45 protein-coding genes are annotated in these 48,976 nt (G+C 47.6%); 29 read left to right on the top strand and 16 right to left on the bottom strand.

Annotation, left to right across the window (positions count from 1 at the left end; genetic code table 11):
• Window positions 1–320 precede the first annotated feature (320 nt).
• Together HMPREF3201_RS07300 and HMPREF3201_RS07295 are read left to right on the top strand one after the other, a co-directional pair.
• On the top strand, window positions 321–1,127 hold the full coding sequence (locus HMPREF3201_RS07300; protein ID WP_062412429.1) for a hypothetical protein: 807 nt from the start codon (window positions 321–323) through the stop codon (window positions 1,125–1,127).
• Between the two features lie 15 nt (window positions 1,128–1,142).
• A complete protein-coding gene (locus tag HMPREF3201_RS07295) occupies window positions 1,143–1,925 on the top strand; it encodes a hypothetical protein (protein ID WP_062412428.1) in 783 nt (260 codons plus the stop codon).
• A 119-nt stretch (window positions 1,926–2,044) separates the two neighbouring features.
• Here HMPREF3201_RS07295 and HMPREF3201_RS07290 read toward each other — a convergent pair whose 3' ends face one another.
• Window positions 2,045–2,326, bottom strand: coding sequence for a helix-turn-helix domain-containing protein (locus HMPREF3201_RS07290; RefSeq protein ID WP_062412427.1), 282 nt, complete (start codon window positions 2,324–2,326; stop codon window positions 2,045–2,047).
• Window positions 2,327–2,799: 473 nt separating this feature from the next.
• On the opposite strand from HMPREF3201_RS07290, the gene HMPREF3201_RS07285 reads away from it, so the two are divergent.
• The 6 genes from HMPREF3201_RS07285 (at window position 2,800) to HMPREF3201_RS07260 (ending at window position 9,470) form a co-directional block, all read left to right on the top strand.
• Window positions 2,800–3,231, top strand: a complete 432-nt coding sequence (locus tag HMPREF3201_RS07285) for a hypothetical protein (protein WP_062412426.1) — start codon at window positions 2,800–2,802, stop codon at window positions 3,229–3,231.
• Complete coding sequence (locus HMPREF3201_RS07280) at window positions 3,228–4,904, top strand: N-6 DNA methylase (RefSeq protein WP_062412425.1); 1,677 nt, start codon at window positions 3,228–3,230, stop codon at window positions 4,902–4,904. The genes HMPREF3201_RS07285 and HMPREF3201_RS07280 overlap by 4 nt, the downstream gene beginning before the upstream one ends.
• Before the next feature lie 265 nt (window positions 4,905–5,169).
• The gene (locus tag HMPREF3201_RS07275; protein WP_062412424.1) at window positions 5,170–7,266 is read left to right on the top strand and encodes a phospholipase D-like domain-containing protein; all 2,097 of its coding nucleotides are present in this window, start codon (window positions 5,170–5,172) and stop codon (window positions 7,264–7,266) included.
• 20 nt (window positions 7,267–7,286) lie between these two features.
• On the top strand, window positions 7,287–7,880 hold the full coding sequence (locus tag HMPREF3201_RS07270) for a recombinase family protein (RefSeq protein ID WP_154254224.1): 594 nt from the start codon (window positions 7,287–7,289) through the stop codon (window positions 7,878–7,880).
• Between the two features lie 144 nt (window positions 7,881–8,024).
• Window positions 8,025–8,381, top strand: coding sequence for an arsenate reductase family protein (locus HMPREF3201_RS07265; protein ID WP_062412422.1), 357 nt, complete (start codon window positions 8,025–8,027; stop codon window positions 8,379–8,381).
• A 288-nt stretch (window positions 8,382–8,669) separates the two neighbouring features.
• Window positions 8,670–9,470, top strand: a complete 801-nt coding sequence (locus tag HMPREF3201_RS07260) for an ADP-ribosylglycohydrolase family protein (RefSeq protein ID WP_062412421.1) — start codon at window positions 8,670–8,672, stop codon at window positions 9,468–9,470.
• Between the two features lie 219 nt (window positions 9,471–9,689).
• On the opposite strand, the gene HMPREF3201_RS07255 is transcribed toward HMPREF3201_RS07260, so the two are convergent.
• Window positions 9,690–9,917, bottom strand: coding sequence for a hypothetical protein (locus tag HMPREF3201_RS07255; RefSeq protein WP_062412420.1), 228 nt, complete (start codon window positions 9,915–9,917; stop codon window positions 9,690–9,692).
• A gap of 872 nt (window positions 9,918–10,789) precedes the next feature.
• Between HMPREF3201_RS07255 and HMPREF3201_RS07250 the strand changes: the two genes are divergently transcribed.
• The 11 genes from HMPREF3201_RS07250 to HMPREF3201_RS07205 all read left to right on the top strand — a co-directional run bounded on the left by HMPREF3201_RS07250 (window position 10,790) and on the right by HMPREF3201_RS07205 (window position 25,704).
• Entirely contained in the window at window positions 10,790–12,772 is a 1,983-nt protein-coding gene (locus tag HMPREF3201_RS07250) for a hypothetical protein (protein ID WP_062412419.1), read from the top strand.
• Window positions 12,759–13,631, top strand: coding sequence for a hypothetical protein (locus HMPREF3201_RS07245; RefSeq protein WP_062412418.1), 873 nt, complete (start codon window positions 12,759–12,761; stop codon window positions 13,629–13,631). Before HMPREF3201_RS07250 ends, HMPREF3201_RS07245 begins: the two co-directional genes overlap by 14 nt.
• Before the next feature lie 11 nt (window positions 13,632–13,642).
• Window positions 13,643–14,719 carry a DUF6339 family protein gene (locus HMPREF3201_RS07240; RefSeq protein WP_154254221.1) on the top strand — a complete coding sequence of 359 codons (1,077 nt, stop codon included), beginning with the start codon at window positions 13,643–13,645 and terminating at the stop codon, window positions 14,717–14,719.
• A gap of 107 nt (window positions 14,720–14,826) precedes the next feature.
• Window positions 14,827–15,084 carry a type II toxin-antitoxin system Phd/YefM family antitoxin gene (locus tag HMPREF3201_RS07235; RefSeq protein WP_072272047.1) on the top strand — a complete coding sequence of 86 codons (258 nt, stop codon included), beginning with the start codon at window positions 14,827–14,829 and terminating at the stop codon, window positions 15,082–15,084.
• Window positions 15,085–15,290: 206 nt separating this feature from the next.
• A complete protein-coding gene (mgtA, locus tag HMPREF3201_RS07230) occupies window positions 15,291–17,954 on the top strand; it encodes a magnesium-translocating P-type ATPase (RefSeq protein WP_062412416.1) in 2,664 nt (887 codons plus the stop codon).
• A 14-nt stretch (window positions 17,955–17,968) separates the two neighbouring features.
• Window positions 17,969–18,472: a winged helix-turn-helix domain-containing protein gene (locus tag HMPREF3201_RS07225; RefSeq protein WP_062412415.1), complete on the top strand. Its 504-nt coding sequence runs from the start codon at window positions 17,969–17,971 to the stop codon at window positions 18,470–18,472.
• A 315-nt stretch (window positions 18,473–18,787) separates the two neighbouring features.
• Window positions 18,788–19,096 (top strand): DUF3784 domain-containing protein, encoded by a 309-nt coding sequence (locus HMPREF3201_RS07220; protein WP_062412414.1) that lies wholly within the window; start codon window positions 18,788–18,790, stop codon window positions 19,094–19,096.
• A 22-nt stretch (window positions 19,097–19,118) separates the two neighbouring features.
• The gene (mgtA, locus tag HMPREF3201_RS07215) at window positions 19,119–21,884 is read left to right on the top strand and encodes a magnesium-translocating P-type ATPase (RefSeq protein WP_062412413.1); all 2,766 of its coding nucleotides are present in this window, start codon (window positions 19,119–19,121) and stop codon (window positions 21,882–21,884) included.
• A gap of 12 nt (window positions 21,885–21,896) precedes the next feature.
• Entirely contained in the window at window positions 21,897–22,061 is a 165-nt protein-coding gene (locus tag HMPREF3201_RS11785; protein ID WP_154254218.1) for a hypothetical protein, read from the top strand.
• A gap of 387 nt (window positions 22,062–22,448) precedes the next feature.
• On the top strand, window positions 22,449–24,812 hold the full coding sequence (locus tag HMPREF3201_RS07210; protein WP_062412412.1) for a glycyl radical protein: 2,364 nt from the start codon (window positions 22,449–22,451) through the stop codon (window positions 24,810–24,812).
• Entirely contained in the window at window positions 24,799–25,704 is a 906-nt protein-coding gene (locus tag HMPREF3201_RS07205; RefSeq protein WP_072272045.1) for a glycyl-radical enzyme activating protein, read from the top strand. The genes HMPREF3201_RS07210 and HMPREF3201_RS07205 overlap by 14 nt, the downstream gene beginning before the upstream one ends.
• A gap of 93 nt (window positions 25,705–25,797) precedes the next feature.
• On the opposite strand, the gene HMPREF3201_RS07200 is transcribed toward HMPREF3201_RS07205, so the two are convergent.
• Window positions 25,798–26,370 (bottom strand): helix-turn-helix domain-containing protein, encoded by a 573-nt coding sequence (locus HMPREF3201_RS07200; RefSeq protein ID WP_062412410.1) that lies wholly within the window; start codon window positions 26,368–26,370, stop codon window positions 25,798–25,800.
• A 1,254-nt stretch (window positions 26,371–27,624) separates the two neighbouring features.
• Here HMPREF3201_RS07200 and HMPREF3201_RS07195 point away from each other — a divergent pair.
• Complete coding sequence (locus tag HMPREF3201_RS07195; RefSeq protein WP_172980547.1) at window positions 27,625–28,404, top strand: zinc ribbon domain-containing protein; 780 nt, start codon at window positions 27,625–27,627, stop codon at window positions 28,402–28,404.
• Between the two features lie 100 nt (window positions 28,405–28,504).
• Here HMPREF3201_RS07195 and HMPREF3201_RS07190 read toward each other — a convergent pair whose 3' ends face one another.
• Both HMPREF3201_RS07190 and HMPREF3201_RS07185 read right to left on the bottom strand, forming a co-directional pair.
• Window positions 28,505–28,846 carry an arsenate reductase family protein gene (locus HMPREF3201_RS07190; protein WP_062412408.1) on the bottom strand — a complete coding sequence of 114 codons (342 nt, stop codon included), beginning with the start codon at window positions 28,844–28,846 and terminating at the stop codon, window positions 28,505–28,507.
• A gap of 4 nt (window positions 28,847–28,850) precedes the next feature.
• Complete coding sequence (locus tag HMPREF3201_RS07185) at window positions 28,851–29,405, bottom strand: HD domain-containing protein (protein ID WP_062412407.1); 555 nt, start codon at window positions 29,403–29,405, stop codon at window positions 28,851–28,853.
• Between the two features lie 305 nt (window positions 29,406–29,710).
• Between HMPREF3201_RS07185 and HMPREF3201_RS07180 the strand changes: the two genes are divergently transcribed.
• Window positions 29,711–30,823: a tyrosine-type recombinase/integrase gene (locus HMPREF3201_RS07180; protein WP_062412406.1), complete on the top strand. Its 1,113-nt coding sequence runs from the start codon at window positions 29,711–29,713 to the stop codon at window positions 30,821–30,823.
• A 398-nt stretch (window positions 30,824–31,221) separates the two neighbouring features.
• On the top strand, window positions 31,222–32,181 hold the full coding sequence (locus HMPREF3201_RS07175) for an Abi family protein (RefSeq protein WP_062412405.1): 960 nt from the start codon (window positions 31,222–31,224) through the stop codon (window positions 32,179–32,181).
• A 222-nt stretch (window positions 32,182–32,403) separates the two neighbouring features.
• Here HMPREF3201_RS07175 and HMPREF3201_RS07170 read toward each other — a convergent pair whose 3' ends face one another.
• On the bottom strand, window positions 32,404–32,934 hold the full coding sequence (locus HMPREF3201_RS07170; RefSeq protein ID WP_062412404.1) for a nitroreductase family protein: 531 nt from the start codon (window positions 32,932–32,934) through the stop codon (window positions 32,404–32,406).
• A gap of 180 nt (window positions 32,935–33,114) precedes the next feature.
• On the opposite strand from HMPREF3201_RS07170, the gene HMPREF3201_RS07165 reads away from it, so the two are divergent.
• The gene (locus HMPREF3201_RS07165; RefSeq protein WP_062412403.1) at window positions 33,115–33,780 is read left to right on the top strand and encodes an HD domain-containing protein; all 666 of its coding nucleotides are present in this window, start codon (window positions 33,115–33,117) and stop codon (window positions 33,778–33,780) included.
• Between the two features lie 143 nt (window positions 33,781–33,923).
• Here the strand turns inward: HMPREF3201_RS07165 and HMPREF3201_RS07160 are convergent, their stop codons facing one another.
• Complete coding sequence (locus tag HMPREF3201_RS07160) at window positions 33,924–34,847, bottom strand: carbon-nitrogen hydrolase family protein (RefSeq protein WP_062412402.1); 924 nt, start codon at window positions 34,845–34,847, stop codon at window positions 33,924–33,926.
• Window positions 34,848–35,077: 230 nt separating this feature from the next.
• Here HMPREF3201_RS07160 and tnpA point away from each other — a divergent pair, with 230 nt between their 5' ends.
• The 5 genes from tnpA (at window position 35,078) to HMPREF3201_RS07135 (ending at window position 39,581) form a co-directional block, all read left to right on the top strand.
• On the top strand, window positions 35,078–35,473 hold the full coding sequence (tnpA, locus tag HMPREF3201_RS07155) for an IS200/IS605 family transposase (protein ID WP_062412401.1): 396 nt from the start codon (window positions 35,078–35,080) through the stop codon (window positions 35,471–35,473).
• A gap of 5 nt (window positions 35,474–35,478) precedes the next feature.
• Window positions 35,479–36,591 (top strand): RNA-guided endonuclease TnpB family protein, encoded by a 1,113-nt coding sequence (locus HMPREF3201_RS07150; protein WP_072272044.1) that lies wholly within the window; start codon window positions 35,479–35,481, stop codon window positions 36,589–36,591.
• A 285-nt stretch (window positions 36,592–36,876) separates the two neighbouring features.
• Window positions 36,877–37,467, top strand: coding sequence for an anthranilate synthase component II (locus HMPREF3201_RS07145; protein ID WP_062412399.1), 591 nt, complete (start codon window positions 36,877–36,879; stop codon window positions 37,465–37,467).
• Window positions 37,460–38,848, top strand: coding sequence for an aminodeoxychorismate synthase component I (gene pabB, locus HMPREF3201_RS07140; protein WP_062412398.1), 1,389 nt, complete (start codon window positions 37,460–37,462; stop codon window positions 38,846–38,848). The genes HMPREF3201_RS07145 and pabB overlap by 8 nt, the downstream gene beginning before the upstream one ends.
• Window positions 38,832–39,581 (top strand): aminotransferase class IV, encoded by a 750-nt coding sequence (locus HMPREF3201_RS07135; protein ID WP_072272042.1) that lies wholly within the window; start codon window positions 38,832–38,834, stop codon window positions 39,579–39,581. The genes pabB and HMPREF3201_RS07135 overlap by 17 nt, the downstream gene beginning before the upstream one ends.
• Here HMPREF3201_RS07135 and yfcE read toward each other — a convergent pair.
• From yfcE to HMPREF3201_RS07095, 9 genes are all read right to left on the bottom strand, one after another.
• Window positions 39,576–40,121: a phosphodiesterase gene (yfcE, locus tag HMPREF3201_RS07130; RefSeq protein ID WP_062412397.1), complete on the bottom strand. Its 546-nt coding sequence runs from the start codon at window positions 40,119–40,121 to the stop codon at window positions 39,576–39,578. The genes HMPREF3201_RS07135 and yfcE overlap by 6 nt on opposite strands.
• A 267-nt stretch (window positions 40,122–40,388) precedes the next feature.
• On the bottom strand, window positions 40,389–41,318 hold the full coding sequence (gene pfkB / locus HMPREF3201_RS07125; RefSeq protein WP_062412396.1) for a 1-phosphofructokinase: 930 nt from the start codon (window positions 41,316–41,318) through the stop codon (window positions 40,389–40,391).
• A 15-nt stretch (window positions 41,319–41,333) separates the two neighbouring features.
• Window positions 41,334–42,191 (bottom strand): tagatose bisphosphate family class II aldolase, encoded by an 858-nt coding sequence (locus tag HMPREF3201_RS07120; RefSeq protein WP_062412395.1) that lies wholly within the window; start codon window positions 42,189–42,191, stop codon window positions 41,334–41,336.
• A gap of 38 nt (window positions 42,192–42,229) precedes the next feature.
• On the bottom strand, window positions 42,230–43,582 hold the full coding sequence (locus HMPREF3201_RS07115) for a PTS galactitol transporter subunit IIC (protein WP_062412394.1): 1,353 nt from the start codon (window positions 43,580–43,582) through the stop codon (window positions 42,230–42,232).
• 21 nt (window positions 43,583–43,603) lie between these two features.
• Entirely contained in the window at window positions 43,604–43,882 is a 279-nt protein-coding gene (gene gatB, locus HMPREF3201_RS07110; RefSeq protein ID WP_154254211.1) for a PTS galactitol transporter subunit IIB, read from the bottom strand.
• A 56-nt stretch (window positions 43,883–43,938) separates the two neighbouring features.
• The gene (locus HMPREF3201_RS07105; RefSeq protein ID WP_062412393.1) at window positions 43,939–44,406 is read right to left on the bottom strand and encodes a PTS sugar transporter subunit IIA; all 468 of its coding nucleotides are present in this window, start codon (window positions 44,404–44,406) and stop codon (window positions 43,939–43,941) included.
• Between the two features lie 52 nt (window positions 44,407–44,458).
• Window positions 44,459–44,581, bottom strand: coding sequence for a hypothetical protein (locus HMPREF3201_RS12045; RefSeq protein ID WP_255353905.1), 123 nt, complete (start codon window positions 44,579–44,581; stop codon window positions 44,459–44,461).
• A gap of 320 nt (window positions 44,582–44,901) precedes the next feature.
• Window positions 44,902–46,827 (bottom strand): BglG family transcription antiterminator, encoded by a 1,926-nt coding sequence (locus HMPREF3201_RS07100; protein ID WP_062412392.1) that lies wholly within the window; start codon window positions 46,825–46,827, stop codon window positions 44,902–44,904.
• A 46-nt stretch (window positions 46,828–46,873) separates the two neighbouring features.
• Entirely contained in the window at window positions 46,874–47,920 is a 1,047-nt protein-coding gene (locus HMPREF3201_RS07095; RefSeq protein ID WP_082709412.1) for a galactitol-1-phosphate 5-dehydrogenase, read from the bottom strand.
• 216 nt (window positions 47,921–48,136) lie between these two features.
• Here HMPREF3201_RS07095 and HMPREF3201_RS07090 point away from each other — a divergent pair, with 216 nt between their 5' ends.
• A complete protein-coding gene (locus HMPREF3201_RS07090) occupies window positions 48,137–48,937 on the top strand; it encodes an MBL fold metallo-hydrolase (RefSeq protein WP_062412391.1) in 801 nt (266 codons plus the stop codon).
• Window positions 48,938–48,976: the final 39 nt, after the last annotated feature.

Below are 48,976 nucleotides of genomic sequence, written 5' to 3'. Positions count from 1 at the left end.
ACCCAATTCCCCGTAAGGGGACTGAAACAAGAAAAAATATGATTAGGTGGTTATGGCGCGAACACGTCGTATTACCCAATTCCCCGTAAGGGGACTGAAACCCGACTTCGTAAAGATCCTGCATGCATTTTGGATCCTCGTCGTATTACCCGATTTCGTCATTTCTTGACTTTTCATCGCAAACAAGATATACTTATCCGTAGCCGAATGATTGACTGTTTAGGCGCATGATTTAGAACTATTACAAAGAATGGTTCTATTCGTGCGCCTTTTTTGCGTACTTTTTGCCATTCAGTTTCTTTCCGACAGGAGGTATGCCTATGTTTACCCTTTATTATTTCGAAGGTCCCGGGTATGAAATTTTCCCCTTGCGGACCCGACTCAACGACATTTTCACATATCAGGCTCAGCACGCCGTCAATAAGTATCCTGACCTCGCTGACCTTGGCATTGAGCTCGACGATCTTAGCTTTGAGTTCGATGACGGCAGCCATGACCTGGTCCACATCCTCGACGCCTTGGAGGGGCCGAAGGACATTTGGCACGGCGGTGCTGTCTGTGAAGACATCAGCCCCGACGCCTGCCGGCAGCTGCGGAACGGTAAGTGGTCCATGGCCGTGAACGTAGAGGGTGGCAACTGCCACGACCTTTGGGACCTCATGCTCCGCAAGTGGGCTCCTAACTGCCGCTACTATTATCTGGCCTATGGCGATCTCCGCGATGGAGAGGCCGAATCCAATGATCTGAAACACCGCTACTTTTCAGGCGACTACGCCGTTCGGGCCAACCTTTCAAAAAATACGCCGGAAGCGCTGTACCAGCTCTTCAGTCGTCATACGATGTATCAACGCCCCTATTTCAGTCTTATTTATCGGGCCGGCGACACCCATTTCTCCACTTGGCCGCGGCAAGAACTGTATCGGGAGCTGCTGACTCTGGTACCGATGCCCGAGCTGTCACCAGATGACTTGGCCGACGTCGTGGCTTCGACGATTGGTTCGCCGCTCAGTGATGGGAGATGGGGAACGCGGGTCATCATCCGCCGGATTCATTATCGGCTGCGCGAACCTCACCACTATTTCATGCCCGTTTTGGAAGAACTTCGCCAAAAGGGCCAACTTCGCTAAAAGGAGGAAATTACCATGGCCAATATTTGTTACACCCAATACCGTTTCGAAGGGCCGGAAGGGGAAATCCGGAATATCGGAAAACATTTCCTGCAGGCCTTTTCCCGCCATTCCTATGACGAAGCCGATGAAGAAACGAAGCGCTTCGTCGATCGGGAATTCTACGAACAGCACCTTAACAACATCATAGAAGTCTTGTATCCGGATTGCGATTGTGGTTGCCGCGGCGCCATCCGGGGAAAGATCACAGAAGAATCGTACCGAAGTCTGGGCGATGGGCAGCTGGTCTTGTCCTTCGAAGCCGAATCGTCCTATGTGCCGATCCATGCCCTCTGGGATGCCGTCCTTGCAGAATGGGCCCCGAACAGCCGCTATTACTACTACGCCGAGGAAATGCGTCTGGAAGGCCTCTGGACCAATGACGTCTATCGGAAATATTTCCCCTGGGACTACGTCATCTTCGCCTCCATCAAAAAAAATATCCCCGAATCCATCTACGACTTCCTGACGAAAACCGCCGTCTATCGGGAAAGGGAAGACCAGTACGGCTACCACGTCTCCTACTGGACCCGGGAGGAGATGAGAGAAGCCCTCTTGAAACTCCTGCCGTATCCCGAATGGTCTACAGAGGACCTCATCTACGTCGCCCGGGACGAACTGGAGCGCTTCGCCGAGGGAGATAAAGACCTGTGGATTTTCATTCTCCCCATCCGTCACTGTGCAGAAGACGCGCCGGGATTCTTTAGCCAAGAAGAATCCGAATGCACCTCGTCCGAACCGGAAACGGAAGGGGAATGAAAGCGAATATAGAAAAACACCGTCACAGCCGAAACTGTGACGGTGTTTTTTCGTCCCATATTGCAAAGAAAGAAGCCCCCAAGTCGGAATACCGGCTCAGGGGCTTTGTTGGCTTTGTTTTATGACGCAGGAACTGTTAATTGCAATTTTAAATTGAGGGCCTGGGTAATCTTGATCAACGTATCCAACTTCGGCCGCGTTTTCATCGTTTCCATACGAACGACAGACGATTGCGGAATCCCGCAGCGTTCAGCTAAGGCGCGTTGGCTGAGCCCTAACTCCTGCCGCCGCCGGATAAGGGAAGCCACAATAGCTGCCGCTTCCTCGATTTCTTCCATATTTCGTCTATCTTGGTCGCTGATATCTTTCACATGACGTTTATAATCATCCCAAGTTTTCATAGCTGTTCCTCCTTCCGGCGTAGATAATCGTCGCGCTCAAAATATTTTTATGATATGATAGCATAGTTGCTATCATACTTCAATAGGGATTGAGCAAGTGATACATCCCATCCGATTTATGAGTAGGGAGGAATCGATTTGAAATCCTTGAAAAAATCATGGGGGAAAATCCATTGTCTGGCAGGATTTCGTAACCATCATATAGAAGCTATCCTTTAAGAAAATGATTCTTTTGGAATCACTCAAAATGAATTCCAGCATGGAGTTTTATAACGGCAGAAAAACAATACGCCAAGAGTGACCGTTAAAGAACATCGACAAATAGATAATCAGTCTTTTGACTGCTTGTTTTTTACTACTTTTATAAAAGGTTATTAAAAACCATTTGACAATATAGGTAAATATGTTATACTATGATTAAAGAAAGATAGAAAATACTACAAACGGATATTCATTGAAGGGAGAAGATAATTATGGCAGGTTTCGACAAATCTGTATTCTTTGGTCACGCGACGTATGATGGTATCAATGGCATCACGATGGAATTGTGGCGCGGCGTTTCTAGCCGCATGTGGTTTGAAGCAGCTCGGGGATTTAAGCGCCGGGCGCAGCGGGTTGAGGTCATCGTCCCCAAGGGCCCGAATGATCCGGATATGCTCCTCGATGCGGCTATGGCTTTTTGCCCGAAGGTTTTTCAGGACGTACCGGGCTACACCCGCATGTATGAGTCGTTAGAACCTCGTTCCTATTTGGACTTTGATATGGATGAAGGCGTTCCGGCAGATTGGGCAGCTATCAGAGAGTTGGCCCGGCCGGTATTCCGCCAGTTGACGATTTATGAGGCCGACATCCGTCCCTTGCAGGGAGTCCATCCAGAATATTTGAGCAAGGAGGATGTGCGATGAGGCGAGTCAGGGAATATCGGTATATTGTCAGAGAGATGATGCAGGCTGACCTTGAGCGGCATGACGGCATTGACGAGTTGGCCTTTTTCGCCCTCGTCTTATGGCTCCATCAAAGAAAGTCTGCCGATCAGTTGTTGGCCTATTTGGACGAAGGTCCGTGGGATGGCACGGTACGGACCTACTTGAAGGGGATTTTTTCCCGCTACAGTTCCGTTTTATTCGAGGCCGCCGAAAGCCTCAGCGAAGAAGACGTCATGGACATCCTGGCATCACTGCCACTCTATCGGGACCTTTCGTTTACGGAAACACCGGAAGGGGTAACGGCCTTAGCTGGACACCTCTTGCAGTTGCAGGACGGGGACAAGGTGGCCGACCTTTGTTCCGGCTTGGGCGATTTCGCCTTGGCATCGTGTAAAGCCTTTCCCGAGATTACCTGTATGGCGGTAGAGAAAGATAAAAAATCCTATGTCGGCGCCGTCCTGCGCACGGTCTTAGCAGACCTTCCGATTACCCATGTTTGCGGCGACGTATTGGAGCCGACGACGATTGCCAGAGGAAAAGAGCCGAATAAAATCTTTTGCCGCGTACCCTCGTGGCCCCGGTATCGGGATTTGGCCGATCAAGTCCGCAATTATCCGGCCCTGAGCTCTTTCTTTTTCGGGGAAAAACGCAGTATTTCCGCTGAATGGGTCTTTGCTGTTGTTGCCGCTATGAGACATGCCCCGTCGGGACGTGCCGTCGTCATGATGCCGGGCAAAGGGCTGTACAATAACATCGACCGGGAAGTCCGCCAGGAATTTCTTCGCCGCGGCTGGATCGAAGGCGTTATTGCGCTTCCGGAACGACTGCTCGGGAATAGCGGCATCGGTTTTTACCTGCTCGTTCTCAGCGAAAACAACGAGAGCGTCCGCATGGTAGACGGGACGAGCTTCTTTAAGGCCGAACGGCGGCAGAACGTCTTGACCGATCAGCATATCGAAAGCATTCTTACTTGTTACGATCAGGATACGGAACAGAGCTGCCGTATTTCGATGACTCAGTTGGCTGCCAATGGCTATGTGCTCGATCCCCAGCGCTATCTGACCAAGACCGATGCCCGTTTGGAAAAGGCCTGGACCGTCGATGACGTCTGCACCGTATCGCGAGGCTTCGTGACCGGAGCCGGTCTCTTGGATGAACTGGTCAGCTCCGAACCGACGGCCTACCGCTATTTGATGGTACAAGACCTTGAAAACGGCCGCATCCGCGCCGATTTGCCGTACTTAAAAGAATTACCTGAGCGGGGAGAGGCCGCCTGCCTGCAAAAAGGGGATATCCTCTTATCGAAAATGGCGCCTTTTAAAACGGCCTTAGCTGATGAATTGCAAGATGAACAGGTGCTGGTAACGGGCAACGTCTACATCCTGCGCGGCTCCGATGCCATTGAACCGGCATACCTCATGCTCTATCTGCAAAGTGCCTTAGGCCAGAGTGAATTGGATTACTGGGCTAAAGGAAGCCATATCAAAAATATCTCCATCGGCGACTTGCGGAAAGTTCGCATTCCTATCCTGTCGAAGGAAAAACAGCAGGACATTGCCCGACAGTATCGAAAATTGGCCCAGGCCATGAAAGAAGCCGAAGCAAAGCTGTTGGCTATCAAACAGGACATGAACAATTTAGTAGATGCATAACGAAATTCCATATCGATAACATGCCAACAGGCTGTAGTGAATCAAAAACGTTTCACTAACGTTTCAGTGCCTCTGTCGAACGGCCCCCTTAGTGCTAGATCTTTTGGTCCAGCTTTAAGGGGGCCGTTCACGTGTAGGGGGCTTTTTTTATGGGTGTAAATTCGTTTTATTTTTGTCTAAAAATGATTGATTAATTTTTAGACAAATGCTATACTACGCATAACGTATCGAGAGCGTGTGTCCCTATTAGAAAGGAGTTCCTGTTATGGCCGAAGATAAGGAAATAGAATTCGAACGACGTCAGTTATCCTTGTTCGAAACGGAAGACGGGCAGGTGAAAAGTCCCAATCTGCTGCGCTGTTATAAGAACCGTCTGGTCAGCATTGAAAATATGTCGGTCCATGATTTATTCAACGGGTTCGATGAAATCCGGGTCATCACCTTTTCCTATGATGTCGCCATGATTCACTGGCTTATGAAGAAGTTTAGATATGGAGAAATTCTTCTCGGCGCCGATTTCATGGTCCGGAAAGACACTAGAACGACAGAGAAGGTAGCTGCTATGTTGGCCGGGGCAGACATCGCAGCCGAAAAAATCCGGAAATACAGCGATTTAGTTCAAAAAATGCTGGATGGTAACTTGGTTATTCACAGTTCGATAAACATATTGGACCACCGAAAATTGTATCTCCTTCACAGCGATGATGGACGGACCCGGGTCATCACGACATCGGCTAATATGACCCGAAGGGCCTGGTCTGCCGATCAAATGGAAAACGTTGCCTTTTATGATGAATCCGATGCCTATGCAGCTTACATTCAAGAGTTTCACACGGCCTGGAAGATGTCGGCTGACATTCCCTATAAGGTGGTTGCCGCCGAAGAGACCGACAGCCCTAAAGACGCCAATGCGATATTAAAGAAGGTCGTGGAAACGAATAAGGCCATCATCCTGCAAACGCCGGCAGAAGATGAGCAGACGGTCATCACCAACTATCAATACGTCATGGATGCCGATAAGGCCAGAGAAAAATACCTCGAACTGTTGAAGGATACAGGTATCCGAACAACAAAAGACGGCGTGATTAAGCTCAATCCCAAAATCGTCGAAAAAATAGAGGTCAATGCGAAAAAAGCAGGGATACGACAAATCAGACTCAAGCAGGTTGTCGAGCCATATCCTGAAATCACCTTTGATTATCAAAATTTGTCCATGAATCTTTCCGGGGAACCGATGAATCTGAATCCGCCGGAAGAAGACGTCAAAGCCGACATCAAGCATCTGTTATCGATTTTTGAGAAATATAATTCCTTCGTCGGGACGGATCCGGAAAAGCAACAAGACATCTACTATAAGCTGTTAAATGCCATGTTTGCCTCGCCTTTTTTTGCTCGCCTTCGCTGCGAAGCTGAGTTACTCGAAAACGCAGCGAGCAGCTTCCCCTTGTATCTTCTGATTTCATCGCGTCATGCCAGTACGGGGAAAACCTTTTTTATAAAAGCCATCTTGAAATTGATGACGGGAAAGAAACATTTAAGAACACTAGCTGCCAGATCCTGCTCGAGTAAAACTGCCGTCGCCTTGCAGGTAGAAGGGAAGGGCGTCCCCTTTTTTATCGATGAAGTCAATAATGCCTACTTGTCACACATGAAATCAGCTATCAAGGATACTGAGGATATCTGTGAAAGGCTACAACTGGATACGACACCGATGCTGATTTTTGCGTCCAATGATGTGACCAATCCGGATATGCCGCTTCGTAAACGGATGATTTTTCTCGCTCCGAAAGGAACGATTCCATCTGATGTCGATCAAACGGCCTGGCTTTCTGCCGGCAACCGGTTGATTTCAAGATTAGGAACGGGGTTGTATTGTGAATATATCCGACGCATGCTTCCCAAAGTACGGAATCTGATCGATCAAATACAAGAAGAGCTAAAAGCCGATGTTTCCCATGACTGGTATCCGGACATCATGCCTCTTTCTTCAGAAACCTTGATGGAAATCGTGAAGGATTTCGGTTTTGATCAACCATCTTACTTCAGAATGCTCAATTGGAGCGATGATTTTTCTGAAAACGCTCGCCATATCGCAGCCGACACTTTCCGGGAAATCAGAGAACTGTACGCTTCTAACAAAAGAGTATTCACAATTGACAAAAACACAGTTACAATAGAAACAGGTACAGACACAGCGAGTAAGCGCCGGATTGATTCCTGGGCAGCGGTACTGCCTCGAGAGGTCATAAAAGAAGAGCCCATGTGGATAAAAACGGGCTGGATCATCGTATTTAATAGAGCTGAACTGGAAAAACGAAGCGGTATCCGATTTAAGGACCCGTGGTACCGGAAATTTTTTTAAAATGAATCGAGGTGATGGTCATGCGGCGGCTGTATTTATACAAAAAATTCACCGAAGACGGCAAGGCTGTCCGGGATGCGGCAGCCGATATCATTCGGCCGGATGATGATGTCTTCGTCGTAACGGAACATGACCGGAAACACGAAGAACTAGATAAAACCATCGAAATGGGCCGTGCTCATGATATCCTCTTTGTCGAAGGAATCGACGACCTGGGACAGACGGCTGAAGGCACCCTCAAACGGCTTCGGACCATCATGGAAAAGGGAATCCGCCTCGTTGCTTGTGATCTGAAAATGACCTATGAACATGGGCTGGAATTGAACCAAGCCATTGTCGGAACAATCATTGAAATGCTTGAAAAAACGGTAAAAACGGACAATCAAGTCTTATTTCGTCCGCGAAATGCCGGACGGCCCAGTATCGATTTTCCCGACGGCTGGGATGAAAAATACAAGGCCTGGAAAGACGGCAGCCTTTCCTCTAAAGCCTTCATGGAATGGTCGGGAATGAAAAAGGCGACCTTCTATAACAAGGTGACGGAATACAGCGAACTCTTAGACGAAGAAGAACGGTACCGGAACAGTATCAAACAAGCCGTCGGACATCAATAAAGGGGCTCGAAAGCCGCAGGCGTCGAAGAAAGAACCTCTCCCGTTTATATTAATTTCACATCGTATCGAAGAAGTCTTTTTCAGTAAGGAGCAGGAATTTACGAAAGATTTGTCGAAATGATTAGGTATGTGAGGTGATACTCTATGAGTGAATTGACATTTGTATGCTATTCTCGTTGCTCTACCTGCAAAAAAGCGGAAAAATGGCTCGAAGCCAACGACATCGCCGTAACCGTACGCGATATCAAGGGTGACAACCCGACAGCCGAAGAACTTCGCGCATGGCACGAAAAGAGCGGATTGCCCCTCAAACGATTCTTCAATACCAGCGGGCTAAAGTATAAGGAATTAGGGCTCAAGGATAAACTGGCCTCCATGAGTGAAGACGAACAGTATGACCTTCTGGCCACAGACGGCATGCTGGTCAAACGCCCCTTGCTGGTCGGTGACGATACGGTATTGGTAGGATTCAAGGAAAAAGAATGGCAAGATAAGTTGTAATAAAAAGTGAGCCTCCTTGATGCGAGGCTCATTTTCGCATGTCCGTATCGATGGTGGAGCTTTGTGCAAATGCCTCGATGATGAAAAATTGATAAAGGAAGGCACTTATCCGGACGGCATGGAAACGGCCATGAGCTGAAAGTTTAGCGCTCTTCCCAAAGTGTTGATGTCTTAAGAATTTGAGAAAAGCAGCCTACGACAACGCGGTATCGTTGAAAGGAGAACGCGAAGCAGCTCGTTTGTGGCCTGTGATGTTAGAATGTTATAGAAAGTTCATGAGGTGATCGAATGTTAGGCGCAATCATTGGAGATATTATCGGTTCACGGTTTGAATGGCATAACATTAAGACCAAGGAATTTGAATTATTCAGCTATAAGTCCCGGCCGACCGACGACAGTATCATGACCTTGGCCTTGGCCAAAGCCATCTTAGACAGTAAGGACGATTATAGTGATTTGGGCGACCTTGCCGTAGATTCCATGCAAAGCCTGGGACGGAAATATCCGAACTGCGGCTATGGCGGCCGCTTTAAACACTGGGTATTCGCCGTCGATCCCAAACCCTACCAAAGCTTGGGAAACGGCTCTGCCATGCGTGTCAGCCCGGCAGGATATGCGGCCAAAGATTTGGCAGAAGCCAAATTACTGTCCCAGAAAATCACTGAAGTCACCCATGACCATCCCGAAGGACTAAAAGGGGCCGAAGCCGTCGTCGTTGCCATCTATATGGCCAAAAATGGATGCAGCCGACAAGAAATCAAAGACCTCATCGATCAAAACTACTATCCCATGGATTTCACCTTAGAGGCTATTCGCCCGACCTACAAATTCGATGCCACCTGCCAGGGAACCGTACCTCAAGCCCTAATGGCCTTCTTCGAATCGACAAGCTTTGAAGACGCCATCCGTAACGCCATCTCCATCGGCGGCGACAGCGACACCTTAGCTGCCATCTGCGGAAGCGTAGCCGAGGCCTATTATGGCATTCCTGAAAAACTGAGAAAACAGACCCTGATGTTTTTAGATGAAAGACTTTTGAAAATCCTGCTCGATTTTGAAAAGAAATATCCGCCGATTAGGGAGAAATAGCCCAATGATGTAAGACCCGGCAGCGCGTAATGCTTAAAGAACGTCAGATGTTATTTTGAGAGAAATTGTCGCACTATTGTCGAATTTACTGTATAAAAATTATAGATGCAACTAAGCTCCTAAAGGTGATGCCATAAGATAATCAGTACTAGCACTTTATTATGTATTAGCCCTAAAAGAAAGAGACGAACAAGAGTCCGTCTCTTTCTTTTAGGGCCTTTATTTTTCTTTTCTTCGTTTTAATTCTGCCGCAGCCGCAACCCTATCGTAAGATTTAAGGTTTTTATCCTTAACTCTACCCCAAAGTTCTGAATCATCATATCCGCGAGCTTTTTCCAGTGATTTCCCACTCTCATCTAATGCATGGTCAACAACATGGCCAACAACAGATGCTGCAAGTCCGACGACTCCAAGAGCAACTATCCCAATACCTTTTAATAATCCCATTGTAATCCTCCTTTATCATTTAAATTAATAAAACAATCGTAATTAGTAAAGTAGATACGAATTTGATTATATTAAGATTTTATTATAATTGCTATGGTTATAAAGTTATTAAATATGCTATTATATTAACTTTATTTATATTATGACATAAATTGTATGATTTGAAAAGATAAACTATTAGATTGAGTACTAGGAAGGAGGAAAGTTGTTTGTGTAATTAAGTATATTAAGCAAAAAAGCTTTTAACAAATACTTGCAAATGTAGAAGGAACAGGATCGAGCGGCGATGAAAAGGCACGAATGCACGGACCTTCTAAAAAAAGCTATAGCAACGGAATGAACTCGAGATGCAGTGCAGGAAAATGATTCAGGAAAAATTGAACCAGACACTTCTCATTAGAAATGCTGTGATTTCTCCCCTTTTGGAAATGGAAAAATATCGTGTGGCATCATAATGATAAGAGATATTTCCCCTGTATATTATCCGACAATATTACCAATATAGAAGCGCAAAAATCGATAAATGCGATGAGCAGGACTTCAATTTATTGAGGTCCTGCTTTTTGTTAGCAGGAATTTTCTCTTTTGTGTCGAAATCGTAATATATAATATGCTTTTTTATGTGTTAAAAACGGCGGCGATAATCTTTGGGTAAAAAGCGGTCAACCGGGTTCAAACAAGAAACTCGGTGAGGCTCAAAGAAGTACATGGATATGAAACATCTCTACGGATTTGCTGTGGATAATCTTTCTTGACTGATTTTACTTACGGCGAGATTCAGGTATTTGCGAAAAATATTTGACAGTAACAATTATTTCAAGTACATTATGTTATTTGTGAGAGAAGAATTGTATTAAATAGGGGGAATATAAATGGTGTCATGGAACTTCCCTAGTAATGCTGGAGGACAGGTTAGAGGTGTCGAAGATTCAGGAATTGCAACTTTTAACGGCAATGAGCTAAAGGCGTTGGCGCGGGAAACGTGTCAGAATTCGTTAGATGCTAAGGCAGTAGGACAGGCATGTGTACGAGTAGAGTTTTGTCGATACATTATTGATTACACTGATGTCCCAGGGCATGAACAATACAAGCAGATTTTAAATCGAGCCAATGATTTTTGGAAAGATAATGCGAATGTCCAGCCTTTTTTTGATAAGGCAATAAGATCTTTTAAGCATAAGTTTTATGTACTGAGAGTTAGTGATTATTATACAACAGGCCTCAGTCAGCCGTATAACGCAAAATCTTTTGGCGGTTGGAATGCATTGACCAAAATTGATGGTGGCGCAACTAAAAGTGGAGATGCAGGCGGAAGTTATGGTATTGGCAAAAATGCACCATTTTCAAATTCCACTTTGCGGCTTGTTTTTTATCGGACTTTGAATGAAGATAACGAAATAGCAGCACAGGGAATGTCCCGGTTGGTGTCATTTTTAGATTTAAATGACTCGACTGTTACGACAACCGGTGTAGGTTACTATGGTAATCCGGAAAATAATATGCCTGTACCCCAAATTCCAGAATTAGATAAGTTGAATGAACGCAGTCAAATGGGGACCGATGTTTTCATCTATGGATTTAATGATGCTCAAGAAACTTGGGAAAGGCAGATGTTTGTCGAAATTTTAGATAATTTTCTGATTGCTATTTATAAGGGAAAGTTAGAAGTTTCGATTCAAAATGAAACATTAAATAAGGATACTTTAAAAAAATATATTGAAAAGTACAAGCAAGATGTATTACATGCATATGATGATTATTGTGCCCTTATCGATAAAAAGGCGAAAGAGTTTAATTTACCATTTCGAGCACTGGGAATATTCCACTTAAAGCTGCTTGTCGATTCGGAACGTAAACTGAATCGGAAAATATTGGTGGTCCGTAATTCTGGTATGACTTTGTTCCAAATGGATCATTTGCCTAATGGCATCTTTTTTACAGGAGTTTTAGAACTAGAAGGGCAGAAATTGAATGAATATTTTCGGCAAATGGAGTCACCTACACATGATGGTTGGGACCCAGGCCGTCATTCTAATGCACAGGAAGCAGCCGATTCGATAAAAGAAATAAAGAGATGGGTACGTAACAGAATCCTTGAAAATAATAAAGTTGAAGAGACGGAACAGACTGATGTCAAGGGATTAGGAGACAATTTAAGTGCTGAGAATGACGGTAATGAACATGGAGATAGGGAAAGCCTTACCGATAATATCGATAAATTCACTATTTCTGAAAAAAAACCGAAATCATTCCATGGAACCCTGATCATTTCTCAAGACGTTAAGGATCAAACAAGTTCAAAAAGGCGACGTGCAAAACAGAAGGACAATAGTGGAAAACCCGATACGCCGGGAGTTATTACAGATAATTCAAATGATAATCCGGCTACTAGAACTCGTAAGGGAAGGAATTCTTCAGGAAATGGTAAAAGCCATACCGGTACAGTGAATCCTGAAGGACATGATTTAGTCAATACACCAAATAGTGGGACAGGGATTGGCTTAGATACGAAAGACTCGTTTGAAGGGACACCTAAGCCTAAAAAAGAAGAGGTAGTCCCCTTATCTTCAGTACGTCTAATTCGTAGAGATGATGACCAGTACAAGCTTATTTTTCGTTCACCGAAAAATGTAAAAAATGGGATGATAACTATTCAAGCTGTCGGTGAAAATGGCAAAAAAGCATCGCTTATCATTGATGCTGCCAGAGAAATCACCAATTGCAGCGGGACAAGAGCAGATAGTGGCCGAATTTCTTTTGCCAAAATAAAGAAAGATGCAAAAGCACAGGTAGCGATTACATTGAGAGATGCCAGAGAATATACTATGGAGGTGATCGTTTATGAATATAAATAATCGATTATTTTCCTATCCTGTTCTCACAAGTGACGGTATTGGCGGTGATTATAAATCTGCTGTATTTGATGTAACGTCTTCCTACAAAAGGAATATGGAAGGGCTGTCTCTTAGTTATCATATCAATTTGGATTGTCCGGAATTGGCAAAATTAGTGTACGATGGGATGGCTGAGTTTGTGATTCATGTAGAGTGTACAGAAACTTCTTATCGTCGGATTTATACTGTCCGAGTTCAGGATGTGAACATTTCACTTCCTTATACAGTTATTAGGGGAAACATCGATCAATTGGCTATGATTGTAGTAAAGCAGCCGCTTACAGATTTTATTTGTTCGGACTGGAGCGAAGATTTTGATGGTATTTCCTTTAATTTCGAACGGGGAACGATTCTGGCCTACCAAAATTTAGCGACTATCTGTATTGAAAAAAAATTAGAAGAATTTAAAGACGCATCATCCATTTTTATTGTATGTAAAGCGGGAAAAGATGACCTGATGGATGTTGTACTGGACGAAGATAAAATTGTGGTAAAGTTGAGCGAAAAAGACTATCAAACCTTTGTTACCTATGGTACTAGGATAGATTTACAGTCTATTTTCCATACCATGATAATTTTCCCAGCTTTAGTGTATGCGCTGGAAGAGTTAAGTATAGACGGAGCAAGTGAAAGATATCAAGATAGATTATGGTACCGAGTCATTTCAAACGCTTATCAGCAAGTCGGCAAATCATTAGAAAGAGAGCTGGCTGATAGAAGTAAAAGCCCGGTACAGTTGGCCCAGGAACTCATGGAATTGCCGGTCACCAAGGCATTTACCCAATTTCATGAACTTTGCAATGGAGGTGATGCAGATTGAAATTGTACATTATGAAGAAAGATATGTTAATGGAACTGAAGCAACGGCTCCCGAATGTCTATATGTTGTATTATACGGAAAAAGATGGTTCCTGGGTAGAAAAGCAATTTCAAGAAAACCCTTATAATTTTTTTATGGAGATTCCCGAGTTTCAATTAGCCAATTTGTATGCAGGGATGGAAAAAGGGAAAATCGATTTAAAAAATTGTAAAGTCATTTATAAAAACCTTAGTTTTCTTTCCCCATCCCAGGCAAGTGATGAACGCTTTTGGGCAGCCCTGACGCATAAAACCTTTTATAACTATATGCGTGAGCGGTGGGGATATGCCACTGGAATAACGATACCTAGTCAAAGGGATGGAGTCAGTGAAATCAAAAGCCGCTTTTTCTTTACAGGTAATGGTAAAAACGGCTATTTCCGTAATACTTTTGCTAAATGCTGGTGGATTGGCAAATTACTATATGACTCCAATAAAAACAACTTTGAAATGCTAGATACTATTGGGAGTAATGATTTTAACTCTAAAGTAAATGAAATTTTTCATAATTACACTTTTTCTTCTAATCCAACCATATTAAATGGGATTGTTGAATGTTTTGAGTATTTCAATAGTCGAAATAAAAAGATCAATGTAAAAAATCAATTACGCCCAACCATGCAAAAACTTAATGCTATAGGCGGCGGACTGATACTGGATTGCTTATCATCTGAAGAAATCAGAGATATCATGATAGATAATATTACATCCATTATGGAGGGCAGACACGATACGCTTATTTCCGGTGACGATGTATCTGAAGATGAAAACGAATATGAAGAAACTTCGGAAGAAGACACTAAATTAGAAAATACTGAATTAGAAAATAATACAGACAGAATAAACATCGGTGATGTAGTCACTATTATATCTAAAGATAGAGAAGATTCTCAAATCGTCTATATGAGATACCATAAAGGAAAACTATCGATTTTAGGTGAATTGATATTGAATAAGACGAAAAATGATACTGTTGATTTTAAAGGCAGGACATACGATATTGCAACTATAGAAAAATCTAAGTGCACGGCAACTACAGCTAGAATATAAATAGTACGCAGATATTGATAGGGCTAATGAAGGTCACGTTATCCTATAAATAGAGCCTCCTTTATTAGGCTTGTATATAGATGATATGTAATCATTGAGGTGATCGGATGAAAATTATTAGCCACAAGGACGCAAGAAAGGACTTCTTTAAGATTGCCAAGGAAGTCAATGAAAGGAGCATTCCGGTTATGGCTGTTGGTCAGGATTCCACTGATGACGTCGTTATTTTAGGCTTGGCCGATTATAATTCTTTACTGGAAACTTTGCATGTATACGGCGTTCCGGGAATGGCAGAAAAGTTACACCGTGCTGAAAAAGAGAGAGGGATACCGTTCTCTTCCTTAGCGGATATTTCGGATGTATAAAAAAGAGAATATATCTGCCCCTGCTGGGGTATGTATTTTGGAGCTTGAATCGACCTCTTGACGTTGGACTTACTAATCTGACGTTGGGAGGTCTTTTTAGGCTCTTTCCAGTTTCTTTTCCATGCGGTAGAATGGTACTTAGACACCGAGACGGATGATGCGGATTTCGTCTGGGATACTTTAGGGTGAAAGGATGGCGATAGGCTATGGCCGAGGGGCATTTGACGGATGGCGGTATCAAAAAATACGCCTATCAGGAGATAGAAGAGATATATAAGGAGTTAGGGACGTCGCCGGAAGGGCTCGATGTTCATCGTGTCGATGCGATGCGGGAAACGTACGGCGCCAATTTTTTTGAACAGCGAAAGAGGGATACGCTGATACGCTGTCTGCGTCGGGCTTTTATCAATCCCTTCACGGTGATACTCTTTGTTCTGGGCGTCATTTCGCTGGTGACGGATGTTGTCCTGGCCTCGAATTTTACGCGCAATGAGACGACGGCCGTTATTATTTTTTCTATGATTCTGATCAGCGGCATCATCCGGTTGATTCAGGAGGTACGCGCTAAAAATGCCGCCCAACAGTTGAACCGGTTGATTCATGAGAGTATCACGGTAAGGCGGGATGGGAAGTTAAAAGAGATTCCGGCAGAAGAACTGGTCGTCGGAGACATTGTGCTGCTCTCGGCCGGGGATCGTGTTCCGGCCGATATCCGGCTGACGGCGGCTCATGACCTCTTTGTGTCTCAGGCGTCGATTACGGGAGAAAGCGCCATTCGGGAGAAAACCTGCGGCGTCCTGTCCTCGGACCGTCCAGAATCAACGGTTCAGCTGGAAAATCTGGCCTTTATGGCAACGACCGTCATCAGCGGTAAGGGGGAAGGCCTTGTACTGGCCGTCGGTAAGGATACTGTTTATGGCAGTTTTGCCAAAGAAGATGCGGATGATAAGCAGTCCTTTCACCAAGGGGCCAATTCCATTGCCTGGGTGCTGCTGCGCTTTACGGCGGTACTGGTGCCGATTGTCTTTATCCTGCTGTGGGTGACCGGCGGCCGATGGTTGGAATCCCTGGCTTTTGCCTTGTCGGTCGCAGTCGGTTTGATGCCGGAAATGCTGCCCATGGTGATGGCCGCCTGCCTGGCTAAGGGCAGCATCAGCATGAGCCGCAAGCAGACGATCATCAAAGACATCAATGCCATGCAGGGCTTTGGCAGCATGGACGTCCTCTGTATGGATAAGACGGGGACCCTTACCAATGAGAGTATCCTCTTGGAATATTATATGGATGTCCTGGGCAATGAAAGCGAGACGGTCCTGGACCTGGCTTTTTTGAACAGCGTCCATCATGCCGGCGTCGGCAATCCCATTGATAACGCCATCTTGGCGTGCCAGTCCATGCCGGGGCGGGAACGGCATTTTGCCGAACTGCGTACCCGGTATCAGAAACAAGATGAAATTCCCTTTGACTACGCCCGTAAGTTCATTAGCACGTTGGTCACCGATCAAAACGGGGAGAGTCAGCTCATTGTAAAGGGCGATATCACCCAGGTCGTGTCCCGGTGCCGTCAGGTAGCGTTCAAGCAGGATATCCTGCCCATCGAAACAGACAGCTTGAAAAGCGTCTCCTCCGTCGTAGACGAGATGCTCGAAGATGGGATGAAGGTCATTGCCGTGGCCCGAAAACCGATGGCGGGAAAATCGCAGATTCTTCGTTCCGATGAGGACGACATGATTCTGATGGGCTATCTGGCCTTTTTTGATGCCCCGAAGAAAACGGCAAAGACGTCGGTAGCGGCCCTGCGGAAACTGAAGGTAGCTCCCAAGGTCTTGACGGGAGATCAGGCTAAAGTGGCCGTTTCTATCTGCCGCAGAGTCGGCATCGTCCCTGAAAAGATGCTGACCGGCACCGACATAGATGCCATGAGTGACAGCACTCTTCGCGAGGCCGTTGAAACGACGAATGTCTTTGCCGCTCTGACTCCGGGGCAAAAAGCCCGCCTCGTTTCCGCCATGAGGCAAAATGGCCATACGGTCGGATTTTTAGGCGATGGCATCAATGACATCCCGGCCCTGTGCGAGGCCAATGTCGGCATATCGGTCGATACGGCCGTCGACGCCGCCAAAGATGCGGCCGATGTGGTCTTGCTGCAAAAGGATCTCGGCGTCTTGGAACAGGGCATCCTGGAAGGCCGGAAGACCTTTACCAACATGCTCAAATACATTAAGATTACGGCCAGCTCGAATTTTGGCAATATCTTTTCCATCGTCTGTGCCAGCGCCTTTCTCCCGTTTTTACCGATGACGGCCCTGCAGATTTTATTGCTGAATCTGCTCTATGACAGCTTATGTATCGTGTTGCCCTGGGATAAGCTGGATGAGGAAGAAACCCTGGCTCCCCGGGATTGGTCCGGGAAGACACTGGGGCGGTTCATGCTTTCTTTTGGACCCATCAGCTCCCTGTTTGACATCGCGACCTTCCTGTTCTTATACTATGTGTTGTGCCCGGCTTTCTTCGGGGGAGCGACGTATCTGAACCTTACCGACCCGGTCATGAAGGGGAAATATGTGGCCCTGTTTCAGACCGGATGGTTCCTGGAATCCATGTGGACCCAGGTATTGATCCTCCATTTTCTGCGGACCCGAAAGATACCCTTTATCCAGAGCAGTCCCTCAGTTCCGGTCATGACCGTCACCCTGTTAGGCATCGTTCTTTTTACGGTCATCACCTTCACGCCGGCCGCCGGCATTTTCGGGCTTACCCGTTTGCCGCTGTGGTACTTCCTATTCCTATTCGTCGTCGTCCTCTTGTATATGCTCCTGACTACGGTCGTCAAAACCTTTTATCAGAAGAAATATCATGAGCTCATTTGAAAGGAGGCTGCATCGTGAAAAAAGACATTGACTTTATTTACATGGATGCCGTCCTTCAGGAGTGGCTCATGGAAAAATTGATAAAAGATTCGCCCAAGAGTGACGGCGCCAAAGAATTGCTGTCCGGCATCTATGACCTGCGAAACGGCACGATCACCTCCTTGATGCTCAGTACCGAAAAAAACGCAGACCGGGTTATGGCCGCCGTGACGGATGAAATCCGCATTGGGGAGCTGACCATCAATGCGAAAAGCCGAAAGGTGGCAAGGCTTGGCGAAGAAATTTCCCTGACGCCCAAGGAGTTCGACATCTTATATTTCCTGGCAGAAAACAGGGGACAGGTATTTACGAAAGAACAGATTTATAAGGCCGTGTGGTCGGAAAATTATTTGCTGGACAACAGCAATATCATGGCCTTTATCCGAAAGCTGCGAAAGAAAATCGAGCCCGATCCGGACGAACCGAAATACATCCTGACTATCTGGGGGATTGGCTATAAATTTAATGATGAACTATAACCGAGGCGGGCCCATGACGGCTCGCCTTAATTCTTGCCAAATCGCAAGGAAATCGCAAGGGTTTGTCCATGTGATTCTCCCTGCTTTTTTTGTATCCTAAATAAGGCCGAAGGCAGGAAGATTCATCGTGTAAAGGGCTTTTAAAGCCCTTTGGGATATGATAGAATGGACCTGCGGAGAGCTCTTGTTGGTATTTTTGTAGTGAATGTATCAAACGTGAGGTCTCCGTTTTGTCTCTTCTTCTGTATCTGAATTCATGATCGATTGGCCGCTGCCATTAACTTGAGTGATTTTATCGACGAAAGGAGAAAAGCCATGCAGTTCACAAGTATCGTTTTGGGTATCGTCTTCACGGTCGCCGGCTTTCTATTTGCCTGTGGCAAGCTACATATTCACCTGTCAAACTGGAAAAACATGCCGGAAGAGGAAAAAGAAAGCATCGATATCGTGCCCCTTTGCCATAATGTCGGGGCCATCATTACCTTAAGTGGACTTATTTTCCTTGCCAAAGGGGTGTGGATTGGTTTTACCAGCACCTTGTTTACCCTTACGATGATTGCATGGTTTGTGGTGGCGGCCTTGGATCTGTTATATATTGAAAAAAGCCGTCGGTACCAAAAATAAGTGAGAAGAGGAGGCGAGAGCCATGAACAAAAAAGGAACGAACAAGAGCGTTCGTCTGACTGCTCAGCAGACGGCGCTCCGTGAAAAATTGAATCAGCGCATCGAACATGCCGCTACCAATCCCATCGAGGATCTTTTGAAGAGCCTGCATGCGAGCCTTCACGGGCTGGACGAAGAAACGGTATCGGTAAACCGGGATAAGTACGGCTCCAATAAAGTCACCCGTGAAAAACAGAAATCCCTGGCCAAACGGCTGGCCGAAGCCTTTATTAATCCCTTTACGGCCATTCTCTTTTTCCTGGCCATCGTGTCTACGATGACCGATATCGTTTTCCCTATTTTTTCGATGTGGGGAAGCACGCCCGATGATTTTAACCCGGTCACGGTCATCGTCATCGTCGTCATGGTTCTCATTTCCGGGACCCTTCGTTTTATCCAGGAATCGAGAAGTGGGAATGCAGCGGAAAAACTATTGGCCATGATTACGACGACCTGCACCGTTACCCGTGACGGACAGGAAAGAGTCGAAATTCCCTTGGACGAACTGGTTGTCGGCGATATCGTTCACTTATCGGCAGGCGATATGATTCCGGCCGACGTCCGCATGATGGCGGCCAAGGACTTGTTTGTCAGCCAGTCCAGTCTGACCGGCGAAAGTGAACCCATCGAAAAGACGGGCAATGTCAGTGCCCAGAAAGAGTCGGTCACAGAATATACGAATATTGCCTTTATGGGCAGTAACGTCGTTTCCGGGAGTGCCACGGCGGTGGTCATCAGCACCGGCGACCAGACGCTGTTCGGTTCCATGGCCTCGGCCCTTGCCGGCGAAGCCGTAGAAACCAGTTTTACCCGCGGTGTCAATGCCGTTTCCTGGGTCCTGATCCGCTTTATGGTCGTCATGGTGCCCTTGGTATTCTTCATCAACGGTTTTACCAAAAATGACTGGCTCGACGCCTTCTTATTCGGGATTTCCATTGCCGTCGGCCTGACGCCGGAAATGCTGCCCATGATTGTAACGACCTGCCTGGCTAAAGGAGCCGTTTCCATGAGCCAGAAGCAGACCATCGTCAAAAATCTGAACTCCATCCAGAACTTCGGCGCTATCGATATTCTTTGCACGGACAAGACGGGGACCCTGACCCAGGACAAGGTCGTTCTGGAATATCATCTCAACGTTAATGGCGAAGAAGATACGCGGGTACTGCGCCACGCCTATTTGAACAGTTATTTCCAGACCGGGTACAAAAACCTCATGGACCTGGCCGTCATTCACCGCACGGAAGAAGAAGAAGCCCAGGATCCGAAGCTGGTCGACCTCTCGGAAAACTACGTCAAGGTCGATGAAATTCCCTTTGACTTTGCCCGCCGCCGGCTGACAACGGTCGTCAAGAACAAGAGTGGGAAGACCCAGATGGTCACCAAAGGTGCCGTCGAAGAAATGCTCTCCATCTGCTCCTTTGCCGATTGTGACGGCAGCGTACAGCCCCTTACAGACGCCCTGCGCCAGCGGATTTTGGATACCGTAAGTAACCTGAATGACAAGGGCTTCCGCGTCCTTGCCGTAGCCCAGAAAAGCAATCCGTCACCGGTTGGCGCCTTTGGCGTAAAGGATGAATGCGACATGGTGCTCATCGGCTACTTGGCCTTCCTGGATCCGCCGAAAGAATCGACGGCCGACGCTATCAGTGCCTTGAAAAAACATGGTGTCATTACCAAAATCCTGACCGGCGATAATGATAAAGTCACGCGCACCATCTGCAAACAAGTAGGGATGGAAGTACGCAACATGCTCCTTGGCGCCGATCTCGATCGCATGAGCGATGCTGAACTTGCCAAAGCCGCCGAAACGACGGATGTCTTTGCCAAACTGACGCCGGATCAGAAATCCCGTGTCGTCTCCGTCCTGCGGGAAAACGGCCACACCGTCGGTTACATGGGGGACGGCATCAATGACGCTGCCGCGATGAAAGTCGCCGATATCGGCATTTCCGTAGACACGGCCGTCGACGTTGCTAAAGAATCGGCCGACATTATTCTGCTGGAAAAAGATCTCATGGTACTCGATGACGGCATCATTGAAGGCCGCAAGACCTATGCCAACATGATTAAGTATATCAAGATGACGGCGTCGTCTAACTTTGGCAACATGTTTTCCGTCCTGGCAGCGTCGGCACTGCTGCCGTTCCTGCCGATGATGAGCCTGCAGCTGATTTTGCTGAACCTGATCTATGACTTGTCCTGCACGGCCATTCCCTGGGATAACGTCGATGAAGAATTCGTCTCCGTCCCGAGAAAATGGGATGCCTCCAGCGTTGGCAGCTTCATGATGTGGCTTGGGCCGACAAGTTCTATCTTTGACTTTACAACCTATGCCTTCATGTATTTTGTATTTTGCCCGATATTTGTTTCCCATGGCGTATTGTTCAACGATTTGGCCACGTATTACAGCGGAGCCGAACTTGACGCCATGCAGTTCAAGTATGTCGCCATGTTCCAGGCTGGTTGGTTCGTCGAATCCATGTGGAGCCAGACCTTGGTCATTCACATGATCCGTACGCCGAAACTGCCCTTTATTCAAAGCCATGCATCGGCTCCGGTCATGTTCCTGACCCTGACCGGGATTGCCGTCTTGACGGTCATTCCTTTCACGCCGATTGGACCGGCCCTCGGCTTCGTCGCTTTGCCGGCCATCTACTTTGCCTACCTGATTCCATGCATTCTGCTGTATATGGTCTTGGCAACGAGTGTTAAAAAAGCATACGTCCGCCACTATGGCGAATTACTGTAGGAGGTGTGAATCATGATATTGGATTGGGAAGGACTCTGGATCGATCTCTTTGGAAGAGGCGACTTATTCGGCATCAATATGGGATTTTGGGTCGCCATGGCGGTCGTACTGCTGATTGTCATCATCATGAACGCCGTCGTTTGGGGTATGAAACCCAAGGTCAGAAAAGAAGAATAAATTATTAGAACATCAATTCAGAGTTTGTAATTACTGAAATAAAAAGCCATGAACTTATGCAGAAAGAAATCTTTGTAAGTTCATGGCTTTTTTGTCGACATTTTGCCGACTTTGATATAAAAAAGGAAGTTATACAGGTCGTGAAAGCGTACAAGAACTATGGCTGATTCCAAGACATCGGGCTTAGGTATTCGGAGTATAAGCGTTTACTGAAAGGGGTTAAGGATCACACTTATAAAATATTAAAGATAAGTAAGGCCATCTAAAATATATAAAGTATTAACGTCTTATATCTTTTTCTTCTTTTGAAATAGTGTTATAATATAGAAAATAGTTCGTACGTTATAACGCATAAAAGTTGTTTTTTAGTGCTAAGGTGGGATTGATATGTTGACGGAACGGATTCAGAAAGCGAAAGATGCCTATGTGAATGATATGCCTTCTATTTCGTATGAAAGAGCACGGATTTGGACAGAATCCTATAAAAAGACAGAGGGCCAGGCAGCGATTATTCGCAGAGCAAAGGCCTTTAAAGCGGTTTGTGAACAATTAGGCGTATATATCTTTGAAGGCGAATTAATTGTAGGCGCGATTGGAGAATTTCGGAAATGTGGTATTTTAACTCCGGAATTTTCTTGGACCTGGGTCGATAAAGAAATGGATACTTTTTCAACCCGTGAACAGGATCCGTATAAAATGACGCCAGAGCAGCGAGAATATGTGCGTAACCATATATTCCCATATTGGAAGGGGAAATCTGTCGAAGAAGCGTTCTTGGCTCAGATTCCGGATGAAACGGCAAAAGTGGGCGTTGATACTGGGATTGTAGATACCGATTCGAAGTGGAGGCAGTCTGTTGGTGAAATTACGCCGGATTATGAGGATGGCTTGTTCCTTAAAGGCTGGCAGGGAATCATTGATGAATGTAAAAATAAGTTGCAGGATGTTGAGTTAACGTCTCCTACCGGCATGGAAAGAAGAAACTTTTATCGAGCGGTTATCCTTTGTGGCGAAGGGATGATTACGCTTGGCCAACGCTATGCGGAAGAAGCGAGAAAATTAGCGGAACACGAAACGGATTCTGTACGTAAACAGGAATTGTTGCAGATGGCGGAAATTTGCGATAAAATTCCAGCCCAGCCTCCTACCACATTTCAAGAAGCCTTGCAAATGATTTGGTTTTATCAGTGGGGCGGAATCATTATGGAAAATCCCCTTTCTCTGAATCCGGGACGATTCGATCAATACATGTATCCGTATTACAAGTATGATATAGAACACCGGCTTCATGATGATGACAGCATTTTGGAATTAATGGAATGCTATTGGCTTAAGCTGTCTGAATGGGTTTGGACGATTTCCGCGAATACCGCTGATTTCTTTGCAGGCTATAACCAGTTTCAGAATTTGACCGTAGGCGGCAGTGATCGAGACGGAAAAGATGCGACAAATGAGTTAAGTTATTTAGCACTCAAAGCGACGAGCGAAGTAAAAACCCATCAACCTGGTTTGTCTGTCCGTATTTCCCACGACAGCCCGCGCCGCTTTGTGGATGCCGTCATGGAGTTGGTCGCACAGGGAACGGGGTTTCCCGCGATTCATAGCGATAAGACCGGCTATATGATGTTAAAAAATTTAGGGTATGAAACGGAAGATGCGCGTGATTGGAATAACTGTGGTTGTGTCGTTCCTCATTTTAGAAAGACCTTCGAATGGACGAGTACAGCCAACGTTAATTTTAGCGCGGCCCTTGAATACGCCACCAATTGCGGGAAAAGCCGGTTAACGGGGAAACAAATGGGATTAGCCATGGGTCGTGATTTTAAGACTTATGATGAATTGGCAGATGCTTATTATAAACAGTTTGATAATCTGATTGCGGTGGCCGTAGAATCGTCTATTTTGGCTCAGAAAATTCAAAAGGAATATATTCCCCGGCCTTATTTTTCAGCCCTTTCTGAAGAATGCCTGCAATCAGGTAAGGATTTAGTTGATGGCGGCGCGAAATACAATATTGGACCTGTACTGACTGGGATTGGGTTAGCTGAATCTGCGAATAGCTTAGCGGCTATAAAGAAACTGGTGTTTGATGACCATGTCTGCACATTACAGGACCTGTTAGAGGCTTGCGACAACAACTGGGACGGCTATGAAGAACTCCGTAAAAGAGCACAAGCTTGCCCGAAGTACGGTAATGATGATGATTATGTCGATGATATAGCCAAAAGGATTGAAAATCATTATTACGAAGAAACGGTGAAGTATAAAGATTTTTATGGTCATCCATTTACGACGGCTTTTATGGGCATTTCGAACTTTATTCCTACCGGTAGGGTATTAGGTGCATCGGCTTGTGGGCGTAAAGCAACGGAACCTATTTCTGAAGGAATTTCGCCTGTTGGTGGAACCGATACAGCTACACCGCTGGCAGCTATGAAATCTTGTGCCAAGATGAATCAGGATATTCATTCTGGTGGTACCTTACTGAACATGCGGCTCAGCCATGATTTAGTCGCAACCAAGCGGGGACGCAGTAATTTGGCTGCCGTTGTCCAGTCTTTCTTTGATCTGGGAGCCTTCCATATTCAGTTTAATACGCTATCTACGGAAACTTTATTGGATGCTCAGAAACATCCTGAAAATTATAAGGATTTATTGGTACGTGTCGCTGGATATAGTACACAGTTTGTACATCTGTCTAAACGCCTGCAGGATTCCATTATTCGCCGCTCCGTCCATGATTCATTCTAAGGGACGCATACTGCAGCTGCAAAATTACTCTGTCAATGACGGTGAAGGAATACGGACGATTGTCTTCTTTGCCGGTTGCCCCTTACGGTGTTTATGGTGTGCAAATCCAGAAGGGTATACAGGACAAAACCAAATCATGTATCTTCAATCACGGTGCATCCATTGCGGCCGATGCACCCGTGTCTGTCCTGTACGTGTTGGCATGAATCTCAATGATCCTTCAGAACGTGTTAAGTGTAATGGCTGTGGTCAATGTGTCGATGTTTGTTTAGAAAAGGCCCGCAAAAATACAGTTACAGAAATGACAGTTGATGAAATTCTGAATAAATTAGAAACGCAAATGCTGTTTTTCCATAATTCAGGCGGCGGCGTGACGTATTCAGGCGGCGAATGCACAGCCCAGCCGGAATTTTTAGCTGATTTAGTGAATCAGGTATATGATATGGGATTAAATCAGGCCATGGAAACAAGCGGGCATTTTGACTTGAAACGGTTAAAACCTACACTGGATAAAATCGATTTATTATTTATGGATATAAAACTGATAGATAGTGAAAAACACGCTGCCTTTACCGGCATAGACAATCGGCGTATTCTGAATAATATTGCTGCTTTGGGTAAGGAAAGAAAGGGAATCGTTGTAAGAGTTCCTACCATTATGGGGATTAATGGCGATGATGATAATATTCGGGAAACGGCACGGTTTGTAAAAAAATATCTAAAGGATCCCTGCATGGAATTACTGCCATATCATCGCTATGGTGAAGACAAACATTATCAATTAGGCATGCCTTATTCTAGTGATTTATTTCGAACGCCGAGTGAAGAAGAATTACAACACTTACATGAAATTATTGAAGAAGAAGGCGTCCATATCGTTTCTTTCAAATAAAAGATTTGGCGTTGGAATTATCAAAACCCGAAAGTTAAGTAACTTAGCTTTCGGGTTTTTGTGGCAGTTCATATGTTTTCACTTCAAAAACTTTTAATATTTCATAATATTTTGGAATATTACATCCTGATCCGTGTTATTAATATAAGCATGATGTACACTGGCATGAAAGTTTATTTTAGCAGGTGCTTCTAACGTAAAGGTGTGCTGTTCTACCTGTAATGTTAAGGTGCCTTCCGTAACCACGATGTATTCTTCGGTAACACTGCGATGTGGGGCAGATTCATGATTCGCTCCCGGTTTTAATATGATATAAAAATATTCAAACCCGTTCAAAGGATTAAAAGGAAACACATTATATAAAACCATCTTGTTATCTTCATCATATACAGGCTGTAAATCATTTAGAATGTTTACCGCTTTGTATTGAACCGGTTGTTCATTTAATAATGTAGATAACGATACTTGGAGTCCCTTTGCGATTTTCCATAAGACCGATACGGTAGGAACAGAAGTCCCACGTTCTATTTGTCCTAACATCGTTTTACTGACACCGGTCATCATAGAGACGTTATCTAAGGTCAGTTCACGGTCAAAACGAATCTTCTTTAAAGTTTTTCCGATTTCTTTTGCAGGATCTTCTTCTGATAATATAGTTTTTTTCATTGGCATCTCCTTCAGTTACATAGCGGCACATTTTTATTATAAACGTAAATTCCAGGTGTGTAAAATAGTCTAGGCAACCAGGTTATGACATAAGATGGCGAAGAAAATCATTGCTGAAAAATGTTATCGTTATGACATTCGATGAAAATCAGATTCGGCAAGGGACGACATTAGGTGGAAAAAGCCGAATTAGTGCCAGTGATCAAGTCGATCGATGGGAAGCTGCAGCATACACACGATGTCCAAAGAAGTAAATCCGACAGAGCGATGGATATCGTCAAACAATGGCAGCCATGTGAAACAGTAATTAGAACGAGGTACTAAAAAAGCCGCCGCAGACTAGGTTATGACGGCGTTTTTAGCTTCCCACAAACTTCCCACAATTGGTTTTCAAATTTCCCACAAAACTTCCCACAATGAGATCTAAAACTTCCCATATTGAATAAAAATATTGGGGAGACAGTCCGATTTTATAATGTCAATTATGATGGATGATAAGGGATAAATGGCTTAGATATGCGGCGGATGAGATTTAGCTGAAATGTCCTGATTTTTCATTATTTCATTACTTACGATAATTTAACGTTATCGGAAGTAATTGCATGTTTTTTCCTACCCCCGTCCCAGGCCCGGATCTGAGGTTCTATTTTATGTTAATGATACATTATGTACATGCAGCAGCTCTTTTTTATCCGGCACTCCCGACTTATCCCTCGTGATTTTATTTCGTCACTACTGGTTCTTGTACCTGACTTTACCAGATATCCTTATAAGCCTTATATAGATCCATACAGCCGTCGGGCTGGATTTAGATACATGTACATATGGCTGGGTCTAAATCTATGGATTGAATCCGGGCTGCCAAAATCCGTATTCAGCTGTATGTGGCGTTTTATAACTATATACGGCGCCATTAGCTGATTGGCACTAGAAACCTGGTTTATGCCGTGATTTATCCGGCTAAGTTACGAATCTTTTTGGGATAGTGCCTTCTTCTCTCCTACTATTATTGATAATAATATTGAGAATATAATAATAGGCCTTTCATGAAAGGAGAACTTCTAGCATATATCCCTTTCATGCTTCGTTCTGAATAGATGTACTTAATATATCATTATTGTACAATATTTATTGATATTTCATGACTAGTATGTTAAATTATAGGTAGTGTTCCCTTGGTCTTGATATAGTAACCAGTCTATTTAGAACAAATTGCAGGATAAAATGGATCTCTGTGCTGTATTTCTTGAGGGAATGGAAATGTTCGTCCATTCAAAAAAAGGAAGCGATACGATGTTTTGTACTCAGTGTGGTAAAAAGATTCAGGATGATGCTAAGTTTTGCCCCTATTGCGGGGCGACTGTTCGTCCTTCAAGAGCGTCGAAGAAACATGATATTCAGCCAGATGAGCCGCCTCAGCAGCCGTCTTCCCCAATTATGTCAAAAGTACGGAAACTATGGCCTTCTGACGATAAGAAACAACGGGTACGGACTTGGAACCGTTTTATCGCAGCCGTCATTATTTGTATTATAGGGGTAAATCTGTACGACGGCTTCAACAACCTTGAAAAAGAAGAACAGCAGCAATCAGATTCGGTAAAACAGGAAGAGAAACAAGCACCGGCACAGGCAAAAGAACAAAAACCAGTCAAATTACCAGCCCCGGCCTCTATCGCCAACTTTGAAGTCGATAAAAATGTGATTGGAGAACCTGTCGCTTATATTCAGATACAAAACGAAAGCGATAAGACCATTGACGGTTTTAAGGTTCGTCTGTCAGCTAGAGATAACTTTGGCCAAGAGGTTACTGAATTTGGTTATGGCGATCCTTTTACCGTACTTATGAGTCAGCATACTATCGAACCTCGAGGACTGTCGTCTGAGAGTTATCACTGGACGCTCCATGGCCTTGACAATGGACGAAAATTTCACGTTGAATTAGCTGAAATCCACTATACCAACGGTACGTCATGGAATTCTTCCTGGAGTGATCCCGTAACAGCCGATACCAAACAAACAGATATCCAAGTGTGAACATAATTTTTTACGATAACAAGGCCTCAATAGCGCATATCTCGCTGTTGAGGCCTATTGTATGTCTTGCCTAATCGTTCATCGTTGAGGGGCAGGATTATCAGTCCCAAGTCTTCCAAACATCCGGCTCGTAGCCTACGGTGGCTTTGGCGCCGTTTCTTACGATGGGCGTTTTTAAGACTTGTTGGTTTTCTAAGATCTTGGCGTCTTTTTCGCTGTCTACGGCGTATTGGATCAGGGCCAAGGTGTCTTGGTCCTTACAGTGGGTGTCGATCATGGCGTCGAGGCCGCCGACGGCTTGTTTGACTTTGTTGTATTCGCCTTTGCTCAGGCCTTTTTCTTTCAGATTGACGAATTGGACCGGGATCTTCCGTTCTTTAAAATAGCGCAGGGCTTTTTTTGTATCGAAGCACTTTGTCGTGCCGAAGATTTGTATATTCATCGAATTATTCTCCTTTCGAAATCGATTGGGCATAACGGCGGAACAAGGCCAGGTATTCTTCCTCGACGTCAGCAAAGGGCTGGACGGTATAATCAGGCGTGATATGGACGGTCGGTGCCTTGCCATCGGGTCTGTCATCCAGCAAGTAGGTCAGGTCGTACCACAGGAAATCGTTGTCGATGCCTTTGAGATACGCCGTTTCTTCATCCGTCAAAGAGCTGCCGAGGTACTTTTCATAAATGAGGTTCAGCAAGGCTGTTTCGGTCTCGGAATACCCGGGCATGACGGCTTTTAAGGGCCGCGGTACGTCAGACATGTAGCATTCGGTACTGTCGTGTAAGAGCGCTGCCACGATGAGACGCGCTGATCCGCCGCGGGCTTCCGTTTCATAGGCGCACTGCAGACAATGCTGGCCGACGGAATAAAAGGTCCGGACGTGACCGTTGCCGCGACAGATGAGGGACAAGGCGTGGGCAATGTCTTCGATACCAATGGCCGCGGGATCCATATTCGTGATGTCAAAATGCTTTCCGGTATAGGTAGTAATTAAGGGGGGCATGGTTCGGCCTTTCTGTTCCCCTTTGGGAACGATAGATTCATTATGTATTGTACTACATCCGGCGATTTTTGTATTTAGAACATATGTTTAGCGAAGGCTTTGGTTTATTCAGAGAACGTTTGTTTCTATTTACTCTCTTTTTAGATAAATAAGCCCTATTTCCCTTTATAAGCCTTTTTCGTGATTTTTCGACAGATTATACGTCGCATGAGTCTATCTTTCCTTATACGGGCAAATAGGATGGGAACATTTGTTGCGTCTCCCCGGTTATTAGTGTACAATACAAATAAAGGAGGCGGTGCGACGTGTATCTGCGCAAACGCGGTAAGAAATGGTATTATACAATCGAATATCCGGCAGCCGACGGTTCTGGCCGCAAACGAGTCGAACGAGTCGGCGGTACGACCTACGCCCAAGCCGCCAAAGCCTATCGCCAGGCCATGGCCGCCCTCGACGATCCGGAACACGATGCGGAACCGGCCATGGAGGTCATGCCCTTCTTCTTGGAATGGCTGGAAAAGGACGTTGAAATCAATCTCGGTCCCAATACGTACGACGCCTATAATGGGGTCATCAAATGGCATATCGGCGCCCGTTTCGGCAGTTATGAACTGTCGGAATTGACGACGGCGGAAATACAGGATTGGCTCAATCTGCTGAAGCAAAAAGGCTATTCCCGATCGACAGTCAAGACGATTTTCACGGTATTCAACGACGGCATGCGCTGGGCCGTGTCCAACCGCCAGTATATCGACAGCAATCCTATGGCTAACGTCAAGATGCCGAAGTTCGACATTCCCCGGAAAAAGCCATTCATCTTTTCCCGTCATCAACTGAATCACATCTTTCAGACCTTCCCCTTAGGGCATAAATATTACGCCCCCTGCATGATTGCCTACTGTACCGGCCTTCGCGTCGGCGAATGTCTGGCCCTGCAGTGGTCCCATATAGACATGGAAAATCGCACTATTTCCGTTGACAGTACCTTGTACGACAAGACGGGAACGCCGGTCTGTAAGGCGACGCCGAAGACAAAGTCATCTCTGCGGACCATCCCCTTTAATGAAACCTTATACAAGGCCCTCGTTCGCCATAAAGAGCAGCAGGCCAAAAATCGCCGTCTCTATGGCAGTGACTATCGGGAAAACGACTTCGTCTGCACCCGTCAGGATGGCCGCTCCATGACCAGCAACGACATGCGCTATTTCAACATGTGGTGCAAAAAAGAATTTCACAACGGCAGCTTCCATTCCTTCCGTCATACCCACGCCACGATGATGCTGGAAAACAACATCGAATTGGACTACGTTTCCAAGCGCCTGGGCCATTCCTCCATTGCTACGACGGCTAACATCTACGATACGATTACGGATAAACGCAATAAAGAAGCCATGAAAAAGCTCGATGCCATTTTATAAAATATGGGCGGAAATGATGGCGGCAAGAAAGTCTTTTATAGTGAATAATACTTGATTTTCCGATAATTAATACTTATCGGAAAATATAGGCATATACTGAAATAATATTAATTTCTTCCCTTCCTTTTAAGGATAAAATCTTTATAAAAAAATTCCAGGATACAATATCAAAATGATTAATAAATAAACTTTATAACAAAATGATATTTTAAAATAACATAAACACATATAAGCAGTTATTTACGAAACAGACGTATCTTCTTACTACAATAGTTACATCATATTGACTTTTACCGTTTTATAGCTTATAATGGGGACACACAGAGAGTGCTGTAATCTCTACGGGGACCAGTGCGAAGGAAAGGCCTTCTCCATTATATGGAAGGAGGCCTTTTTTTTTGAAGGAATTTAAGACCATCGATGAACAGATTCAGATACTCGTAGACCGAAAATTAAAAATAGATGATATAAATAAAGCAAAGAGATATTTATTAACTCAAAATTATTATAACATTATCAATGGCTATGCAAACTATTTTCCTCGGAATGGTGATCAGTATGCGGGTGGAACCAGTTTTGATGAGATTTCTCGTTTATATGTGTTTGAACGAGAAGTAAAGCAAGCCTTACTTCGGGCTATTCTTACCGTAGAGACTCATTTTACAGCTATTTTTGCGCATCGTTTTGCAGAAGCTAATGCCAATATTCCCTATGCTTATTTAAATATCAACTGTTATGATAAAGAGAAGGCCGTGGAAGCTATTTCGACGATTTCTCGACTAGCTAAAAAAATTGAATATTATAAAAAGCACAAAGATAGCAGTATCGCGCATTACGTTAACCAGCATCACGACGTCCCCATATGGGTATTAGCTAATTATCTAGATTTTGGAGAATTGAAATATATGTTTTCGAAGTCTACGCTATCTGTCCAAAATGCAGTGGCTAAAGACATGATGAGTTTTATCCAGGATCACCTGCCAGCTTCCGTTTTGACCATTCCATTTTCGCCAGAAGTGATGCATAGCTTTATTGAGAATATAAACGATGTCAGAAATATATGCGCTCACAATAATAGACTGTTAGGTTTTACCTGTCGCCGTGACAGCAAATATTGGGAACCATTACATGCTCAATATAATATTCGTTCTGGTATGCAGCGAAATACAGTGTATTCTGTTTTCCTTTCGCTTCAATGTTTTTTGAGTAAAAATGAATATGGTGTTGTACATAATACAATACGCAAAGAATGTAATAAGTTACAGAACCGAATGGAGACAATTGATTATAATGAAATTCTTGCAAAACTCGGTTTCCCAAAAGATTGGCATAAAAGAACAGTTAAAATTAAGCATTAAAAACCTGTACAAGGCATAATAATTCGTCGATAAATACCGAATAAGGATAGTCTTATGCTACCTTCCTTTTTTCTAAAAAATGTGCTAAAATAGAATTAAGGTTAGCGAGCTGAAATAACCAGCACGATTAAGGTTGCAAACGCAATCATTAACGAACAAAAAGGAAAGCGATATATGTCGCTTTCCTTTTTGTTTGCTATGGACACTCGTATTGCCTTCTTATTAGTCGATGTGGTAGACCCGGTCTTCTTTACGAGCAGCGGCTTTCGGCGCTTCTCCTTTGGGATAGCCGATGATGCAGTTGCCGATGCCTTCCCATTCGTCTGCCGAGAGGCCGATTTTGTCGAAGATTTTCTTTCCTACGGGCTTTTCCAGTTCTTCTTTAGCCCGGTGGACCCAGCAGCTGCCAAGGCCCAGGGAATGAGCGGCCAGCATGAGGTTTTCCATGACGACGCTGCCGTCGTATTTTTGTTTCCCAAGGCCGGTATATCCCAGGACCAGGAGGACAACGGGGGCGCCGTAGAAAGGATCGTTGCCTTCGGCCCAGCCGCCGATTTCGTTGTTCACGACGGATAATTCATGGATCAGTTCTTTGTCGGTGATGACGACGATCTTGGAATTCTGCTTGCCCATGCTGGACGGTGCATAGAGGCCGGCTTCGACAATCTGTTCAATGAGTTCCGCCGGAACGGCTTTGTCTTCATACTGACGGATGGTGCGTCGTTCTAAGAGTGCTTTCATAACTTCGTTCATATAAAAATCCCCCTTTCAAATATACTCTTATTATACTCCCGGCGCCGGGCCTTCACAAAGGAAAATGGTAAAAATATTCCCTTTCAAAATAAGGCTGACTTTTTATCAGAACTTTACGCAATATATACAGTGCTTTGGTATGCTAAAAGATAAGACAAGAAAGAGCAAAGGAAGGATTGCATGAAAAAACTGACCTATGAAAATATCACCCATGCCAAGGAACTGAGCATCTATTTGGAACAGGGCAACAAAGTGCTCGACGCCCTCGGTTATACCGACCACTCGCAGAAACACACGGCCAAAGTCGCCGTCACGGCCGGACGCATCTTGAAAAAATTGGGCTACGACGAACATACCGTCGAGTTGGCCCGGATTGCCGGCTACATGCACGATATCGGCAACAGCATCAATCGCGTCGACCACGCCCATACCGGAGCCCTCATGGCCTTCCAGTTCCTCCGCGACTGGGGCGCTCCGCCGGAAGATATTGCCGCCATCATTTCGGCCATCGGCCAGCATGACGAGCACAGCGGCGTCGCCTTTGATCCCATTTCGGCAGCCCTTATTCTGGCCGATAAGAGCGACGTCCGCCGCAACCGCGTGCGCAACAAGGTTCCCGAAACCTTCGACAAGCACGACCGCGTCAATTATGCCGCCCTTTCGTCAAAGCTCCACATCGACCGCCACAAGAACGTCATCCGCCTCGAAATCGAGCTCGACGAATCGATCTGCTCGCTCATGGATTACTTTGAAATCTTCATGCAGCGTATGCTCATGTGCAAACGGGCCGCCAAAGTATTAGGCCTGCAGTTCAAATTAGTAGCCAATGGCAGTAAAATTGCCTGAATCCCCCAGCCCCCCCACCGGCATGCCCGCCTCCCTTGCTGTCGGATATCGGGCGCTTATGGAAAACGCCGTTAAACGAGGATAGCGCTTGTTTAACGGCGTTTTATTATGGCTAAAAAATCTTACGATTGCCTGATTTTTCCTTATTCGTGAACGATGAGTTCGAGGATATCCGGGCGGCTGTAATGGCCGGCCGCGTCGAATTCCATGTGGCGCAGGGTGACTTGATTCATATCGAGGTCGGCGTAGATGATGGCTTCTTTATCCCAAACGGGCTCGGTGACGTAATGGCCGCAGGGATCGATGATGCAGCTGCCGCCGCGGCAGGTGGCGGCATTCAGTTTGTCGACGGCGCCCGTTTCCACTAAGTCCGTCGGGTACATGTCCTTGGTAAAATACTGGTCGACGTTAAAGACGTAGCAGTGGCCTTCGATGGCGATGTGCTTGATCGTATCCTGCCATTCGGGATTGTCGTTGGTGTTGGGCGCTAAGTAAAGGCTGACACCTTTTTGATAGAGAGCGGTTCGGGCCAGTGGCATGTAATTTTCCCAGCAGATGAGGGATCCCATGGGCCCCCACGGCGTCTGGACGATGGGAAAATACGTCGACGGCTGATGGGAATCGGCCCAGATGTAGCGTTCAGCGCCCGTTGGCTTGATCTTCCGGTGATGGGCGGCTAAGGTACCGTCGGGCTCAAAGATGACGTTGCTGCAATAGAGAGAATACGTCGTTTCATCCCGCTCGGTAATGCCCAGGCTGACGTAGATGCCAAAAGCCTTGGCGGCTGCGGCCACCGGGGCCAGGTCACGGCTGACGACGACGGATTGTTCGTAGTAGCGCTGCCAATCGGCCCGTTCAGCTTCGGAGCGGCTGCCGACGGTAAAGCCAAAGGTCAGGCCGTAAGGGTAACACGGCACCAGTGATTCGGGAAAGACGATGAGCGCGGCGCCGTTTCGGCCGGCTTCTTCGATTTGGGAGACGACTTTTTTCAGCGTCGCCTCTTTGTTAAACATGACCGGTGACGACTGGGCAATGGCCGCCCGTAAGGTAGGTTCTAAGATTCGCATGGGTATCCCTCATTTCCGTTTTTCTTTTGATGTGTTTTCTTTTAGTATACTTGAAATGACACTCCTCGTACAGCCTGTTTTAACCTCTCCGCGAAAAGTCCGCTACCACTTAAAGGTGGGGGATGAACGCGGGTCTGGAGAGTTCACGCAAGTAATTGAGACAGACAGATTGGCCGCAGGGTCATTCTATGATATAATCAGTCGTATAAGGAATAAGTCGGTGATATATTATGGAATTAGACAATAACAATCATTCAGTATTCTTACTCCATTACCATTTGGTCTTAGTCGTGAAATATCGACGCAAGGTATTTTCCGAAGCCATGAGTCGGTTTGCAAAGGATATTTTTGTGAGAATCGGTGCTTCTTATCATATCACCTTGGAAGAATGGAATCATGACCAAGATCACGTGCATATCCTATTTCGTGCCCATCCGAATACGGAACTGTCAAAGTTCATCAACGCCTATAAGAGTGCCAGCTCCCGACTGATCAAAAAGGATTTTTCGGAGGTCCGTCAAAAGCTCTGGAAAGAGATGTTCTGGTCGCGTAGTTTCTGCCTTTTGACCACTGGCGGTGCTCCTATAGAAATCATCCGTAAGTACATCGAACAGCAAGGACGGTGAATCGCATGAATTGGGCCTACCGCTATCGTCTGTATCCGACAATCGAACAAGAAAGCCTGTTTGCCAAGACGTTCGGCTGTGTCCGATTCATCTATAATAAGATGCTCGGTGACCGCTTAGACTATTACCAAAAGACAGGCAAAAAGCTGAACAATACGCCGGCACAGTATAAGGCGGAATATCCCTGGCTCAAGGAAGTGGACAGTCTGGCATTAGCCAATGCTCAGATGAACCTCAATCGGGCCTACAATAATTTCTGGAAAAATCCGAAGCATTTTGGCAAGCCGCATTTCAAGTCCCGAAAGAGCGGCTGCTTCGCATATTCTACGAATAACCAGAAGGGGTCCGTACGCATCGAAGATGGCAAGATCAAACTGCCAAAAGTCGGCTGGGTGAAACTTCGTCAGCATCGTCCACTCATGCTAAACAGTACCATAAAGACCGTTACTATCCGCAAAACACCCTCTGGAAAATACTATATCAGTATATTGGTCGAGTACGAAAACCAAGTGCTCCCCATAATACCAAAGCATTTTCTAGGACTGGATTTTGCTATGAAGGGGCTTTACGTGGCTTCGGACGAACCGGATGCTGCTTATCCTGATTTTCTGCGCAAAGCCGAGAAAAAATTGGCTAAAGCGCAAAGAATCCTGAGTCGAAGAGCTAAGGACAGTAAAAATCGCGAGAAGCAAAGAAAACGTGTCGCTGTCCTGCATGAGAAAGTGGCGAATCAGCGCCGCGATTTTCTGCACAAGAAATCCCGCTTTCTTGTCAGCCGCTATGATGCTATTGGTATCGAAGATATCTCCATCAAGGAGATGGCCAAACATAAAAAAGGCCGTAAATTCAGCTTCGGAAAATCCGTAGCCGATAATGGATGGAGTCTTTTTGTGCAGATGCTTTCCTATAAGCTTGCCTGGCAGGGAAAACATCTGGTCAAAATCGACAAATGGTATCCCAGCAGCCAGATTTGTCATAGCTGTGGGAATCAGAATGCAAAGACGAAAAACTTATCCATCCGTGAATGGACTTGCCCAAAATGCGGCACGCATCATCATCGCGATAAGAATGCTGCCATAAACATTCGCGAGGAAACAAAACGCATAGCGCTAGCTTGAGTTTCAGATATATACCGTGGGTCGCACGGGAATCTACGCCTGTGGAGAGAGTGTAAGACGCTAAATTCTTAGGAATTGCAGCGCTGTTCTCGTAGAAGCAGGAAGCTCCTACCTCTATAGGTGGGAGTACGTTCACTATACAAAAAAACTTAGGCAAAGAGGCTGAATTATGGTATACTAATTACGAGGGATTCCCCTTACTTGCAGTTTACGGACCTTTATGGATAACGACTGTGCCTTTATTGGGCTGCCGTCGTTATCCATTTTTTGATATAAGGAGGCATTATGTATCTCATCGTCGATAATCACGATTCATTCACGTATAATTTGGCTGACCTGGTCGCTGAAACGGGACGCGACGTCGAGGTCCGCCCCTGCGATGCCCTTGGACTTGGCGAAATTGCCGCCATGAAGCCTGACGGACTCATCATTTCCCCCGGTCCGAAGGGGCCTGCCGACGCCTGGCAGTCCCTGTCCATTGTCCGGGAATTTGGGGATACGATGCCCATCCTCGGCATTTGTCTCGGCATGGAGATTCTGGCCTACGCTGCCGGGGCTTCCGTCACCCGCGGCAGAAAGCCGATGCACGGCAAGGTGACGGCCATTCATCACGACGGCCGGGGCTTATTCAAAGGCCTTCCCAAAACCTTTTCCGTGACCCGCTACCATTCACTGGTCGTCCAAAAAAACAGCCTGCCGCCCACATACCGCGTCGATGCCATCAGTGACGACGGCGCCGTCATGGCCTTATCGCACAAAAAGCGGCCCCTCTTTGGTCTCCAGTTTCACCCCGAAGCCCTGCTCTCCGAATACGGCTCGGACTTAATCCAGGCCTTTTGCTGCCGTGCCGAAGAAGGAGGACGCCGCCATGACTGAACCTTATGTCCGCCGCTCGGACCTGCCCTATACGGCCAGCCAGATTTTTGCCCTCTTTGCCGAAGAAAAGAACGTCGCTTTTCTCGATTCCTCCTTAGAAAATAGTCTTGGCCAATACGCCATCATCGGCCTCGTCCCCTATCATGAGGTCAGCGTCGAAAAGGGGCGCCTCTTCGTCGACGGCAAGTACCACCCGGGGACGGCCGAAGCCTATCTCAAGACCTATCTTGAGCGCCATCACCAAAAAAATTATACCGACCTGCCCTTGACCGACGGGGCTATTGGCTACGTCACCTATGACTACGGAATGAAGGGTCAGCGACTGGTATCCCGCCACGAAGCCAAGGTCGCCATGGCCGACATGAAATGGGTATTTTACGACTTTTTCATCATCGAAGACCTGAAAGACCATTCCCTTTGGTTCATTGCCAACGGCCACACGGAAGCGGCGCCGACCCTTTGGAAGAAGATGGAAGATGTCATTGCCGGGAAAATGGCCGGCCTCAGGGCATCGTCCCTGACGGAAACGTATCCCCTGTCCATCCATCCGGACTGCACGCCTGATGAATATGCCCTGGCCCTTCGAAAATTGATGACCTACCTGCTGGCCGGCGACGTCTACGTCACCAACTTTACCAGTACCCTGACCGTCGATAGTCCCTGCCCGCCGTACACCTTCTTTTCCCGCCTGCGCCGGGACAATCCGTCGCCCTTTGGCGCTTACCTGCAGTACGGTTCGTACCAGATCATCAGCTCGTCCATGGAGCGCCTCCTTCACATCGACGGCCGACATATCGAAACGCGTCCCATCAAGGGCACGCGGCGGCGAGGCAAGACAGAGACGGAAGATGAAGTCCTTCGCAAAGAGTTGGCGGCATCCCAAAAAGACCGCAGCGAGCTTTTGATGATCGTCGATCTCGAACGAAACGACCTCCATAAAATCTGCCAGCCCGGCAGCGTCACCGTCCCGACCTTATTTTCCGTCGAAGACTATGCCTCGGTCTTCCACTTAGTGGCCAGCGTCACTGGCATCCTCCTGCCAGACCAAACGGCCATGGACGCCCTGACGGCCCTCTTTCCCGGCGGTTCCATTACGGGGGCGCCCAAAAGGCGGGCCATGGAAATCATCGACGAACTGGAATCCAGCCGCCGTCAGCTCTATACGGGCACCGTCGGCTATCTCTCCCTCGACGGAAACTGCGACCTCAACATCGTCATCCGCACGGCCGTCCGTCAGGGCGATCGGTACTACATCGGTGTCGGCGGCGGCATTACGGCCGAATCGGATCGGGACTTCGAGTACGAAGAAATCTGGCAAAAGGCCAAGGCCCTGCTCACGGCCTTGAAAGGAGACACCTTCTATTATGAACCTTACCTTTGATGACGGCTATCAATTCGGCCTCGGTGCCTTTGAGACCGTGTCCCTCGTAAAGGGACAACCGGTTTGGCTCGAAGCCCATGAACAAAGGCTGCGCCGGGCCCTTCATTGGCTGGGCATCGCCCTTCCCCTTGATTGGAAAGATCAGTTTCGCGCTTATATAGAAGGGGAAGGAGCCGGTATGGGTGTCGTAAAAATCCTGGCTTCCGATAACAATCTATCCTTCACGTCGCGAAAAAATCCCTACGAAGACATGCCTTCCCGTCCGGGATTCGTCCTCTCCTTATCGGACATCCGGCGCAACGAAAGTTCGCCCTTTGTCTTCCATAAGACCTTTAATTACGGCGATTCCATCGTGGCCAAACGTAAAGCCGCTCAGCTTGGCATCGACGAGCCGATTTTCTGCAACACGAAAGGTGAATTGACAGAAGGCGCCGTGAGCAACCTATTCTTCATAAAAAATGGGCAGCTCTATACGCCGCCCATCGAGGCCGGACTCTTGCCGGGCATTGTCCGCGCCTACGTCTGTCATCGCTATGACGTCATCGAAAAAGCCATCTATCCCGATGAAATAGATGGCTTCGACGAGTGTTTTATTACTAATTCCCTCATGGGCATCATGGCCGTCCGTCAGTTTGGTTCTCAGACTTTTCCCGTATCGGAGACGACCCAGACGGCGGCCCTATTCCAACAGTACCAAAAAGACAGGCTGCGCCCTTTTCCCGGCTCCTTATAAAGTCAGTTCGTGGAAGGCCTTGCCGTCCATGTCTTTCCAGGTAAAGGTCTGATCTTCCCAGACGAGGTAGCTGTGAGGATTGCCGTCTTTCGGAAGGGACGCCGAACCGGGATTGAGGTAATAATTGTCCTGTCCAAAGGGTTCCCAAACCGGCAGGTGGGTGTGGCCGTGGAGCAGGATGTCGCCCTTTTGAAGGGGCGGCAGGCGGTGGGTGTTATAATGGTCGCCGTGAGTTGCATAGACGACGAGGCTTCCCTGAGTCAGGATGGCATACGGCGCCATGATGGGAAATTCCAGGACCATCTGATCGACTTCGCTGTCGCAGTTGCCGCGGACGCAGAGGATGGCATCCTTCTTTTCGTTGAGCATGGCAAAGACGTCTTTCGGATTATAGTCCTTGGGAAGGTCGTTGCGCGGTCCGTGATAGAGGATGTCGCCGAGGAGGACCAATCGGTCAGCCCCTTCCCGTTCATAAGCCTCGAGGAGACGGCGGCAGTAATAGGCCGAGCCGTGAATATCTGAAGCGATGAAATATTTCATAATTATACCTCCCTGTGCCCTGTCGGCACGCGTCATGTCGTAAACCTATCCTAACGCAAACCGGGGACCTTTGAAAGACGGTCTATTCCCTGATTGCGTTTCTTTTTTTGTGCGTGTCTTTAGTATACGGATTTTTAGGGGAAACTGCAAGGGAGGACCGTTTCCGGAAGATGAGGAAGGTCCTTATAATATTATAAACAAGGCTTCCGATAACTTGATATTATCGAAAGCCCTGTGTAGTACAGCGAATGCTGTTTCACTATTTTTTTATAACTGCGTAATTTGCACTTCTTGTTGAATGGCAGCGACCTTTTCCGGATCGACGACGCCGCTTTCTGCTTCTAAGACGTTGGCCGTTCCGCAGGCAGCAGCCAGGCGAAGGGCTTCTTCCGGCGATGCGCCCCGATCTAAGGCCGTAGCTAAACCTGCGACGAAGGAATCTCCGGAACCGACGGCATTGATGACCTTGTCGACCGTCGGCGGTACGGCCCGATAAACCTTGCCTTCGTGGGCCAAGAGAGCCCCTTTCTTGCCTAAGGAAATGGTCGGCATGGCAACGCCTCTCCCTTCGAGTTCGTGCAGGGTTTGGACGGCTTCTTCAAAATCGGTCAGTTTATGGCCGGTCAGGACTTCGACTTCCGATTCGTTGGGCTTGATGAAGTACGGCACCGATTCCAAGCCTTGGATTAGCGCCGAGCCGCTGGTATCGAGGAGAAAGGGTTTGCCCTGTTCTTTCGCCCGGCGGATGAGCTCGCCGTAAAAGTCATCGCCCAGTCCCTTGGGGAGACTCCCTGAGGCTACAACTAAATCACTACGTTTTAATTCAAAATCATACTGAGCGAGAAATTCGTTCTTCTCCCCTTCTGTGATGGTCGGTCCCGGCTCTAAGACTTCCGTCTGTTTGCCGTCGGGCGTCGCCATGTTGATGCACGACCGCGTTTCTCCCTCGATGGTCGTACAACAGTGGACGATGTGACGTTCATCTAAGACGTGGCGGATATACTGGCCGACATAGCCTCCGAGGAACCCGACGACCGTGCAGGGATGGCCCAGGGCCGTAATGACGTTGGCCACGTGCGTCCCCTTGCCGCCAGCCGTATTTTGAACGGTCTTGGCTCGGCTCGCTTCCCCGTAAGGAAGATCGTCGAGGGTATAAATTTTATCCAGTGACGGATTTAGATTGACTACGAGTATCATCGACCGTCACCCCTTTTAATAACGATTGGCACTGCCGCAGACGTCGATCTTGTGAGCTACGATGGCAGCCATGGCTTCTTTGCCGGGCGTCATGTACTGGCGCGGGTCGTTGGCCTTGGGGTTGTCCTGGAAGTAGTGCTTGACGGCGTCGGAGAAGGGAATCTTGAGGTCCGTTGCGATGTTGACTTTGCAGATGCCCATGGAAATGGCTTTCTGTACCAATTCGTCCGGTACGTCCGATGCGCCGTGGAGAACCAAGGGAGTCGATACGCGTTCGCGAATGGCTTTGAGGCGGTCGAAGTCGAGGTGCGGTTCGCCTTTATAGAGGCCGTGAGCCGTGCCGATGGCGATGGCTAAGGAGTCGATGCCCGTCTTTTCAACAAAATCAGCTGCCGTGTCGGGATCGGTATAAGCGCCGTCGGCTTCACTGACCGTGAGGTCGTCTTCCTGGCCGATGAGTTTGCCAAGTTCCGCTTCTACCGTGGCGTCGCGATGGTGGGCGTAATCGACGACTTCCTTGACGCGGGCAACGTTTTCATCGTAAGGATCGCGGGAGGCGTCGATCATGGCCGACCGGAAGCCGAGGTCGATAGAGGTTTTAATAGCGTCAAAATCTTCGTGATGGTCGAGGTGGATGGCGATGGGAATCGTCGTCTGCTTAGCAGCAACTTGGGCCATGGCTACGATATAGGCGGGGCCGGCGTAGCGAATCGTCGACGGCGTACCGGCCAGGATGACCGGCGAATGCATCTTTTCGGCGACTTCTACGACGACTTGCAATGTTTCCATGTTGTGAATATTAAAAGCCGGTACGGCGTAGTGCTGAGCCTGTGCGTCGAGCAGCATCTGTCTCGTAGAAAGAATGGTGTTCATGAATTAACACTCCTTTATGGGAATATAGTGATATCAAATTATTCAGCCAGTTTGGCCATTTCCTTCTTGTGCCAGAAGTAAGTGAATACCAGGCAGAAGACGTAGAAGATACCGATGATCAGGAAACCTTTTAAATCGGTCAGGTTCATGGCCTGTTCCAAAATGTAGGTAATCGGTGCGCCGCCCTGGTCGAGGGCTGCAATTTGGGACGCGCCATTTTTCAGCATGCCGCCGTGGGCTGCCAGGGTCGTCTGCAGGGCAATGGTCTGGTTGGCAATCCAAATGGTCATGAACATGATGACCGAGCCGGAGATGACCGTCCGGAAGAGGTTGCCTTTATGGACGCCGACGGCCATGGCGATGAAGAAGCCGATAGTCGGCAAGTCACCGAAGGGCAGGATCTGGTTGCCCGGAACGATGGCTGCGATGAGGATTGTCAGCGGGATGAACAGCAAGGATGCCGTGACAACAGCCGGATCGCCGAGAAGCAGGGCGCAGTCGAGACCGATATAGAAATTCGAGTGAGCAAAACGTTTCTGAAGCTTGGCCTTAGCGACTTCCGAAATAGGCAGCAGGCCGTTCATGATGTGCTTTACGACTTGCGGCATGAGGACGATGACGGCAGCCATCTGAATGCCCAGGGTCAGGATACCGCGGATATCGTAACCGGCTAAGATGCCGATGATGACGCCCATGATACCACCCATGACCGACGGATCGCCGAAGTGGCCCATGACTTTTTCAATGTGAGTCAGGTTGATGTCGATGTCCTTGATGACCGGAATGCGGTCGAGGAGCCAGTTGATAGGAACGGCGACCGGGCCGAACCAGGACGTCGAGCCGTGCGGGATAGCAATGCCTTCGAGGCCGAAATAATCTTCCGTAACCGGGATGAACCAGTCGCCCATCTTAAAGGCGTAGGCTGCGTGGATGGCGACGGCGACGATGCCCAGGACATAGCTGCCGGTGGCGATGTTGACGATGGCACCGGTGAAGGTAAAGTGCCAGATGTTCCAGATATCGATATTGACGACGCGGGTCAGTTTCAAGGCCAACATCAGGATGTTGACGGCGATGGCCACGGGAATGGCGACCAAGGCGATCTGACTGGCCCAGGTAATGGGCGACATGCCGGGCCAGCCGACATCGATGAGGTTCATGGAGATACCGAAGTTAGCCGACATGGCCTGGGCTGCCGGGGCCAGGTTGTCCAGCATCAGGCTGATGACCAGGCCGATGCCGATGAAGCCGATACCGATGGAAATGCCCGAGCGCAGGGCCTTACCGGCAGACTGGCCTAAGATGAGGCCGACGATGAAGATGACGATAGGCAGCATAACGGCTGGCCCTAAGCTTACGAAGAATTGTACACCATTCAAAATGAAATCCATCTATATTCACTCCTCTGTTTCTTAGTTTTGCAAGACATCTAAAATCTTCTGTTCCGTTTCTTCGACGCGGACACCGCTGAGGAAGGGCATGCCGTTGACGTAAGGCTTACCGAAGTCTTTCTTGACGCGCATGGTGGTGACGATGAGGTCGACGCCGTCGAGCTGGTTTTCGATTTCATTGATGCGGATCTGAAGGATTTCAACGGGGATGTTGTGAGCTGCACAGAGTTCACGAATGGCATTAGCAGCAACAGTAGAAGTGGCTACGGCACCGCCGCAGGCTACGATAACTTTTTTCATAATAGATGACCAACCTTTCATAAGAAAATTAATAGGATATAAAATCGATTCAAAAATTACTGTAAAGCAGATAAAAAGGCGTGCTGGAAATCGTCGGCCGTCGACGCCGTGAGCAGTTTTTCAACCTGTTCTTCTTGTTGGAACATGGTGAACAGCTTTTGCAGCATGTCGATGTGCTCATTGGCATCTTTAAGGGCCAGCATAAAAATCATAGAAACGGGAACCGTATCGTCGGCATCTTCCATACTGTGGAAGTAAACCGGTTCCGTCAAGCGACAGACGGCAATGCCGTTTTCAGCGACATTCCCTTCCGGCGTCGCGTGGGGAATGGCAATCCCCTGCTGCGATAACTGCAGCCCTGTCGGAAATTCATCTTCCCGGGACAGTACGGCATCGATGTACTTATCATTGATGTACCCGCTTTGCTTCAATACCTCGCCTAAACGGTGTATGGCATCTTTATCGGACTGTACCCGAGTATCCAGAAAAATGTGCTCTCTATCGAGCAGCTTTGTCAGTTCCATGGATAACTCCTCCTTTGACTTAACTCATTTCTCATTTCTTGACTATAGTGTATCAGATGAATCCCCCCTGAGCATAGACGGCCAATTTCCACTTATAGCGGAAATAAAAACGCCATTTCCGCCGCCTTTCCGAGATAGCGGAAATGAACTGCGCTTCCGCACAGGAAAGTGCCATGACGAGGTTCTGGGGACTGCCGCTGTATCCTTGACGCCCTACAACACATCTGGTATACTGACAATATCAAAAGACGTTTCCTCATTTTTCGCACCCTGATGTGGTGTGAGGCAGGAAACGTCTTTTTTTGCTGCCGTAAATCACAGGCCTCCCTCTATTTCCTATCCTATTTTCTTCCCATATTGCCGCTGTATCCTTTCTTGACGTCATACGCCCCCTCTGACATACTGACATTAAAGTGTGGAAATAAAAAGCCCGGCCATGCAAAAAAGCCTGCTCCCCCACCGATAACAGGCAGGAGGAACAGGCTTTCGTATAAGTTACTGATTAAATTGATTGGTGAAATTCCGGATGAAGGCAGCGTAGTTCGGTTCCCGGAGCATTTCTTTGACGCCGTCGTTTTTTACGAGGTACGTAAAGAGTTTGAGGAAGATGGACTGCCACGAGGCGATCTGGTCCTTGGCGATGCTCAGTAAAAAGACGAGCTGGACCCGTTCTTTTTCCCAGACGATGGGCTTGTCGAGGATGAGGATGGCGATTCGCGATTCCGGCGGGTCGCCGTAGATGGGATGGGGTATGGCCACGAGGTTGCCGATTTCCGTCGGCGATGCCTCTTCCCTTTCAAAGACGGAAGCCTTTTCGGCCTCGTTCATGAGTCCCTTTTCCTTGAGCTGATCGGTCAGGAAGTTCAAAATCGACTGGCGGTCGTCAAAGTGACGGTCGGTGTAGAAACAGTCGGCCTTGAAAAAGCTGGTGATTTCGCCCTGAATGCCGTGAGGCATGAGATAGAACCGCTGTTCCAACTGCTGCAGCTCCTGATTGTCCAGAAGGTGATGGATGGGAATGATGCGGTCCGACTGGAATTGCGGCAAGGGAATGGTCGTCAAGATCATGTCGACGGAATCGATCTGTTCCTCCGTCAGGGTATAGCCCGGCACGGTGCCGACGATGATGATGCGGTCCTTGAAATAAGCTTCGAGCCGCGTTTTTATGAGCAGGGCCGTCCCCATGCCGCTGGCGCAGACGATGAGGGCCCGGCGAATGACCATGTCGTTTTTGATGTCGATGCGGTTTAAGGCCGCGCCGAAATGGATGGCGATGTAGCCGATTTCATTTTCATTGACGCTGACCTTTTCTTCCTGCTCGATGACGCTGCTGGCGATGACGGCAATCTGGAAGGCCAGGGGATATTCCGATTTCACCACTTCCAAAACGTCGTTACGGATATTCATTTGGAACTTCATGCGGGGAATGGCCGTCTGCAAGTGGACCGACAACCATTCGACGAGGACCTGATCCTGGGAAAAGTCGATGTTGACGTGTTCATCGATGACCTGGATGATCTTCATGACCAAGGCCTGCATCTTCTGATCGGCTCCTTCGCCGCCGTCGATGTACTTCTTGCTAGCCATGAGGTGCTGGGCCAGATAATAGATTTCACCGGACGCCACGTCGATACCGGTCTTGCGAAAGATCTCTTCGAACATAGACGTCGCCACTTCAAATTCCCGGGTCTTCTCCAGATTCTTCGTCTGGCGCAGGGTGTACATCATGGTATTCCCCTGCTGGGCCCTGCCGATGGCAATGGCCGTGTGGACGACCAAATTGTGGATGGCCATGTCGGTCAGATGCAGCTGATAGGAATCGCTGACACAGATGATGACGTCCAGAAGCTGGGGAATGTCGATATCGGGAAAGAGGCGCTGGAAATAGGCCACCTGACCGGAGTCGCTGGTCTGGAGGAAGTTATACTGAGAGATGAAGTTGCGGATCTGCCCTTCATCGCCTTCAAGGCGCATGCCTTCGGTCTTATAGGTCCCGATGGTAAGGCCATACTCGGCCAGTCGCTCCCGGGCTTCCTTCAGGTCGCTCTTTAGGGTCGACAGGCTGACGAACAGGCTGTCGGCCAATTGCTGCTGGGTCAGCGACGTATTTTGCAGGGTCGAAATGAAGAAGGCCCGGATGATGGCATCGACGCGGTTTTCCGCCGACTCCATCCCGCCCTTCGACGCCTCGCCGGTAAAGGCCGCAAAGGCAGCTTCATCGGTGATTTCTAAGGAATACCCGTTTCGTGTATTGGCATGGATGGCCGCGCCATAGGCCCGGAGTTCCCCCTCGAGGGCCTTGATGTCGGTCCGGATCGTCCGCGAAGAGACGCCGAGAAAATTCGATAAATCATTGCCGCTCAGTCCGGTTTTATGGGATTGTAACAACTCGATAATCTGCCGCTGACGCTGGCTTGCCATGACAATACACCTCTTTCACTACGTACTTCTTTTCATTATAGTCTATTTAGTCCATGACGTACATGACTTTTAAGGCATTATTGGCCGGGTCGAACAAGGCTTCAAAGGCTTCGTAGCCTGCCGACAAGGGGAAGCGGTGGGTTACGATGTCGTCGACGACGATCTTGCCCGACTTCAAGTATTCGGCAGCGCCGCGCCATTCGCCGCCCGGGAACGGAGACGAGTAGCTCATCCACGAACCGGTGACGGTCAGTTCGCCGCGCAGGATCTGTTCAAAGGTCGAGGCCTTGAAGGAGACGTCGCGAGGAACGGTACCGATGTAGACGATGGTACCGGTCTTTTTCACCAGATCCGGCAGCTGCGCCTGTAGGAAGTTGACCCCTGCCGTTTCAAAGGCGTAGTCGACCAGGCCGTGTTCCTTGAAGTAGGCTGGAACATCCGTCGTCTGGGAATTGATGATTTCATAGGCGCCGAGCTTTTTGGCCAAATCGAGTTTAGCCTGGTTGATGTCGATGACGTAGACCCGTTCGATGCCCTTGGCTTTCAGGACCTGCATGGTCAAAATCCCGATGGTACCGCAGCCGTAGACGATGGCCGACGAGCCGCTGATGAGTTCCCCGGCCCGTTCGACGCCGTGGATGGCGACGGTGATCGGTTCGATGCAGGCCGCCTGTTCGTACGTGACTTCATCGTCAATGGGAACGAGGTTCTTGGCCGGAACGGCGACGTATTCGGCCATGGCGCCGGGCTGACGGGAGCCGATGAAGGAATATTCCGTACACATGGCCGGGCGGCCTTTGGCACAGTTGTCGCAGTGACCGCAGGGAACCAAGGGAGCTACAGCAGCCCGGAGGCCCTTCAAATCGGGGTTAACGGCGCTTCCGACTTCGACAACGTCGCCGGAAAATTCATGGCCGACGATCTGGGGGAACGAATGGACGCCGCCGTCACGGACGCGGGGTACGTCGGACCCGCAGATGCCGCAGGCTCTTACTTTTACCAATACTTCGTCGGCTTTCAATGCCGGTACGGGAATTTCCTGATAAACAAATTCTTTCGGTCCTTCTACAACCAGTGCTTTCATCATTGTCATAATTGCCACTCCTTTACAGAGAAAAAAGATTCATATTCATTGCAGTTTTAGTATAGCAATATGACGACTTTCATCATAGATGATAAATTTCCCTCACCACGGAAATTTTTAGCCGCACCGGTAAAAATGCCGGGCCTTATAAGCATGTAACCATTTACACACCCGGCGAAATTTGTTATATTAATACGGTACTTTTTGATTAGAAGGGAGCTTGTTATGAATCTTACTATCTTAGGAACGGGCAATGCCACCGTCACCCATTGCTATAACACCTGTTTCGTCTTAGAAGAAAAGGGCCAATACCTCCTCGTCGACGGAGGCGGCGGCAACGGCCTTTTACAGCAGCTGGAAAAAGCTGAGCTTCGCTGGCAGGATATGCGGACGGTCTTTGTCACTCACAAGCACATCGACCATCTCCTGGGTATCATCTGGCTCATGCGCATGATGTGCCAGTCCTGGCGGCGCGGCACCTACGACGGCGAAGCCACGATCTACGCCCACGACGAAGTCATCGGCCTCCTGCGCTCCATGGCGACGTCCCTCCTCTCTTCCAAGGACAGCCGCTACCTCGATGACAAGCTCCATCTGATCATTGTCGAAGACGGCGACAAGCACACCCTCATCGGCCATGACGTCACCTTCTTCGACATCCGCTCGACCAAGGCCAAACAGTTCGGCTTTGCCATGGAACTTGCCGACGGCCGCCTGACCTGCTGCGGCGACGAACCGTGCCAGCCCTGGGAAGAAGACTACGTCAAGGGCAGCAAGTGGCTCCTTCACGAAGCCTTCTGCCTCGATGCCGACGAAGCCATTTTCCACCCCTACGAAAAAAATCATTCCACCGTCAAAGACGCCTGTGAACTGGCCCAGCGCCTGGACGTCCAGAACGTCATCCTCTACCATACGGAAGACAGCGATTTGGCCCATCGAAAGGCCCGCTACAGCGAGGAAGGTCGGAAGTATTACGACGGCAACCTCTACATCCCCGACGACCTGACGCTCTTCACCGATTTATAAAGCATAGACGAATCAAAACCACCAGTTTAACTGGTGGTT

The organism is Megasphaera sp. MJR8396C (genome assembly GCF_001546855.1).
Classification (GTDB): domain Bacteria; phylum Bacillota; class Negativicutes; order Veillonellales; family Megasphaeraceae; genus Megasphaera.
The sequence above is the reverse complement of the archived record's forward strand: the minus strand, read 5'-3'. Positions and strand labels throughout refer to the sequence as shown.

Coding starts and splice junctions, on each gene's coding strand:
- HMPREF3201_RS07300 (WP_062412429.1), top strand. CDS start 321: ATGTTTACCCTTTATTATTTCGAAGGTCCCGGGTATGAAATTTTCCCC.
- HMPREF3201_RS07295 (WP_062412428.1), top strand. CDS start 1,143: ATGGCCAATATTTGTTACACCCAATACCGTTTCGAAGGGCCGGAAGGG.
- HMPREF3201_RS07290 (WP_062412427.1), bottom strand. CDS start 2,326: ATGAAAACTTGGGATGATTATAAACGTCATGTGAAAGATATCAGCGAC.
- HMPREF3201_RS07285 (WP_062412426.1), top strand. CDS start 2,800: ATGGCAGGTTTCGACAAATCTGTATTCTTTGGTCACGCGACGTATGAT.
- HMPREF3201_RS07280 (WP_062412425.1), top strand. CDS start 3,228: ATGAGGCGAGTCAGGGAATATCGGTATATTGTCAGAGAGATGATGCAG.
- HMPREF3201_RS07275 (WP_062412424.1), top strand. CDS start 5,170: ATGGCCGAAGATAAGGAAATAGAATTCGAACGACGTCAGTTATCCTTG.
- HMPREF3201_RS07270 (WP_154254224.1), top strand. CDS start 7,287: ATGCGGCGGCTGTATTTATACAAAAAATTCACCGAAGACGGCAAGGCT.
- HMPREF3201_RS07265 (WP_062412422.1), top strand. CDS start 8,025: ATGAGTGAATTGACATTTGTATGCTATTCTCGTTGCTCTACCTGCAAA.
- HMPREF3201_RS07260 (WP_062412421.1), top strand. CDS start 8,670: ATGTTAGGCGCAATCATTGGAGATATTATCGGTTCACGGTTTGAATGG.
- HMPREF3201_RS07255 (WP_062412420.1), bottom strand. CDS start 9,917: ATGGGATTATTAAAAGGTATTGGGATAGTTGCTCTTGGAGTCGTCGGA.
- HMPREF3201_RS07250 (WP_062412419.1), top strand. CDS start 10,790: ATGGTGTCATGGAACTTCCCTAGTAATGCTGGAGGACAGGTTAGAGGT.
- HMPREF3201_RS07245 (WP_062412418.1), top strand. CDS start 12,759: ATGAATATAAATAATCGATTATTTTCCTATCCTGTTCTCACAAGTGAC.
- HMPREF3201_RS07240 (WP_154254221.1), top strand. CDS start 13,643: ATGAAGAAAGATATGTTAATGGAACTGAAGCAACGGCTCCCGAATGTC.
- HMPREF3201_RS07235 (WP_072272047.1), top strand. CDS start 14,827: ATGAAAATTATTAGCCACAAGGACGCAAGAAAGGACTTCTTTAAGATT.
- mgtA (WP_062412416.1), top strand. CDS start 15,291: ATGGCCGAGGGGCATTTGACGGATGGCGGTATCAAAAAATACGCCTAT.
- HMPREF3201_RS07220 (WP_062412414.1), top strand. CDS start 18,788: ATGCAGTTCACAAGTATCGTTTTGGGTATCGTCTTCACGGTCGCCGGC.
- mgtA (WP_062412413.1), top strand. CDS start 19,119: ATGAACAAAAAAGGAACGAACAAGAGCGTTCGTCTGACTGCTCAGCAG.
- HMPREF3201_RS11785 (WP_154254218.1), top strand. CDS start 21,897: ATGATATTGGATTGGGAAGGACTCTGGATCGATCTCTTTGGAAGAGGC.
- HMPREF3201_RS07210 (WP_062412412.1), top strand. CDS start 22,449: ATGTTGACGGAACGGATTCAGAAAGCGAAAGATGCCTATGTGAATGAT.
- HMPREF3201_RS07205 (WP_072272045.1), top strand. CDS start 24,799: ATGATTCATTCTAAGGGACGCATACTGCAGCTGCAAAATTACTCTGTC.
- HMPREF3201_RS07200 (WP_062412410.1), bottom strand. CDS start 26,370: ATGAAAAAAACTATATTATCAGAAGAAGATCCTGCAAAAGAAATCGGA.
- HMPREF3201_RS07195 (WP_172980547.1), top strand. CDS start 27,625: ATGGAAATGTTCGTCCATTCAAAAAAAGGAAGCGATACGATGTTTTGT.
- HMPREF3201_RS07190 (WP_062412408.1), bottom strand. CDS start 28,846: ATGAATATACAAATCTTCGGCACGACAAAGTGCTTCGATACAAAAAAA.
- HMPREF3201_RS07185 (WP_062412407.1), bottom strand. CDS start 29,405: ATGCCCCCCTTAATTACTACCTATACCGGAAAGCATTTTGACATCACG.
- HMPREF3201_RS07170 (WP_062412404.1), bottom strand. CDS start 32,934: ATGAACGAAGTTATGAAAGCACTCTTAGAACGACGCACCATCCGTCAG.
- HMPREF3201_RS07165 (WP_062412403.1), top strand. CDS start 33,115: ATGAAAAAACTGACCTATGAAAATATCACCCATGCCAAGGAACTGAGC.
- HMPREF3201_RS07160 (WP_062412402.1), bottom strand. CDS start 34,847: ATGCGAATCTTAGAACCTACCTTACGGGCGGCCATTGCCCAGTCGTCA.
- tnpA (WP_062412401.1), top strand. CDS start 35,078: ATGGAATTAGACAATAACAATCATTCAGTATTCTTACTCCATTACCAT.
- HMPREF3201_RS07150 (WP_072272044.1), top strand. CDS start 35,479: ATGAATTGGGCCTACCGCTATCGTCTGTATCCGACAATCGAACAAGAA.
- HMPREF3201_RS07145 (WP_062412399.1), top strand. CDS start 36,877: ATGTATCTCATCGTCGATAATCACGATTCATTCACGTATAATTTGGCT.
- pabB (WP_062412398.1), top strand. CDS start 37,460: ATGACTGAACCTTATGTCCGCCGCTCGGACCTGCCCTATACGGCCAGC.
- HMPREF3201_RS07135 (WP_072272042.1), top strand. CDS start 38,832: ATGAACCTTACCTTTGATGACGGCTATCAATTCGGCCTCGGTGCCTTT.
- yfcE (WP_062412397.1), bottom strand. CDS start 40,121: ATGAAATATTTCATCGCTTCAGATATTCACGGCTCGGCCTATTACTGC.
- pfkB (WP_062412396.1), bottom strand. CDS start 41,318: ATGATACTCGTAGTCAATCTAAATCCGTCACTGGATAAAATTTATACC.
- HMPREF3201_RS07120 (WP_062412395.1), bottom strand. CDS start 42,191: ATGAACACCATTCTTTCTACGAGACAGATGCTGCTCGACGCACAGGCT.
- HMPREF3201_RS07115 (WP_062412394.1), bottom strand. CDS start 43,582: ATGGATTTCATTTTGAATGGTGTACAATTCTTCGTAAGCTTAGGGCCA.
- gatB (WP_154254211.1), bottom strand. CDS start 43,882: ATGAAAAAAGTTATCGTAGCCTGCGGCGGTGCCGTAGCCACTTCTACT.
- HMPREF3201_RS07105 (WP_062412393.1), bottom strand. CDS start 44,406: ATGGAACTGACAAAGCTGCTCGATAGAGAGCACATTTTTCTGGATACT.
- HMPREF3201_RS12045 (WP_255353905.1), bottom strand. CDS start 44,581: ATGGCACTTTCCTGTGCGGAAGCGCAGTTCATTTCCGCTATCTCGGAA.
- HMPREF3201_RS07100 (WP_062412392.1), bottom strand. CDS start 46,827: ATGGCAAGCCAGCGTCAGCGGCAGATTATCGAGTTGTTACAATCCCAT.
- HMPREF3201_RS07095 (WP_082709412.1), bottom strand. CDS start 47,920: ATGACAATGATGAAAGCACTGGTTGTAGAAGGACCGAAAGAATTTGTT.
- HMPREF3201_RS07090 (WP_062412391.1), top strand. CDS start 48,137: ATGAATCTTACTATCTTAGGAACGGGCAATGCCACCGTCACCCATTGC.